The following is a 57,671-nucleotide window of genomic DNA, read 5'->3' as shown; positions in this document are numbered from 1 at the left end:
ACCCGCGCAACCGTTTCGCCATCGTGCTCGATGGCCAAGTGATCTCCGCGCCGACGACTCAAGGCATCATCACCGGTGGCAACCCGCAGATCTCCGGAAGCTTCACGCAGGAGTCAGCGGAGATTCTGGCTGACCAGCTGAAGTTCGGTGCGCTTCCGATCGGCTTCGAGATCCAGAGCAGGGAGGACATCTCTGCGACATTGGGAACGTCGCAGCTGAACTCGGGGCTCATCGCAGGCCTCATCGGTTTGCTGCTGGTCGTTATCTATTCGCTCTTCCAGTACCGCCTGCTGGGTCTGGTCACCGTGGCATCGCTCATCGTCGCTGGTGTGCTGACTTACCTCGTGATCGCCTATCTATCCTGGCGTCATGGATACCGTCTGTCTCTGGCTGGTGTCGCTGGTTTGATCGTCGCAATCGGTTTCACGGCCGACTCGTTCATCGTGTACTTCGAACGAATTCGCGATGAGCTGCGTGACGGGCGTTCCTTGACCGGCGCTGTAGAAGCGGGCTGGAAGCGTGCGCTCCGCACAATCTTCGCGGCTAAGGCCGTCAACCTCCTCTCGGCGGTGGTGCTCTTCGTTCTCGCGGTCGGCAACGTTCGTGGGTTTGCTCTCACTCTGGGAATCACTACGGTGATCGACGTGCTCGTAGTGGTGCTCTTCACGCACCCGATGCTGCAGCTGCTCTCTACGACTCGGTTCTTCTCAAGTGGACACCCGCTGAGCGGACTTGACCCGAATGCGCTTGGCGCTGTTTACCGCGGCCGGGCGCAGTTCCGCACGCCCGTCGCTGCTAAGAATAAAACGGGCGCGAGTCGCGAAGCTGCTAGACGTCAAACAATTGCTGAACGAAAAGCTGCTGAGCTGGCGGGCCCTGCCCAAGATTCCAGCTCAGACGGAAAGGACTCCTGATGGCTAGCTTCTCTAAGTTCGGCAACGACCTTTACACCGGTGACGTCTCGATTAACTTCATCGGACGACGCAAGGTCTGGTACGCTCTCGCGGCAGTCCTGCTCGCCGTTTCGATCATCGTTCCGGCGCTCCGAGGCGGCTACGTCTTTGGCATCGAGTTCACCGGTGGTTCGCAATTTCAGATCGATTCGGTCGAGGCGCTTACCGATCCTGACGCGAGTATCGAGGCGCAGAACCTCGCCACCGAAACTGTGGTCGACGTCGTCGGCGACGCGGAGCCCAAGGTCACCGTCATTGGAACGAGTTCGCTTCGCGTCCAGACGGAGCAGTTGGAGACTGATGAGACCGATGAAGTTCGAGAAGCGCTAGCCGGCGCTTTCGGTGTCGATACAGACCTCGTCGCTGCATCCTTCGTTGGGCCTTCGTGGGGTGCTGACATCACTGGGTCCGCCCTGCGCGCTCTCGTTGTGTTCATCGCACTTGCCGCGATCATGATGGCGATCTACTTCCGTACGTGGAAGATGTCGATCGCAGCGATGATCGCGCTGCTTCATGACATCGTCATCACGGCGGGGGTCTATGGAATCTTCGGATTCGAGATCACGCCGTCGGCGGTGATCGGATTCCTCACCATTCTGGGATTCTCGCTGTATGACACGGTCGTCGTGTTCGACAAGATTCGAGAAAACACGTCGGAAGACGGATCGGAATCTCGTCGAACGTTCGCTGAGTCTGTGAACCTCGCTGTAAACCAGACGCTTGTCCGCTCGATCAATACCGGAGTTGTTGCAGCGCTGCCCGTTGCCGCCATCCTCTTCATCGGCGCCTACGTTCTGGGTGCAGGTACCCTGCGCGATATCGCGTTGGCCCTGTTCATCGGTATCGTCGTCGGCACGTATTCGACTATCTTCATCGCAGCGCCGCTGTACGCGCAGTTCCGTCAGAACGAGCCCGACATCCTCAGCCGCACCAAGCGACTGACGGCTGCTCGCGCCGCTGACAAGGGCAACAAGTAACCACGATGGGCGAACGGCAGTGTGTGCGTTCGCAGGCGGTTGAGTCCGCCCTGAGCGACTGTGTCTTCGCTCGTCCCCAACACAACCTAGAATCAAACTAGGGGGTAGAGGGATGAGCGAAGCGCAACAGTCATCAGCTTCTTTTCGTGCGCTACTTCCGCGGCTGTTCTCTCGAGCTCAGCCGGCAGGTTCCGTCGAGAAGCTCCTGCGCACGGTAAAGACGAGCCATCCGAAGGCGAACCTCGCGCTTATCGAGCGCGCCTACGCGGCAGCTTTTCGGGCGCACGATGGTCAGAAACGCAAGAGTGGCGAGCCCTACATCACCCATCCGATCGCGGTTGCGCAGATTCTCGCGGAACTCGGAATCGGTGAGAAAACGATCGCGGCAGCGCTTCTGCACGACACCGTAGAAGACACGGCCTACTCGCTCGATGAGCTCCGTCTCGAGTTCGGCGACGAGATCGCAATGCTCGTCGATGGCGTGACGAAACTCGACAAGGTCAAGTACGGCGACAGCGCCCAAGCCGAAACCGTACGAAAGATGATCGTCGCGATGTCAAAGGACATCCGCGTGCTGGTCATCAAGCTTGCCGACCGCCTCCACAACGCGCGAACCTGGGGCTTCGTTCCACGTGAGTCCGCGTCACGCAAGGCGCAAGAGACTCTAGAGATTTACGCGCCGCTCGCGCACCGCCTCGGTATCCAAGCGATCAAGCTTGAACTCGAAGATCTTTCTTTCGCAGTGCTACATCCGAAAATCTACGTCGAGATTGAGAGTCTCGTTACCAAACGGACTCCACAGCGCGACGAGTTCGTCAAGCAAGTGATCGCCTCTGTGAAGGACGACCTCCGCACCTCGCGTATCAAGGGTGCGGTCGCGGGGCGTCCGAAGCAGTACTACTCGATCTACCAAAAGATGATCGTGCGCGGTCGTGAGTTCGATGAGATCTATGACCTCGTAGGAATTCGGGTTCTGGTCAATTCTGTGCGCGATTGCTATGCCGTACTTGGCTCCATTCACGCGCGTTGGAATCCGATCCCTGGTCGCTTCAAGGATTACATTGCGACACCGAAGTTCAATCTCTATCAGTCTCTTCACACCACCGTTATTGGTCCGCAGGGCCGTGCCGTGGAGATCCAGATTCGCACGAATGAAATGCACCACCGCGCTGAGTTCGGTGTGGCGGCGCACTGGAAGTACAAGGACCGCGCGGCGGGTAAGGCGGTCGAGTCCGGCCCTGCTGACAACGACATGGCGTGGCTCGCGCACATTACCGACTGGCAAGCGGAGACCTCTGACCCGAGCGAATTCCTCGAATCTCTGCGGTTCGAGATCGGCGCAAAAGAGGTGTACGTCTTCACGCCGCAGGGCAAGGTTATTGGGCTACCAGCAGGCGCAACTCCCGTCGACTTCGCGTATGCCGTGCACACCGAAATTGGTCATCGCACCATGGGCGCTAAGGTCAACGGTCGGCTCGTGCCGCTGGAGACTGCCCTCACGAGTGGTGATTCCGTCGAAGTGTTCACTTCGAAGAGTCCGGATGCTGCGCCCAGCCAGGACTGGCTAGGGTTCGTCAAAAGCACCCGAGCCCGCAACAAGATTCGAGCGTGGTTCACCAAGGAACGTCGCGACGAAGCTATTGAGCAGGGCAAGGACGCGATTGCTCGCGCGATGCGCAAGCAAAACATGCCGCTGCAGAAACTCATGAGCCAAGAGTCGTTCGCTGAGCTCGCTGCGACGATGCGGTACGAAGACGTCTCGGCGCTGTACGCCGCAGTCGGCGAAGGACACATTTCAACGCAGTCGGTAATCGAAAAGCTGGTCGGCTCGCTGAGCAGCAGTACCGAGGAAGATGACGGGGAGCTTTCCTTCCCCGCGGCGGGCAAGCTGCGCCCTTACAAGCACTCCGACTCTGGCATTCTCGTCCGTGGCGCGCCCGACATTTTGGTTAAGCTCGCGCGCTGCTGCACTCCGGTTCCCGGCGACGGCGTTGTCGGCTTCATCACTCGCGGTGCGGGCGTCTCGGTGCACCGTGACGACTGTAAGAACGTGCAGTCGCTCTTGGACGAACCAGAGCGCATGATCGACGTCGAATGGGCGCCAACATCCAAGAGTCTCTTCTTGGTTCAGATCCAAGTTGAGGCGCTTGATCGTGCTGGTTTGCTCTCTGACATCACCAAGGTGCTGAGCGAAACGCACGTCAACATCCTGTCAGCGACGGTGAACACATCGACGGCTCGGCTTGCGATCAGCAAGTTCGTGTTTGAGATGGGGGACACGACGCACCTTGACCGTGTACTCAACGCGGTACGTCGCGTGGATGCCGTCTACGACGTCTATCGCGTCAATAGCGGCTAGACAGGTGTCACGCCGCTGTCGTTGCTTTATCTAGTGCCGCTAGTCGCTCGAGTGCAACACGTTTTTGGGGCAGATTTCGGCGTGCGTTAAGAACGGTTGCGCACTCCTCGTATCCGAACCCGCCGTCTCCCATCAGGGTTGAGACTGCAGCCTTTTCACGCGGGCCGAAGGGTTCGCTGAAGCGAGCGAGATCGACCACCGTCCGCAATCGTGAGGTCACGCTGACGCCAGATACTGTGTCGATGTCATCCGCGCTGATAACCACTTCACGCAGGACAGCGTTGAGGGCACTATGTGGGCGTGTACGAGCGCCAATGGCCACGCACAGTTCATAACGCACCGGGGGATTGAGCGTGGCCGCCCACACCCATGCTGCGGTCATGCGTTCTGCGATGATTCGGGGATCGAGAACGACGGCCAGAGCACGCGCACGCAAGTGAATGGTGTCGAACTCGTCTATTGGGCAAAAGCAGCTATCGAGCGCGTAAAGCTCGCCATCGAGAGCTGCGCATTGCAACTCTGCCAGAGGTAAGTCGTGCGCGCTGAGTACGGGAGGCAGTCGAGGTGTCATGCCTCAATAGTGCGTGCAATAACGTCTGTTCAGACGCACAGAGTCTGGTTCGGTGGAGAACCAGAACCCTGTGGACAGATGGTTACTTGAGGGCGCCCAGCCATGCCTTGCGGGCATCGAGAGCATCCTGTGCGGCTGCGATCTTCTTCGCATCCTTCGTGGCCTGAGCTTCTGCCAGTTCAGCTTCAAGCTTCTGGATTGCTTCGTTGAGCTGGCCCAGGAAACCCTCGGAGCGCTCTTGGCGTTCGGGGTTGCTCTTGTTCCAGTGGTCCTCATCGAGCTTACGAACAGCCGTCTCAACCTTGCGCAGCCGCTCTTCGGCAACCTTGATCTTGTCGCGAGGAACCTTGCCGATTTCATCCCAACGCTTCTGGATGGAGAACAACGCCTTCTTGGTCTGAGCCCGGTCCGTAGCGGTGAGGAGCGGTTCGGCTTCCTCAAGAAGCGCCTTCTTCAGTTCCCAGTTAGCAGTGAACTCGACGTTGTCTTGAGCATCAATCTCAGACTTAGCCGAGTAGAGAACGTCTCCGGCCTGCTTGAACTTGGCCCACAGGGCGTCGTCGAACTTCTTGCCTGCGCGGCCTGCGGCCTTCCACTGGTCGAGCAAGCGGCGATAGGTCGGAATGCCGTCGGCGCCCTGAGCGACGAGTGCTTCGGCCTGATCAACAAGCGCTTGCTTGTCGGCACGGGCCTTTTTGTGTGCAGAGTCGAGCTCGGCAAAGAATGCGCGACGGTGAGTGTCGATAGTGCTGCGAGCGGCACGGAATCGCTTCCACAGCTCGTTGGCCTCGTTCTTGGGCAGGCGGGGGCCATCTGTCTGATGTGCCTTCCAGCGCGCAAAGATGTCATCCATCTGAGCGGTAACTTGCTTCCACTGAGCCTTGGCGGGATCAGCGGCGGCAAGCGTTTCGGCTTCGACGACGAGAGCGGTGCGCACGGTGATCGCTTCAGCGAGCGCGGCCTTCGCTTCTTCGCTCTGCTTCTCGGTCAGCTTCGAGACGGAACCACCGAGGGCTTCGACGCGAGTGTGAAGAGCAGCCAGGTCGCCGACGGCGTTGGCTGTACTGATGGACTCCTTGAGCACCTTGATGGCCTTAGCGACGTCAGACGCCGGAGCGCCGTTCTTGACCCGCTGCTCGAGCAGGGTCACCTGACCGGCCAGTTCGTGGTACTTGCGGGTGAAGTAGGCCAGGGCCTCTTCGGGAGTTCCGTCTGGGTATTGACCGACGGCGCGATCGCCAGTGGCCTCTCGGACGAAAACGGTACCCGTCTCGTCGACGTGTCCCCACTCGTTCTGCTCTTGTGTAGCCAATTACTTCACCTTGCTGCTTGTGCCGGAAGTCGCTGCCGGGTTACCCAAGCTTAGGACAACCACGCTATCGGTCGCTGACGCTGTTACTGGATCGTGAAGCCCGTGATGCTTGTGGCAGTCACCGGTGCTCCGTCTTGGGCATCATCCACAATGCCGCCAGCGACGATCTCTGTCTGGAGAGCGTCGAGCCCTGAGGTGACCTGACCGACGATGCTGTAACCGCCGGCGGTGTCATCAGGAATGATCGCATCGTTGTAGACGATGAAGAACTGGCGCCCGTTGGAGAACGCGGCGTCTCCGGTGCGAGCGATGGCGATGGTGCCAGCAGGGTAGAACCCGCCGACTCCTGCGTTCTCGATGGGGCCGTAGGCGTAGTTCGGGTCGCTAGCGCCAGAGCCATCGAGAGAACCGCACTGGATGAGCCCGGCAGTTTCGGTGTCGACCATGCGGTGGCAGGTGGTGCCTTCGTAGTAGCCAGAGGCAGCGGAATCGATGAGGGATGATACGGCCTGTGGCGCGGCGGCTCCATCGAGTTCGATACCGAGAACGACATCGTTCAACGTCAGTTCGCCGGTCCACGTGCGCGCTTCGGCGAGTGCGAGATCGGGAACGTCGCCAACATTGCCTGGTTCGACCGCCTCGGCTTCGGGGGTGAACGACGGGGCCGGCTCTGGCATGCCCGGGCCCGATGAGAAGTAGAAGACCTGAGCGGTCGCGACGAGAGCGATGATGACGAGACCCACGCCGACAGCCAGCACGTTGTCGCGCTTGCGCCGTGCGATGGTGCTTTCGTGAACCGAAGCACGAGCCGTGTACTGGCGCAGTCGTTCCCGAGCCTCTCGTTGCTCGCGTGAATGCTTCTTGCTGGATGCCACCATTACTCCTTGAAGAATCGCGGATTTCGCCGCTGTCGTAGGAACGCCACAATGAACCTTACGGTCTGGTGGGAACCTCGACCAAACGCCACGACGAGCGGGCGTAATGAGGGCGTGCTGTGCGGATGGTCGGTACAGCCGATTACGATTGCTTTATGGACGGTTCCGCAACTCTGCACAGCGGAGCAACACCTCTCGCAGTGCGCATGCGGCCGCTCACTATTGACGAGATAGTTGGTCAAAAGCATTTGCTGCAGCGCGGGTCACCGCTCATGCGCTTGGCTTCGGATGCCGAGGGAAGCCACGGTTCGGCATCCATCATTCTCTGGGGCCCGCCTGGCACGGGCAAGACCACCATCGCAAAGGCCATCGCTCGCGGTTCGCAACGCAAGTTCGTCGAGCTCTCTGCTGTAACCGCCGGAGTCAAGGATGTTCGCCAGATCATGGAGGAGGCGTTGACCGCTCGCGACCTCTATGGCGTTTCGACGGTGTTGTTCCTTGACGAGATTCACCGTTTCACTAAGGCGCAACAGGATGCGTTGCTTCCCGGTGTCGAGAACGGCTGGGTCATTCTTATTGCAGCCACGACCGAGAACCCGTCGTTCTCCGTGATTTCTCCCTTATTGTCGCGCTCGTTACTCCTTACGCTCAACCAGCTCGACGACAACGATCTCGGCGAACTCGTCGACCGTGCGGTCAGCGACCCCCGCGGGCTCAATGACGCCGTCGTGCTCGAGCCCGAGGCGCGCGCACTGCTTATCCGGCTGTCGTCGGGCGACGCGCGCCGGGTCTTGACTGCGCTCGAAGCATCCGCAGTCTCGGCTGCTAACGATGACGATGCTGCCTCACCCGCCGTGGTGACGGCTGAACATGTCGCTAACGCCGTCGACAGAGCTCTATTGCGCTACGACAGGCAAGGCGATGAGCATTACGACGTGATTAGCGCGTTTATCAAGTCAGTGCGCGGTTCAGACGTTGACGCAGCCCTGCACTATTTGGCTCGCATGATTGAAGCGGGGGAGGATCCTCGCTTTATCGCGCGGCGTGTGATCATCAGCGCAGCTGAAGATGTGGGCGTTGCCGACCCGCAAGCGCTCGTCATCGCTGTCGCTGCCGCCGACGCCGTGCAGCTCATCGGCATGCCCGAGGGCCGCATTCCGCTAGCCGAAGCTGTGGTCTATCTAGCGACAGCGCCGAAGTCGAATGCTGCTTACTCCGCTTTGGATGCCGCGATCGCCGATGTGCGCGCCGGGAAGATCGGTCGAGTACCGAAGCCGCTCCGCGACGCGCACTATCCCGGGGCGAAACGTCTCGGGCATGGAAAGGGCTATCGCTATTCCCACGATTCCGAGTTTGGTGTGGTGAAACAGCAGTATCTTCCCGACGTGCTGAAAGGCACTGAGTATTACACGCCGACGAACAACGGCAACGAGCGTGAAGTGTCGGCGCGTTTAGCCAAATTGCGCGAGATTATTCGCGGCGAGTGAGCCAGTGAGGCGTAGTGCGGTTCGGGCGTGGCGATTCGTCGCTCGACGGGGCTCGGCGTGGTAGAGTTATGCGTCCCAACGATACGGTTTCGGCGCGCGGCTGCAATGAAATCGAATATCGCGGAACACAGGTCTGTAGCCGACCAGGTTCCCTAGGGTCATCCCTCTTCTTTCGTCTGGTGTGTTGTGCACGCGCGTTCGCGTGCGAGTGATCACCAGATTGTTCTTACTTGAATCAATCGAAAAGGATCCTGTGTCTACTAAGTCACGTACCCGTAGCAAGACTCGCCTTTCGCGTGCACTGGGCATCGCCCTCACGCCGAAGGCAGCTAAGTACCTCGAAAAGCGCCCTTACGCTCCCGGTGAGCATGGCCGCACCAAGCGCAAGCAGGACAGCGACTACGCTGTTCGTCTTCGCGAGAAGCAGCGCCTACGTGCCCAGTACGGCATCCGCGAAGCTCAGCTGAAGATTCAGTTCGAGGAAGCTCGCAAGACTGCTGGCCTCACCGGTGAGAACCTGGTTGAGCAGCTTGAAATGCGTCTCGACGCACTGCTCGTTCGTTCGGCGATCGCTCGTACGACTGCTCAGGCTCGCCAGATGATCGTTCACCGCCACATCTTGGTTGACGGCCAGCTCGTTGACCGTCCGTCGTTCCGCGTCAAGCCCGGGCAGCTCATGCACGTCAAGGCTCGCAGCGAAGGCATGGAAATCTTCCAGGTCGCCGCAGCAGGCGGACACGTTGATGTTCTTCCCAAGACTCCCGGCTACCTCGAGGTAGAAATCGACAAGCTGCAGGCACGTCTCGTACGTCGCCCGAAGCGCGCCGAGGTTCCTGTGACCTGTGAAGTTCAGCTCGTTGTTGAATACTACGCAGCACGCTAACTAGCGAAAGAAAGGGCCGGGGCATTTGCTCCGGCCCTTTCTCGTTTTCCGGCGCCGTTCGATGCCAATGTCGAATAGCGTGTACATGTACATTTCTTCAGAGTGATCGGAGTAGCCATGACTGGCGGAGATATCGCAGGGCTCATCGCGGCCGGAGTGTTCGCAATTTTGGTCGGCTTGCTGGCTGTTCCACTGCTGAAGTTGGGCAAAGTGTTCGATGAGACGAGCACAGCCATTCGCGGCGTGAGCGACAATCTTGACCCGATGCTGACTGAAGCGACAACGACGATCTCAGAAACGAATCGTCAGATCGCTCGGGTCGACGCCATTACGCGCAACGTGGAAGAAACGACGGGCAATATCTCAGCTCTGGTAGCTCTCGGCGCAGCCACCGTTGGTGGCCCGCTGATCAAGATTGCAGGCTTCAGCGCCGGCGTTCGTGCTGCCGTTCTGGGTCTTCGCCCTAAGAGCCGCCGCTGAGCCCGCTCGACCACCTAAACTAATACGGTTCGTGTATCCCCAATCTGAAGGAGAAATATGAAAGGCGCAGTCCTTTTCGTCGCAGGAATTGCCGTCGGGTTCGTGGCAGCACATCAAGTAGCCAAGACTCCAGAGGGCAAGCAGTTCTTCTCAGATGTTGACTCCAAGGCTCGCGAGTTCACCAGTGCCGTCGTTGATGGCTACCGTGAGCGTGAAGCAGAGCTTCGCGACGCCGTAGCGGATGTTGAAGAAGCCGTTTCCGAGTTCACGAAGCGTTCCTAGCACCACCATCAGGGCCCTTGGGCCGCAGTATTTAATTCCCCGGGGATCCCATGCAAACCGCAGAAATTCAGAAACGTTGGCTGACCTATTTTGGTGAGCGCGGCCACACCATCGTGCCGTCGGCATCGCTCGTCAGTGACGACCCGACGTTGCTCTTTACTGTGGCTGGCATGGTTCCCTTCGTCCCGTACCTGACCGGGCTTGTGCCCGCACCGTACGATCGCGCAACAAGCGTTCAGAAGTGCATTCGCACCTTGGACATCGAAGAGGTCGGCAAAACGCCACGGCACGGCACGTTTTTCCAAATGAACGGCAACTTCTCCTTCGGCGACTACTTCAAGAAGGAAGCTATTCAGTTCGCGTGGGAGTTCCTCACCAGCGCTGAAGACAAAGGCGGGCTTGCTTTCCGTCCCGAAGATCTCTGGGTCACCGTGTACGAAGACGATGACGATGCTGTGGCGTACTGGAAAGAGACTGCAGGGTTGCCCGACGAGCGCATCCAGCGTCTAGGAATGGATACCAACTATTGGTCAACGGGGCAGCCGGGCCCCGCCGGTCCTTCGTCTGAGATTTTCTTCGACCGAGGCCCTGCCTATGGTGCAGACGGTGGCCCTGCCACCGATGACGACCGCTACGTCGAAATTTGGAACCTCGTGTTCATGCAGTACTTGCGTGGCGAAGGCAAAGGCAAGCAGTTCCCTATTCTGGGCGAGCTGCCCAAGCAGAACATCGACACCGGCATGGGGCTTGAGCGCGTTGCGTTCTTGAAGCAGGGCGTCGAGAACATGTACGAGATTGACCAGGTTCGCCCAGTCCTCGATAAGGCTGCCGAGCTCTCCGGTCGCACCTACGGTGCCGATCACGAGGCTGACGTTCGCCTGCGTGTTGTCGCTGATCACGTGCGTTCGAGCCTCATGCTCATTTCGGATGGCGTAACCCCCAGCAACGAAGGCCGCGGCTATGTGCTGCGACGCCTGCTCCGCCGCACCGTGCGCGCAATGCGCTTGCTGGGTGTCGAAGGCGCAACTTTCGCGGAACTTTTCCCCGAATCGCGGGACGCGATGAAGGCCGCGTATCCCGAAGTCGAGACAGACTACGACCGTATTTCGCGAATCGTGCTCGCCGAAGAAGACATCTTCCTGCGCACACTCGCCAGCGGAACCACCATTCTCGACACTGCTGTAGAACACACCAAGCAGTCAGGGCTCGCTGAACTTCCCAGCGACACCGCTTTCCTCTTGCACGACACTTTCGGATTCCCGATCGACCTCACCCTGGAGATGGCGGCAGAGGCTGGCCTCAGCGTCGACCGCGAGGCGTTCGACACCCTCATGAAGCAGCAGCGCGACCGCGCGAAGGCCGACGCGAGTTCGAAAAAGCAGCACCTCGCCGACCTTTCCGTGTACAGCGCATTCCGTGCGCTCGGCGAGACCACGTTCACCGGGTACGAGAATCTCGAGACCGAGACCAGCGTCATCGGCATCATCGTTGATGGTGTGTCAGTAAACCGCGCCACCACCGGTCAAACAGCAGAAGTGATCTTGGCCGAGACCTCGCTCTACGCTGAGTCCGGCGGTCAGGAAGCCGATGCGGGCGCGATCGTCGGCGCTAGCTTCCACCTTGAGGTCCTTGACGTTCAGCGACCTGTGAAGGGACTCATCAGCCACAAGGTGACCGTCACTTCCGGCGAGGTTGGAGTCGGCGACCCGGCGAGTGCGCTCGTGGATGCTGACTGGCGTCGCGGCGCTACTCAAGCGCATTCGGCGACCCACGTCATCCATGCAGCGCTGCGTCAGATTTTGGGTAAGGACGCTCATCAGTCTGGTTCGTACAACAAGGCTGGCTACATGCGTCTCGACTTCTCGTGGTCGCAGGCGTTGTCGGCTGAGACCAAAACCGAGATCGAAGAAGTTGCAAACACTGCAGTGCGTGACAACCTCGAGGTATCGACGCGCATCATGGCTTTGGACGATGCCAAGGACCTCGGCGCTATGGCGCTGTTCGGTGAGAAGTACGGCGACACGGTGCGCGTTGTAGAAATCGGTGGCCCCTGGTCGCTCGAGCTCTGCGCGGGTACCCACGTTTCGCGCTCGTCGGAGATCGGCCTCATCTCGCTCGTCGGTGAATCATCGGTCGGCTCCGCCAACCGTCGTATCGAATCTCTCGTGGGCATGAATGCGTTCCGCAACTTTGCAACCGAGCGCGCCATCGTGAACGAGCTCACCACCAATTTGAAGACGCCGCGCGAACAATTGCCCGACCGCATTTCCGAACTTCTGGCCAACCTCAAGGCTGCTGAACGAAAGATCGCGCAGCTCGAAGCCGGCCAGCTTTCACAACGGGTTCCTGCTCTCGTTGAAGCGGCTCAGGTGGCAGGGCCCGTGAAAGCTGTCGTCGAGAATGTGGGTGAACTGCCCTCGACGGACGACCTGCGCGGCCTCGTTCAGTCTGTTCGCGAGCGACTTGGCTCTGAAGCGGTGGTTGTGGCGCTAGCGGCAACCGTCGGCGAAAAGCCTGCCGTGATCGTGGCTACAAACGATGCTTCGCGCGCTCATGGCTTCGCTGCCGGTGCTTTGGCTAAGGCGGCGGCTGGCGTGCTGGGCGGTGGCGGTGGCGGCAAGCCGGACATCGCGCAGGGTGGTGGCGCCAACACCGCCGCTATCCCGGATGCTCTCGCCCTTATCCTGTCGACACTTTCGGCGTAGTAGATGCGTTCCGGTACCCGGATCGGCGTTGACGTCGGCAAGGTGCGAGTGGGAGTTGCTCGAAGCGACCCTCATGGGATGCTGGCGACGCCGGTAGAAACAGTGCAGCGTGCCAAGGCGAGCGTGAAGCGTGTGCTTAAGTGTGCGGTGGAGTCCGACGCTGTGGAGATCGTGGTGGGCCTTCCCATCGCTCTCTCTGGGCGCGACACCGCATCCACGGGGGATGCGCGGGCGTTTGCCCAACAGTTGGCGGACCGGACTGAGTTGCCTGTGCGTCTGGTAGACGAGCGGATGACCACGATGTCGGCACAGACAGCGCTGCGCGCATCCGGTCGCACGACAAAGAATTCACGGTCGGTCGTCGATCAGGTTGCCGCCGTTATAATTTTGCAACATGCCCTCGACCTCGAGCGTTCGACGGACCGACCGCCGGGCGAGCTCGTAGAACCGACGCAAGGATCGTAAATCATGGCCGATGAACCGAGCTGGGACGACATCTTCAGCGATCAACCCGGCGCGGGTGCGCCGAAATCGGCTCGCGATGCTGCCGCCCATGGCACTGGGGGTTCACCTGAAGAATCCGCCGCCGCGGCGAATCCAGAACCGGCGGCTCCGGGCGCTGCGACGAATGCGGGCGCGACGCCCGCAGCTCCCCGTGGTGACCAGCCGATGACGCGGCGGGAAGCCCGTGCTGCTCAAGAAGCCCGCGAGGCTCAGCAGAACCAGGCGTCACAGGTGCCGGCGGTAACGCAAGCCGCGCGCGAAGCTGAAGCACTCGTCACTTTCGAAGAGCTCACGGCGGGCACGGCGTCTGCAGGCGGCGGCGATCACGCTGCTGCGCCACCGGCATCCGTCGGCGACGGCGGTCGACAGGACTCTCCTCGAAAAAGACGCCGACTCGGCCTGATTATTGGCTTGCCACTGCTCATCATCGCCCTTCTGGGCGCGGGCGTTGCGGTGTATGGCTGGATCAACTACGAAGACAAGATCCGCGAAATCATGGGCTGGGAGCTCGCCAACGACTTCGAGGGCTCGGGCACTGGAGAAGAAGTCATCGTCACGGTTAACTCCGGCGACATCGGCTCCGATATCGCTCGCAGTCTCAACGTTGCTGGTGTCACGATGTCGTTCGACGCCTTCTATGACCTCTTGCTTGAACAAGAGAGTGATCCCGCGTTCTTCCCTGGCAATTACGCGTTGCAGAAAGAGATGAGCGCACAATCAGCACTCGATGCGCTGCTCGATCCAGCGAACAAGGTGACTGACCGGTTGCTGATTACCGAGGGCACCACTCTGCCGAATGCGCTTGAGATCATCTCTGAGACCACAGGGATTCCGCTGGCTGAGGTTCAAGCAGCTTCCGAAGATCTCGAGCATTTTGGCCTCCCCGCCGAAGCCATCAGCCTCGAAGGTTACCTCTTCCCGGCAACCTACGAACTCGACGGCAGTCAAGATCCGTATGCCGTGCTTGATCTGATGGTCGATACGATGTACGAGAAGTTGGATGCCGCCGGGGTGGCGGTTGAGGATCGCTACCGCATCCTGACGATGGCGGCGCTCGTGCAACGTGAAGCGGGGCCTAACACCGACGACTTCTACAAGATTTCGCGGGTGTTCTACAACCGTCTCGATCAGGACATGCTCCTGCAGTCAGATGCGACCGTCGCCTATGGAACAGGCAATCTGCACACGGTATGGACGACGGACGCCGAGCGCGCCGACGCCAGCAACCCCTACAACACGTACGCAAACCCTGGACTCCCCGTCGGACCGATTGGCCTTCCCGGCGAACTTGCGATCGATGCCGCTATCAACCCCGCTGCGGGAGATTGGCTGTTCTTCGTGCCGATCAACCTCGCCACGGGCGAAACCGTCTTCACAACGAATGTCGACGACCACGAGGCTGCAGCTCAACGTCTGCGCGACTGGTGTGCGGAGAGTGACGAAAATGGAAGCTATTGCTAGACAGTTCTGAACAGGCCCAGACCTTATCCGCGCGTTCGCGGCTTGCTGTGTTGGGATCGCCCATCACTCATTCGCTGAGCCCCGTCATCCACCGTGCCGCGTATGCCACGCTCGGTTTTGACTGGGAATACGATGCCGTTGAGCTGTCAGGGGAGTCGTTGCCCGCTTTTATGGCCGCGCTCGACGGCCGCTGGCGTGGTCTTTCTCTCACGATGCCGCTCAAAAGGGATGTTGTGCCCTTGCTCGACTGGGCGGATCCGCTCGTCGAGCTCGTTGGCGGCGCCAATACAGTCGTCGTGACCGATGCAGGCCTTCGGGGCTACAACACGGATGTTGAAGGAGCGATGCGCAGCTTTCTCGACGCCGGCCTCTCCGACCTCGACAGCGTTTGGATTCTCGGCGCGGGTGCTACCGCTGCCTCACTTCTCGTCGCCGCGACTCGGATGGGCGCGAGGACAGTAACAGTTTTTGCGCGCACCCCTCAGAAGGCTGCGCCGCTGCAGCAGCTGGGCGAATCTCTCGGGGCGACGGTGGTGTTGCGGCAGTGGGCGGAGGCCTCGCAAGAAACCGAAGCTCCCACGATCATCATTACGACGGTTCCCGGCGGTGCGATGGATCTGAGTTTTTCAGAGAGCATCCGCACGACCGCGGCGTTGTTTGACGTGGCCTACGACCCGTGGCCGAGCGCTGTTGCTCAGACCTGGTTTGACGTTGACGGCACCGTGATCTCTGGCCACGATCTGCTCATCAATCAAGCGATCGCTCAGGTGCGTATCTTTGCCGCGGGCACAGCCGATGTTCCGCTGGATCGAGAAGCGGATGCTATCGATGCCATGCGCGCTGCAATTGAAGCCCCTCACGGCCACGAGCACTCGTAGTCACGCGCACAAGCCGACTCCGCTGATGTGGGAGGATTGAAGAATGCTTCGATGGTTAACGGCCGGGGAATCGCACGGCCCCGAATTGGTTGCAATTCTTGAGGGGATGCCTGCGGGCGTTCCCATCTCTCCTGAACAAATTCAGGCGGATTTGGTGCGTCGCACTCTCGGCTACGGCCGCGGTGCCCGCATGAAGTTCGAGCAGGACGAGCTCACTCTCAGCGGCGGAATTCGCTTCGGACTTACGATGGGTAGCCCCGTCGCTCTGCGCATCGGCAATACCGAATGGCCGCGCTGGGTCGACGTCATGAGCCCTGTTCCGGTTGATCCGGAGACTCTGCCGAAGGGGCGTGGTGCTGCGTTGACGCGCCCCCGTCCCGGTCATGCGGATCTCGTCGGCATGCAGAAATATGATTTCGCCGAGTCCCGCAATGTTCTCGAACGCGCTAGTGCGCGCGAGACCGCTGCGCGAGTCGCGCTCGGTGCTGTCGCCCGCGCGTTTCTCGAGGGGCTTGGGATCCGTCTGGTGAGCCACACACTCTCCATCGGCACCGTGCGCTCGCCCGAAAGTAGTGCCCTGCCCGCGCCCGACGACGTTGGGAGGCTGGATGCTGATCCGCTGCGGTGTTTCGACCCTGAAACGTCGAAGCGCATGGTCGCTGAAGTCGACCTTGCTCACGAAGATGGCGACACTCTTGGCGGCATCGTTGAGGTGCTTGCCTATGGTCTTCCTCCCGGGCTGGGCTCGTACACCCACTGGGATCGTCGTCTCGATGCGCAGCTTTCGGCGGCTCTCATGGGCATTCAAGCAATCAAGGGTGTCGAGGTCGGTGACGGCTTCGAGACCGCCGCACGCCGAGGTTCTGTGGCGCACGACGAACTTGTTCAGGGCGACGACGGTATTTCACGCCTGAGTGACCGTGCTGGCGGCATCGAAGGTGGCATGACCACCGGTACCGTTCTGCGGGTTCGTGCGGCGATGAAGCCAATCTCCACGGTTCCACGTGCTCTTCGCACGGTCGACGTTGCGACCGGAGAAGCGGCGGTTGCTCACCACCAGCGCTCCGACGTGTGCGCGGTTCCCGCATCCGGTGTTGTGGCTGAAGCCATGGTCGCTCTGACGCTCGCCAACTCAGTTCTTGAGAAGTTCGGCGGCGACTCTCTCGGTGAGACCAAGCGCAACCTCGACGCGTACATCGCGGCGATCCCCGACTCGCTCAGCACCACCCAGGCGTCCCGTGCTGAATGACAGTGGCGCCCTCGTGGTGATCATTGGCGCACCGGGTTCAGGTAAAACCAAGGCCGGCAAAAAACTTGCCAAGATCTTGGATGCTCCGCTCATCGACACCGACAAGGTCGTCGTAGCCTCGCACGGCCCGATCCCGGAGCTTTTCGCTGAGTTCGGAGAAGAGTATTTTCGCGAACGGGAACGCGAAGCTGTTGCGAATGCCTTGCTTGAACCCGCGGTCGTCACGCTAGGCGGGGGAGCAGTGCTCAACCTTGAGACACGTGCCGACCTTGCTTCGCATCGCGTTGTTCAACTGACGATGTCCAAGGCAGCCGCTCGACTGCGCATCGCCGGTACGAAGCGTCCCCTCGCAAAGAACGCGGACGAGTGGGAAAAGCTTGTCGAAGCGCGACGCCGGATTTACGACGAACTTTCGTCGCTCACGATCGACACCTCACTGAAGCCAATGGATAAAGTCGCGCGCGAAATCGCCGACTGGTTGGGAACCCAACAGCAATGACTGAAACCACGATCATCCCGGTCGCCGGCGTGAATCCCTACGACGTTCTGATTGGGCGTGGCCTATTGCCGCAGCTTTCGGAACAGCTCGGCCCGCGTGTGGCAAAGGTGCTTATCATTCACCCGCCGACGCTCGGTGCGCGCGCGAATGCTCTGCGAGAGTCGCTCTCGGAGAAGTACGAAGTTCTTCTGGCCGAAATCCCGGACGCCGAGGACGCCAAGCGCGTCGAAGTGGCCGCGTTTTGCTGGCAGATCATGGGCCAAACCGACTTCACGCGCACGGATGCCGTCATCGGTTTCGGAGGCGGAGCAGCGACCGATCTGGCCGGTTTCGTCGCCGCGACCTGGCTGCGGGGCGTGAAGCTCATTCAGTGCCCGACGAGCGTCGCAGGCATGGTTGACGCCGCCGTCGGTGGCAAGACAGGAATCAACACTGCTGAGGGCAAGAACCTCGTGGGTGCGTTTTATGCGCCAAGCGCAGTCGTTGCCGATCTCGATGTGCTCGAAGATCTCCCGCGCAACGAGATCTTGGCGGGGTTCGCCGAGATCGTTAAGTGCGGTTTCATCGGCGAGCCCGAGATCCTCGATCTGATCGAGGCTGATGTGGATGCTGTCACCGATCCTCATTCGGAATCGTTCCGTCGTGTTGTCGAGCTCTCGATCGGCCTCAAGGCTCGCGTCGTTGGAGAAGACTTCACCGAGACCGGTCTGCGCGAGACGCTCAACTATGGCCACACGCTGGGCCACGCCATCGAACATGCCGAGCGTTACCGCTGGCGCCACGGCGCTGCGGTATCGGTGGGAATGGTCTTTGCCGCTGAACTCGCGCACCTCGCTGGCTCGCTGAGCTCCGATGTCGTTGACCGCCACCGCAGCATCCTGCAGTCTCTGAGTCTTCCCATCGACTACCCTCTCGGCCGCTGGAATACGCTTCTCGCCACCATGCAGCGTGACAAGAAGGCGCGTGCTGGAATGATCCGCTTCGTCGTCCTCGATGCTGTGGGGCGAACCTCGATGCTCAATGGTCCTGACGAAGCAATGTTGTACTCCGCGTACCAAGAAGTCGGGGTCTAGCGGGCCTGCCTCGCTAGAGTGGAGCGGTGACTACAGTATTCGTGCTCAACGGGCCCAACCTCGGTCGGCTCGGCAGCAGAGAACCCGATGTGTACGGCGGCGGAACGCTCGTCGATCTTCAGGCTCAGCTTGACGCCCACGCGCAAACGCTCCCCAACGCGGCCGCAATCACTCTCGATTTTCGCCAGACAGACAGCGAAACCGAACTGATTTCGTGGCTGCACGAAGCGGTGGATGCGGGCGCGCCGGTCATCATGAACCCGGCTGCTTTTACGCACTATTCCTACGCGCTCCGGGATGCCGCAGCCCAGGTCTCCAGCGCCGGGTTGCCGCTGATCGAAGTCCACATCACGAACCCACACACCAGAGAAGAGTTTCGCCACACGAGCGTGATCTCGGGTGTGGCGACCGGCGTTATCGCTGGCTTCGGCTTTGAGTCCTATATTCTGGGCCTCGACGCGGTTGCACGACGACTCAGTTAGACTCGAACGTTGGTTTTTTCACTTCGGTGTCTCAATCGCGCTTTTGCTCGTTAACAGAAACGGATTTACGAATGGCCTCTACCGCTGACATCAAGAACGGCGTCGTTCTCAACATGGACGGTGGACTGTGGTCCGTTATCGAGTTCCAGCACGTCAAGCCGGGCAAGGGTGGCGCTTTCGTTCGCACCAAGGTCAAGAACGTGCGCACGGGCAAGATCGTCGACCGCACCTTCAACGCTGGCGCGAAGATTGAGACTGAGGTCGTTGACCGCTCCGACTTTCAGTACCTGTACAAGGATGGCGAAAACTTCGTGTTCATGAACACGAGTGACTACGACCAAATCACGTTGAGCGAAGCCGCCGTGGGCGATGCCGCCAACTTCATGCTGGAGAACCAGAACGTGACGATCGCCCTGCACAACATGGAGCCGCTCTACGTAGAGCTTCCGGCATCCGTTGTTCTGGAGATCACCTACACCGAGCCTGGCCTGCAAGGCGACCGGTCGACCGGTGGCAGCAAGCCCGCAACCGTTGAAACCGGCTACCAGATTCAGGTACCGCTGTTCGTTGAACAGGGCACCAAGGTCAAGGTCGACACCCGCGATGGCGGCTACCTCGGTCGCGTGAACGACTAAATGGGAGCTCGCACCAAGGCGCGTAAGCGCGCGCTTGACGTTATGTACGGCGCAGACGTTCGCGGCGAGAGCATCAATGCTGCTCTGGCTGCCGAATCGACGCGTGCGATGGGCGAACCCGCTCGGGCCACCGCGTGGGCATATGCGCAAGACATTGTCGTGGGCATCACTGAGCACGGCGAAGAAATCGATGAACTCATTGAAACGTATTCACAGGGCTGGCCGTTGAACCGGATGCCAGCAGTCGACCGTGCGTTGCTGCGCATCGGCCTCTGGGAGATCATGTTCAACGATGAGGTTCCTGCCGGAGTCGCCATTTCCGAAGCTGTCGAATCGGCCAAGGTTCATTCGACCGAAGATTCAGCTGGCTTTATCAATGGATTGCTCGGTCGCATCGCGGCCAGCTTCGAATAGCCATTCTTATGTGACGTAGCGTTACGCGATTGCGTGACGCTACGTTACGACCTCGGTAGCCATCGTGTGAGCCGGGTCTTAGCGTTCAGGGATGAGTTCTTCTTCCCTCCGCGACAGCATCGCTTCTGATGCCCTCTCGGTCAGCATCCGCGGCCTCGCTCGTAGTTTCGGCGAGCGCCGGGTGCTCAATGATGTCTCGCTTGAGATTGCTCAGGGCGAGATCGTCGCGCTCATTGGTCCCTCTGGCTGCGGCAAGTCGACACTATTGCGGCATATCGGGGGTTTGGACGCCCCAACCGCGGGATCCATCACCATCGGCGACGCTCCTGTTACGGGGCTGGATGCGCGGTCAGCGATCGCGTTTCAGGAGCCTCGGTTGCTTCCGTGGCGCTCGCTCACTCGCAACGTTGAGGTCGGGTTGCCGCGTACTCGTCGTACAGCGAGTGACCGCGAGCGCGTGTCGCATCTTCTCGAGTTGGTCAAGCTCTCCGAGTCTGCTCACTTACGGCCTCGAGAGATCTCGGGCGGCATGGCTCAGCGGGTCTCTCTAGCGCGCGCTCTGGCGCGCCAGCCAGGGGTACTCCTACTCGATGAGCCATTCGGGGCCTTGGATGCGCTGACGCGGCTAGCGATGCAAGATCTGCTTCTGGAACTCCATGCCGCAGAGCCCGCGACCATTGTGATCGTCACGCACGATGTCGACGAGGCGCTCTACCTTGCCGACCGCGTCATTCTCTTGGGTTCGAGCCCCGCCGCTTCCGCAGATGCGGTCTCTCGCGTGCGCGCAACCGTCACGGTCCCGGGGTATCGCCCCCGTGACCGGGGCAGCGCAGACCTTGCTGAATTGCGAGCTGAGCTGCTTGAAGGTCTCGGCGTCGCCACCCACCACCTCTCGGTGACGAGTAGCAGCTAGCTCCGTCGCCCGTTTTCACTGTTCTCCCCACACCCCTGAAGGAAATTATGTCTCGCCGTTCTCTCTCATCACTTCTCACCGCGGGCGCTGTAGCGCTCACTCTCGGACTCTCCGGTTGCGTGGCGGGCGAAGGCTCAGGCCTCGCTCCCGAAGCCACGGATAACGAGGGTGGCTGGAGCAGCGACACCCTTGCGGTCGACTTTGCGACCTACAACCCGCTCAGCTTGATCATTAAGGAAGAGGGGTGGCTGGAATCGACGCTCGGCGATGACGTTGAAGTGACGTGGCTTCAGTCATCCGGTTCTGCCGCAGCAAACGACGCCTTGCGAGCGGGTGCTCTGGATGTCGGGTCTACAGCCGGTTCTGCCGCGTTGCTGGCGCGGGCCAACGGTTCGCCCATCAAGACCGTAGACGTGTACTCGCAGCCCAATTGGTCTGCCATCGTTGTCGCCGCAGACTCACCCATCCAGTCTGCTGAGGATCTTCGCGGCAAGAATATCGGTGCGAATGCCGGTACTGACCCGTACTTCTTCCTGCTCCAGACGCTCGCCGAGTTCGACATCGGGCTTGACGAAGTCACGATCACTCAGTTGCAGCACGCTGACGGTAAGACGGCATTGGAGTCAGGCGCCGTAGATGCGTGGGCTGGCCTTGATCCGCTCATGAGTGCATCCGTCGTGAATGCAGGGTCGCGCATCGTGTACGACAACCCCGACTTCAACAGCTATGGCTTCCTCAACGCCACGGAGAGCTTTTTGGAGAAGTCTCCCGATCTGGCCCAAGTAGTCGTTGACGCGTATGAGAAGGCGCGTCAGTGGGCTGCGGAGAACCCGGATGACGCTGCGGCGATCTTTGCAGATGTCGCCGGTATCGATCTCCCCATTGCTAACTCGGTTCTGCTGGAGCGAACGAACCTCGCTATCGACCCTGCTCCCGGGCAGAAGCAGCTTGACGTTCTCGGCGTGATCGGTCCGATCTTCGTTGACTCGGGAGCGGTTGCCGAGCAATCGCAGATCGACGATGCTCTCGCGACGCTGTTCGAAACGACGTATGTCGACAGTGCGGACCCGAGCCGTGTCGCTGAATAGCCCGTTGAACCTGTTGGAGCGGCCCGTCGTCACTGATGTCGCGGCCGCTCCGGCACCCGTAGAAACCAATACACCGCGTCGTCGACGCTGGGTCCGCCCGGTTCTCCTGGGCGCGGTGCTCCCGCTGGCGCTGATCGTTCTCTGGCAGCTCATCGCCACCTCCGGTGCGGTCGCCAGCTACCGCCTGCCGACACCGCTCAGTGTGTGGGCGGCCGGTGTGGACCTCTACGAACGTGGTGTGCTCTACCAACACGTTGCGATTTCTACGCAGCGGGTGCTCCTCGGATTCGTGATTGGTTCGGTCGTCGGCTTGGCGCTGGCTTCCGTTGTGGGGCTGTCGGCTCGCGTGTCAGAGTTCTTTGCTCCCACGTTGGGTGCTCTGCGGGCGGTGCCCTCTCTGGCTTGGGTACCGCTTCTCGGGCTCTACCTGGGCTACAACGAAGATTCCAAGGTTGCGCTGATCGCCATCGGCGCGTTCTTCCCGGTGTACACGACGGTGGCGTCGGCGCTTCGCCATGTGGATGGCCATCTGGTCGAACTGGGCCGAAGCTACGGTTACTCAGGTCCCGCGCTGCTCGGGCTCGTTCAGTTGCCGGCCGTTGTGCCGGCTGTGATCTCGTCGCTGCGGTTAGCACTGGCACAGGCGTGGCTGTTTCTCGTGGCTGGGGAGCTGTTGGGCGCTTCGCTCGGCCTCGGCTTCTTGCTTGTCGATTCGCAGCAGAACGGGCGCATTGACCGACTGTTCCTCACGATCATCCTGTTGGGTGTTCTCGGAAAACTCACCGATACAGCAGTGGGAGTGCTTGAACGCTTCCTTCTCAAGCGCTGGGGTTCGTAACTCTCCGTGGGCAAGTGTGAACTGCTCGTCGTGGTGCGCTAGAGTCATCGAAACAGATTTCCTTTAAATTCCGTCCAGAGAGGCGGGGAAGGAGGTCAGAATGCCTGTACGCACAGTGCTGCAGCATGCTGATATCACCCGAGCGTTGACTCGTATTTCTCACGAGATTCTAGAGTCCAATCGCGGTTCAGACGATCTCGTCATTCTCGGCATTCCGACGCGCGGCGTCACGCTGGCCTCCCGCATCTCGGCGATCATCCACTCGGTTGATTCTGCCGTGATCCCGGCAGGGGCACTCGACGTCACGATGTACCGCGACGATCTCGCGCAGAACCCCACCCGCGCTACCGGCCCCACTGACATCCCCAGCGGAGGCATTGACGGCAAGACCGTCGTGCTCGTCGATGACGTGTTGTATTCGGGCCGTACTATTCGCGCTGCGCTGGATGCGCTCGGCGATCTCGGTCGCCCTCGCGCCGTGCGCCTCGCCGTGCTTGTCGACCGCGGGCACCGGGAGTTTCCGATTCGGGCCGATTTCGTTGGCAAAAACCTTCCCAGTTCGGCAGAAGAGCGCATCAACGTGCGCCTCGAGGAAATCGACGGCACCGACGAGGTGACAATCGGATGAGAAATCTCCTCACCACCCAGGGACTGACTCGCGACGAAGCGATCGCGATTCTCGACGTTGCCGAAGACATGGCGAGCGTCTCGGAGCGCGAAGTAAAGAAACTGCCCACTCTGCGCGGCAAAACCGTCATCAATCTCTTCTTCGAAGACTCCACGCGCACTCGCATTTCTTTTGAGGCTGCGGCCAAGCGCTTGAGTGCCGACGTCATCAACTTTGCTGCCAAAGGATCGAGCGTTTCTAAGGGCGAAAACCTTAAGGACACCGCGCAAACTTTGGCCGCGATGGGCGCAGACGCGGTAGTCGTACGACACTGGGCATCCGGAGCACCGAAGACGCTGGCAGACAGCGGTTGGATTGACGCCGGAATCGTGAACGCCGGCGACGGCACGCACGAGCATCCGACCCAGGCTCTTCTCGACGCTTTCACCATTCGTCGCCGCCTGCACGGAACAGCGGCTCGAGGCAAAGGGCTTGAGGGAGTCACCGTCACCATCGTCGGTGACATCGTTCACTCGCGAGTCGCCCGCTCCAACGTCTGGCTTCTGACGACGCTTGGCGCTCATGTGACTCTCGTTGCCCCCGCTACGTTGCTTCCCGTGAACCTCAGCGGCTGGCCCGTCGAGGTCTCGTATGACCTTGACCATGCCATCGCGCAGGGGCCCGACGTCATCATGATGCTGCGCGTGCAGGCCGAGCGGATGGCCGCAGCATTCTTCCCCAATGCTCGCGAATACTCGCGACAGTGGGGACTCAACGACGAGCGAATGTCTGCCCTGCCAGCCAGTAGCATGGTTATGCACCCTGGGCCGATGAACCGCGGCCTTGAAATCTCGGCTGCCGCCGCAGATTCGCCACAATCAACAGTGCTTGAGCAAGTGGCGAATGGCGTCTCCGTGCGTATGTCGGTGCTGTATCACTTGCTGTCCGGAGCTGTGGAGCGGTGAGCGCGGGAATCCTGCCCGCCGCCCCTCAACGTGAACTAATTCAGAGAAGAGGACTCTCGTGAGTATCAGAATCGTCAACGCCACCCTGCCGAATGGCGAGCGCGGAGATTTCACGATCGAGCGCGGCGTCTTCACGGATGCAACCTCTGCCGACCGCACGATCGACGCAGCCGGTCTTCAGGCACTTCCGGGGCTCGTCGACCTTCATACTCACTTGCGCGAGCCCGGCTTCGAGCAGAGCGAAACGGTTCTTTCGGGATCGCGCGCTGCGGCAATGGGCGGTTTCACTGCCGTGTTCGCCATGGCCAACACGATGCCTGTTCAAGACACCGCTGGTGTTGTTGAGCAAGTGCAGTCGCTCGGCCTCGACCACGGATACGCCACAGTGCGCCCAATCGGCGCGGTGACCGAGGGCCTCGAAGGTGTGAAGCTTTCTGAGATCGGCGCAATGGCCAACTCTCGCGCCAACGTGCGCGTCTTCTCGGACGACGGCAAATGTGTCCACAACGCCTTGCTGATGCGTCGCGCACTCGAGTACGTCAAGACCTTTGACGGCGTCGTTGCGCAGCACGCTCAAGAGCCCACGCTGACGGTCGATGCCCAGATGAACGAGGGCGCCGTTTCTAGTGAGCTGGGGCTCGCCGGCTGGCCTGCTGTCGCGGAAGAGTCGATTATCGCCCGCGACGTTTTGCTTGCCGAGCACGTGGGTGCCCGACTTCACATCTGCCACCTTTCGACCGCCGGCTCGGTCGACGTGATTCGCTGGGCGAAGGCTCGTGGAATCGCCGTCACCGCAGAGGTGACGCCTCACCACTTGCTGCTCACCGAGGAACTCGTTCGCGGCTATGACGCCCGCTTCAAGGTGAACCCTCCGCTGCGTCGCGACGAAGACGTTCACGCCTTGCGTGCAGCCCTCGCCGACGGCACGATCGATATCGTCGCGACTGACCACGCACCGCATCCGCCCGAGGCGAAAGAGTGCTCGTGGGCAGAAGCCGCGTTCGGCATGGTGGGGCTCGAATCTGCTCTCAACGTTGTTCAGCAGGCTGTTGTGGACACCGGCCAGCTTGACTGGGCGGATGTTGCACGCGTGCTCTCGCAAAAGCCCGCGCAGATCGGCCGCCTCGACGGTTACGCCATTCCGTTCGCTCTCGGAGCCCCGGCCAACATCGTGCTGGTCGACCCGAGCGCTCGTTCCACGTTCTCTGCGGAATCACTTCGCGGCAAGAGCACGAATTCGCCCTACCTCGGGCGCGAACTGCCTGGTCGAGTTATGACTACCATCCACAACGGCTACGAAACTGTGCGGGATGGCGACGTCGTAGACGCGGCCGAAGTCGCTCAGCAAGCGCGGGCCGCCGAGAGCGAGGCCGCTCGTGGCTAAAGAAATCTCGATCGTCATCGTGCTCATCATCGTGGCTCTCGCTCTTACCGCGATGGTCATCGGCTGGCGTGCGCGTAAGCGACGACAGTCCCACATCGGAGCACCGCTCGCGCCGCCCGTTGATCTCGACGACACCGACCTCCGTTTCAGCGGCAAGTACGTTGCGACCACTGTCGCGGGAGATCAGCTCAACCGCATCAACGTGCACGGCTTGGGTTTCCGCGCGAACTGCCTTCTCGAAGTGCACCCCGAAGGCATCGTGGTTTCGCGCGCTGGCTCACCCGACCTCTGGCTTTCTCGCACTGATGTACGCGGCATTACCCGCGCAACCTGGACCATCGACCGTGTGGTCGAAAGCAACGGGCTGCAGGTGATCGAGTGGAATCTCGATGGCACTGCAGTCGATAGTTATTTCCGAATGGATGACCCCGAGACGTGTGAACGCGCTCTCGATAGTGTCGTCGGCAACGAAAGGCAGTCCCAGTGACCTTTGAACCCGCAGTGCTCGTTCTTGAAGATGGCTCGCGCTATCTCGGTCAGGCCTATGGTGCCCGCGGCCAGAAGATCGGCGAAGTCGTCTTTGCGACCGGGATGACCGGCTACCAAGAGACAATCACCGACCCCAGCTACGCGGGACAGATCGTCGTGATGACGGCACCTCACATCGGTAACACCGGTGTGAACTCCGAAGACCCCGAATCCTCGCGAATTTGGGTGTCAGGCTTCGTCGTTCGCGATGCGAGCCGTGTCGTCTCCAACTTTCGTGCGGAAGAGTCGCTGGATGCCCAGCTCACCGAGCAGGGGATTATCGGTATCAGCGGCGTCGACACCCGCGCTATCACCCGTCGTCTGCGCGATGCCGGTTCGATGCGTGGCGGAATCTTCTCCGGTGAAGCCGCGAACCTCAGCACCGAAGAGCAGCTCGCATCCATCACCGCGGCGGCCGAGATGGCGGGCCAAAGCTTGTCTTCTGAAGTGTCAACGTCGGAGGCGTACGTCGTCGAGGCACAGGGCGAGAGCATTGGCCGTCTCGCCGTTCTCGACCTCGGAGTGAAGACGTCTACCCTCAACTACCTCGCGGAGCGTGGATTTGAGGTGCACGTTCTTCCTCAGACCGTCACCTTCGAGGAAATGCTCGCGATCGAACCGGTCGCCGTCTTCTACTCGAATGGCCCGGGCGACCCCTCGGCATCCGATGGTCACGTTGCACTGTTGAGCGAGGTTCTCAAAAAGGGCCTCCCGTTCTTCGGAATCTGCTTCGGCAACCAGCTCTTGGGCCGCGCGCTCGGCTACGGCACCTACAAGCTGCCGTTTGGTCACCGCGGTATCAACCAGCCCGTTATCGATGTGCAGACCCTGCGCACCGAGATCACGGCGCACAACCACGGCTTCGCGGTAGACGCTCCGGTCGGCGAGATCAGCCAGTCACCGGCAGGATTCGGTCGCGTAGAAGTGAGCCACGTCAACCTCAACGACAACGTGGTCGAAGGCCTTCGCGCCCTCGACATCCCCGCGTTCTCCGTTCAATATCACCCCGAGGCGGCCTCAGGCCCCCACGATGCCAACTACCTCTTCGACAGGTTCCGCGACCTTGTTCTCGAGACCGCAAAGGACGCCAAGTAATGCCCAAGAGAGACGACATTTCATCGGTACTCGTTATCGGCTCCGGCCCGATCGTCATTGGTCAGGCAGCTGAATTCGACTACTCCGGCACGCAGGCGTGCCGGGTGCTGCGTGAGGAGGGCATCCGTGTCATCCTCGTGAACTCGAACCCGGCCACGATCATGACCGACCCCGACTTCGCCGATGCCACCTACATCGAGCCGATCACGTGGGAAGTCATCGAGTCGATCATCGCCAAGGAACGTCCGGATGCACTGCTGCCGACTCTCGGCGGCCAGACAGCGCTCAACGCGGCCATCGAGCTTGACGCTCACGGCATCCTCGAGAAGTACAACGTCGAGCTGATCGGCGCCAACCTCGAAGCCATCAACAAGGGTGAAGACCGCCAGATCTTCAAGCAGCTCGTGTTGGACTGTGGAGCGGATGTCGCCAAGTCGCACATCGCTCACACCGTCGCCGAAGCGGTCGAGTTTGCCGAAGACCTCGGGTATCCGCTCGTGATCCGCCCCTCGTTCACGATGGGTGGCCTCGGTTCCGGCTTCGCGTACTCGCGCGAAGAGCTCGTGCGCATGGTTACCGATGGTCTTCACCAGAGTCCCACTACCGAGGTTCTTCTCGAAGAGAGCATCCTCGGCTGGAAAGAGTACGAACTCGAGCTCATGCGCGACACCTCGGACAACACGGTTGTCGTGTGTTCCATTGAGAACGTCGACCCGGTTGGGGTGCACACGGGAGACTCGATCACGGTCGCTCCGGCTCTCACGCTGACCGACCGTGAGTACCAAAACCTGCGCAACATCGGTATCGACATCATCCGCGCGGTGGGCGTCGACACCGGTGGCTGCAACATTCAGTTCGCGATCGATCCGGCCAATGGTCGCGTCATCGTCATTGAGATGAACCCGCGAGTGTCTCGTTCGAGTGCGCTGGCGTCGAAGGCAACGGGCTTCCCGATCGCGAAGATCGCAGCCAAGCTCGCCATCGGCTACCGCCTCGATGAGATTCCCAACGACATCACCAAGGTGACTCCGGCAAGTTTCGAGCCCACGCTCGACTACGTCGTCGTCAAGGTTCCCCGCTTCGCTTTCGAGAAGTTCCCTGCCGCCGACACCCGTCTGACGACGACGATGAAGTCGGTCGGTGAAGCTATGGCTATCGGCCGTAACTACTCGACCGCCCTGCAGAAGGCACTCCGTTCGCTAGAGAAGCGCGATTCGAGCTTCCACTGGAACGGCGAAGTCGGCAACAAGGACGAACTGCTCACGCTGTCGTCAGTTGCTACCGATGGTCGCATCATCACGGTGCAGCAGGCCATGCGTGCCGGTGCCACCTCAGAAGAAGTCTTCGACGCCACCAAGATCGATCCTTGGTTCATTGACCAGATTGCGCTCATCAATGAAGTTGCTGCTGATGTCGCGGCGGCCCCTGAGCTGACGGCGGCGCTGTTGACCCACGCGAAAAACCACGGCTTCAGCGACGTTCAGATCGCTGATCTGCGCGGGCTGACCGAGGCTGAGGTGCGCGATGTGCGCTGGAACCTTGATGTGCGTCCCGTCTTCAAGACGGTCGACACGTGTGCTGGCGAGTTCCCGGCTCTGACGCCGTACCACTACTCGAGCTATGACTCTGAAACTGAGGTCGTTCCCAGCGACAAGAAGAAGGTCGTCATTCTCGGGTCAGGCCCGAACCGTATCGGTCAGGGCATCGAGTTCGACTACTCGTGTGTCCATGCTTCGTTCGCGCTGTCAGATGCTGGCTACGAGACGATCATGATCAACTGCAACCCCGAGACGGTTTCTACCGACTACGACACGAGCGACCGTCTCTACTTCGAACCGCTCACGCTCGAGGACGTGCTGGAGATCATTCACGCCGAGAGCGGCAGCGGTGAGCTCATGGGTGTCATCGTGCAGCTCGGTGGCCAAACGGCGCTCGGGCTTGCTCAGGGATTGAAGGATGCCGGCATCCCCATTCTCGGCACGACTCCCGAAGCTATCGATCTTGCCGAGGAACGTGGACTTTTTTCCGCGATTCTGGACAACGCTGGGCTGCTCGCTCCGAAGAACGGCACGGCAACCAACCAGTCCGAAGCAATCGCAATTGCAGAGAACATCGGCTACCCCGTTCTCGTGCGTCCTTCGCACGTTCTCGGCGGTCGCGGTATGGAAATTGTGTACGACTCCGAAGCGCTGGCTGACTACTTCGAGCGCGTTCGCGACCTCGTCATCATTTCGGAGACGTCGCCGCTCTTGGTCGACCGCTTCTTGGATGACGCCATCGAAATCGACATCGACGCCATCTATGACGGCAATGAACTCTACGTCGGCGGAATCATGGAGCACATCGAAGAAGCCGGTATTCATTCCGGCGACTCCGCGTGCACCTTGCCCTCCGTCACTCTCGGTCGCGACGTCCTCAACCGGGTTCGCGAAGCGACGCTCGCTATCGCTGAAGGCATCGGCGTTCGAGGTCTCATCAACGTTCAGTTCGCCATCGGCCAGGGCATCCTCTACGTGCTCGAAGCCAACCCGCGCGCGAGCCGCACCGTTCCCTTCGTGTCGAAGGCTCTGGGTATCCCGCTCGCTAAGGCGGCCGCTCTCGTGATGGCTGGCTCAAGCATCCGTTCTCTCGTCGAGAGCGGTCTCTTGCCTGTGCTCGATGGCTCGCAAGTGCCGTCGACTTCGCCGGTATCAGTCAAGGAAGCAGTGCTGCCGTTCAAGCGGTTCCGTACCGTTGAGGGCAACGTTGTTGACTCAGTTCTCGGCCCGGAGATGCGCTCGACCGGTGAAGTCATGGGTATCGACTCCAACTTCCCTAAGGCATTCGCTAAGAGCCAGGAGGCTGCGTACGGCGGTCTTCCCGATGGGGGATCGGTCTTCGTCTCTGTTGCCGACCGCGACAAGCGCGCTGTCATCCTGCCGGTATTGCGGTTGAGCCAGCTCGGCTTCACGATCCTGGCCACCGAAGGCACCGCAGAGATCCTCGCCCGCAACGGCATCGAGGCTCAAGTCGTGCGCAAGTACTTCATGGGTCAAGAGTTGGATGCGGCCGAGCCGTCGATCGTGGAACTCATCAACGACGGCAAGGTTGACGTTGTCATCAACACGCCGAGCGGTCGCAGTGCTCGGGCCGACGGCTACGAGATTCGCACCGCAACGGTTGCGGCCGACAAGCCGATCTTCACGACGATTGCGCAACTCGCCGCAGCAGTCGCGTCGTTCGAAGCGATCCGCGACGGCTTCGACGTTCGTTCATTGCAGGATTACGCGCTCGATCGCGCCGCCGAGCTCGAAAAGGTTGCCAACAATGCCTAGTTTCGCTTCGCGGCTGGCGCAGACCTTCGACGAGTTCGGGGGAGTGTGCATGGGAATTGACCCCCATCCGTTCCTCCTCGAAACCTGGGATCTGTCCAACGACGCCCACGGCGTTCGCGAGTTTGCGCTGCGCGCTGTGGATGCCGCAGCCGGCAACGTAGGAATGATCAAACCCCAGGTGGCGTTCTTCGAGCGCTTCGGTTCCGCGGGTTACGCGATTCTCGAGGAGTCTTTCGCTCTGGCACGTTCCGCCGGGCTGCTTGTTATCGCCGATGTGAAGCGCGGCGATTTGTCGTCGTCGGTTGATGCCTATGGCCAAGCGTGGCTCACTCCCGGCTCGCCGCTGGAAGCTGACGCAATGACCGCGGTGGCCTATCAGGGCGTTTCTGAGCTCTCGAGGCCCTTCGAACTGGCGCGGTCGGCCGGCAAGGGGATTTTTGTTCTTGCGGCGACGTCCAATGCCTCGGCTCGCAGCATCCAGACGGCTCGAATCGCTGAAGGTGAGCACGAGGGTGCTACGGTCGCGGCGAGTGTCGTTCGAGATGTGACCGCTCTGAACACTGAAAGTGGATTGGGGTCGTTTGGCGTCGTTATCGGTGCGACCGTTGAGGTCGCCGACTACGGCATCACCAGCGGTGAGCTTGTGGATTTGCCCATCTTGGCTCCTGGTTTCGGGGCACAGGGTGCTCAGGTTGAGCAGGCTCGTGAACTGTACGGCGATGCTGTGTCGAACACGATCGTGACAGTATCTCGAAGCGTTCTTCAAGAGGGCGCGAGTCAGATTCCGGCTGAACTTCGTTCGTTGCGTTCTCAACTCCGTGAGCAGGTGCGCTAATGACGCCCCGTCCCGCACCTCCCGCGGTTGATCGTGCGGCTGCCTCACGCGCGGCGATCGCGGCGCGACGCGCCCGGGCTGCAGTCAAGCGCGAAGTCGCAGAACGCGCCCGGACCGCTCTCAGCGTTGCGCGCACCGCTTGGGCTCAGCCCGACAGCGCTGAAGCTCGGCTTCTTGTTCGTGAACTGCTCATGAGCGTTCCGTCCCTTGGCCCAACTCGTGTCGACTCGATCATGGCCGACCTCGCCATTGCCGAACGCAAGCGAGTCGGCGGGCTTGGTCCGAAACAACGTCAGCGATTGACCGACTACCTATCGAGCCGTCAAGGCCCCGAGCCGACGCGCCTCGTCGTGCTGGCAGGGCCAACCGCCGTGGGCAAGGGAACTGTTTCTAGCTTCATTCGGGAGAATCATCCGGACGTTCTACTCAGTGTTTCTGCGACCACTCGCAAGCCGCGCCCAGGCGAAGTCAACGGCGTTCACTACTACTTTGTGAGTGACGACGAGTTCGACTCGATGATCGAAAACAAAGAACTTCTCGAGTGGGCCATCGTGCACAACTCCTACCGCTACGGTACGCCGCGCCCGCCGATCGATGCCGCTTTGGCCGAGGGTAAGCGCGTGCTGCTTGAGATCGATTTGCAGGGCGCACGCTCAGTTCGTACGGTCATGCCCGAGGCATTGTTGGTCTTCTTGCTCCCGCCCACGTGGGAAGAATTGGTGCGTCGTCTCATCGGTCGCGGCACCGAAGAAGCCGCCGAACAGTCTCGCCGTTTGGAGACCGCGAAGGTCGAATTGGCGGCTCAAGATGAGTTCGATGTGAAGGTAGTCAACACAGAAGTAAGCCAAGCGGCTGAAGAAGTCGTAGAATTGATGGATGCGCCCGCTGGCGCGACCACTTCCGACTCCAAGGAGCACCCTTATGGCTGACAAGAACTCGGGCATCATTGATCCCCCCATCGACGAACTACTGTCGAAGGTTGACTCCAAGTACCAGCTCGTTATCTTCGCTTCGAAGCGCGCTCGTCAGATCAACGACTACTACGCAGACCTTCACGAAGGCAGCCTCTTCGACAACGTCGGGCCGCTCGTAGACTCCACGATCGACGACAAGCCTCTTTCAGTTGCTCTCCACGAGATCAACGAAAACAAGCTCGAACTCAAGCGACTCAGCGGCGAATAGAACGTTTCTCGGTGACCGCGCTCAACGTTGTCGTCGGAATTTCTGGCGGAATAGCTGCTTATAAAGCAGTCTCTGTTGTGCGCGAGCTTGTGCTTGCTGGCCACGATGTTCACGTCGTGGCCACAAGCAATGCCCTCAAGTTCGTGGGTTTACCCACTCTTGAGGCAATCAGTCGCAACCCGGTTCACACTGACCTCTATGAGGGTGTGGACGAGGTCCGACACGTCTCTGTCGGCCAAGCCGCAGACGTGATCGTTGTTGCGCCGGCTACGGCCAATACGATCGCCAAGATCGCGACAGGCCAAGCCAACGACTTTCTCGGCAATACGATTCTGGCGAGCACTGCTCCCGTACTCATTGCTCCGGCAATGCACACGGAGATGTGGCAGAACGCTGCCACAATTGCCAATGTCGAGATGTTGCGCTCTCGCGGCATCCGCATTGTCGGCCCCGAATCGGGCCAGCTGACTGGTTCTGATATCGGACCGGGGCGGATGTCTGAGCCCAGCGACATTGTTGCTGCGGTTCTCGATGCCGCGGCCACCACTCGCGATCTCGTGGGCCGCTCTGTGCTGGTCACGGCAGGTGGCACGCGGGAGCCTCTTGATCCGGTGCGTTTCATCGGTAATCGCTCGAGTGGCAAGCAGGGTGTCGCCTTGGCGATGGCTGCGGCGGCCCGCGGTGCCGATGTCACTCTGATTGCGGCGAACCTGGAGGTTCCGTTGCCGTCGGGTGTGCGCTGCGTGCAGGTGGGAACAACTCTCGAACTGCAGGCGGCGGTGACGGCTGAAGCGGCATCCGCTGACCTCGTGATTATGGCGGCGGCCGTCGCGGACTACCGCCCGGCAGAGACAGCGCAATCCAAGATCAAGAAGCGCAGCGATTCAAGCACGCTTGAGCTGCGGTTAGAAGAGAACCCTGACATTCTGCGCGGACTCTCTCACGACCGCCCGCGAGAGCAGACAATCGTGGGCTTCGCGGCAGAGACCGAGCAGGACGAGGCTGCACTGCTCGAACTGGGCCGCGGCAAGGTCTCCCGCAAGGGCTGCGACTACCTCGTGATCAACCGAGTCGGCTGGACCGACGGATTCGCCACAGACAGTAACACTGTCATCGTCATCAACGGTGGCGGCGATAGAGTGGGCGAGGCAAGCGGAAGCAAGTTGTCGGTGGCTCACCGCATTCTGGATCTTGTGTTCGCAGCCCGCTGACATCCATTCATCACTACCGGAGACGGCTTATGACTTCGCCCCTGCGCACCTTCACCTCGGAGTCCGTTACCGAGGGTCACCCCGACAAGATTTGTGATCAGATCAGCGACGGCATCCTGGATGCGCTGCTCGGCGAAGACCCGAACGCCCGCGTCGCCGTCGAGACTCTCGTGACAACCGGCCTTGTGCACGTTGCCGGCGAGGTCACCACGACCGGCTACGCCGACATTCCCGCCATCGTGCGCGACCGTATTTCTGAGATCGGCTACAACTCCTCAGACGTCGGCTTTGATGGTCGCTCCTGCGGAGTTTCGATTTCGATTGGCGCGCAATCTCCCGACATCGCTCAGGGTGTCGACCGTGCCCTCGAAGCGCGTGAAGAGCACTCGGACGACGCTCTGGATGTCCTGGGCGCCGGCGACCAAGGCGTCATGTTTGGGTACGCCACGAATGAGACCCCGCAGCTCATGCCCGCGCCCATCTGGTTTGCGCACCGTATGGCCGAGCGCCTGGCCGAGGTGCGTAAAGAGGGCCTCGTCGATTACCTGCGCCCCGATGGCAAAACTCAAGTGACGGTCGGCTACGAGGGATCCGTGCCGCGCAGCATCGAGACCGTTGTGCTTTCTACGCAGCATTCACCTTCTGTCTCGACCGCTCAGCTGCGTCAGGAGATTGAAGAGTTGGTTGTTCGCCCGATCGCCGAAAGTTCGGGCTTCGACCTCTCGAACCTGCAGGCGATCGTGAACCCCAGCGGCCGCTTCGAGATCGGTGGGCCTCAGGGCGATGCCGGCGTCACCGGCCGCAAGGTCATTGTCGACACCTACGGTGGCGCTTCCCGTCACGGTGGGGGAGCGTTCAGCGGAAAAGATCCCTCTAAAGTCGACCGCTCGGCAACGTACGCCATGCGCTGGGTCGCCAAGAATGCCGTCGCTGCTGGCCTCGCTGACCGCGTGGAAGTGCAGATCGCGTATGCGATCGGGCGGGCGGCACCCGTGAGCCTCTACGTCGAGACTTTCGGTACCGGCCATGTCTCTGATGAGACACTGTTGGGCGCTATCCACGACGTCTTCGATCTGCGTCCCGGTGCGATCATCCGGGATCTGGATCTGTTGCGCCCCATCTACGCCAAGACTGCGACGTACGGTCACTTCGGCCGCGAGCTTCCCGAATTCACCTGGGAGCGCCTCGACCGCGTCGACGCGCTTCGCCAGGCGGCCGGCCTGTAGCGATGACTGACGCATCCATCGCTCGGGTGCTCATTGATTCGCCTCTGCCCCAACTCGACAGGCTCTTTGACTACTCGATTCCCGAGAAGCTTCGTGCTGACGCGAAGGCGGGCGTGCGCGTCAAAGTGCCGCTCCGAACACTCGGCAGGCTCGTCGAGGGCTGGATCGTCGAGCTCACCGACACGGTCGATTACGCAGGCAAGCTGAGTGAAGTCGAGACGGTGATCTCGCCGTTCCCCGTGCTCTCGCCTGAAGTCTGGAAACTTGCCCGCACCGCGGCCGACCGCGCCGCTGGCAATGCGGCTGACGTTTTGCGACTGGGTATTCCGAAACGCCATGCGCGCGCCGAAAAGACACTTCCCGATCCCTCCTTGAACACCTTCGAACCATCGGGGGAGCCGGCGGCGGTTGCCTTCTTCGATGAGGGAGCGATCACGACTCTCGTGGCGCAGCGCAAACGAGCTGCTCTTTCCGCTCCGACGGGAGTGACCGAGGTTGCTCCCGGAGTGTGGGTCGGCCGTTGGGCCGTCACAATGGTAGAACTGGCGGCTCAAGCTCTCGCGCGGGGTACCACGGCGATCCTCGCAACCCCGGACTTCCGCGACCAAGAGCAGCTTGAAGCGGCCGCGGCCGCTCTGCTGCCCGCTGACCGGGTGCTGCGGTTGGATGCTCGCCAGAGTGTGCAGAAGCGTTACGGCAACTTTCTCCGCACTCACGACGGCACGCCCTACGTCATCATCGGTAATCGATCGGCCGTCTACGCTCCGGCAGCCAATCTCGGGCTCATCGTGGTGTGGGATGACGGAGATTCTCTCTATAGCGAAAACCTCTCGCCCTATATTCATACGCGGGATGCCGCCCTGCTTCGTCAAGAACAACAGCAGTGCGCGCTGGTTTTTCTCAGCCACTCGCGCAGCACCGAAGTGCAACGCCTTGTTGAGGTTGGCTGGTTGGTTGCGCTCAGCCCCGGCGGTATTCGGCCGCCCAAAGTAATTCCCTCGGCCAACCAGGTCAGTCAAGACCGGCTGGCCGCGATCGCTCGCATTCCCTCTGCGGCGTGGAAGGCTGCGCGAGCAGGTCTCGATGAGGGCCCGGTTCTCGTTCAAGTCGCACGCCCTGGCTATGCGCCTCGACTCGCCTGCGCTGACTGCGCGCAAACGGCGCGCTGTACGACCTGCGCCGGGCCGCTGGCGCAGCGTTCGGCATCCGCGACTCCCAGTTGTGTCTGGTGCGGAGCGCTTGCCGTGAAATGGCGCTGTCGTGAGTGTGACGGCACGAAACTGCGCATGGTCGGCTCGGGCAGTGCTCGAACCGCCGACGAATTGGGCCGTGCGTTCCCCGGCTATCGCGTGATCGTTGCTGATGGTGACCATCAAGTGCTTACGGTCCCCAACGAGCCTTCGCTCATCATTGCGACTCGCGGTGCTGAGCCGGTAGCCGAAGGCGGCTATCGAGCGGTGCTGTTGCTCGATGGTGCTGGCATGCTGGCGCGCGAGAGCCTGCGGGTGGCGGAAGACTGTCTGCGCTGGTGGTCGAACGCGATTGCGTTGGCCGCCGACGGTGCGCCGACGGTGATCGTGGGCGTCGGTGGCGCACTAGCCACTTCGCTCGTGACGTGGCGCCAAGAGGATTTCGCCCAGACAGAGCTCGCTGATCGACGAGAGCTTCGTTTTCCGCCAGCGGTCCGCGTCGCAACGCTCACCGGAAAGATTGCGCTGATCGATGATGCGATACGCCAGCTCCCCGTCGCGCCGCTCGATATCTTGGGCCCGGTCGACCTCCCCGACGGACTAGTGCGCACGATTGTTCGTTTCGACTACAAAGACGGTGCTGCCGTCGCTGAGCAACTGAAAGCGCTCGTGGTGACGGCCACGACAGTGGCACGCCGCAGTCGCAAACCGGGCACACCGCGGGCCCAACAACCGCCGCCGGGACTGCGGGTTCACCTCGACGACCTTGAGCCCTTTGTCGATCTCTAACTGCTCAGTGCGCACCTTTGCGCGATTTCACGAGACAATTGGTGGATGACTTCCTTGCGACTCCTTTTTGCCGGTAGCCCCGAGGTAGCTGTTCCCAGTCTCGACGCGCTGCTGAATTCCGAGCACGAGGTAGCCGGAGTGCTCACGCGCACCGATTCACCCCAGGGGCGACGCCGCGTGATGACCCCCACGCCGGTGGCGGCTCGCGCGCACGAGGCTGCGGTGAGCGTGATTCGTGCCAACCGGCTCGACGCGGCTGCGGCATCCGCCATCGACGATCTTCACGTCGATCTTGGTGTGATCGTCGCTTACGGCGGGTTGGTGCCCGCAAACGTTCTTACGATTCCTCGACTCGGCTGGATCAACCTCCATTTCTCGCTGTTGCCGCAGTGGCGCGGTGCTGCCCCCGTGCAGCGCGCGATTATGGCCGGGGATACTGTGTCGGGCGCGACAGTGTTTCAACTCGTCGAGCAACTCGACGCGGGCGACATCTTCGCCACAATGACCGAGCCGATCGGCGCCCAGCAAACTGCGGGTTCGCTGTTGCAGCAATTGTCGCTGTCTGGTGCCGCGCTGCTTTCGGAGGTTGTCGACTCGCTTGCTGCCGGTACAGCTCATGCTGAACCGCAGGTTGGTGAGGTGACGTTGGCTCCGAAGCTCGCGCTCGACGATGGTCGCATCGACTGGACTGAGCCCGCGCAGTCAGTACACAACCGCATTCGTGGTGTCACGCCCGAGCCCGGCGCATCGACGTCAATTGATGGCAGCCGTCTCAAGGTGCTCGAAGCAGCGATTGCGCGTGACACCCCCTCACTTGCCCCCGGCCACTTCGAATTTGCCGGTAAGAAAGTCTTGGTCGGCACGGCAACCGACCCCCTAGAACTTCTCCGGGTCCATCCCGAGGGACGCAAAGCAATGGATGCCGCAGCCTGGTGGCGTGGCCTGAATTCAGAATCAGAGGTGGTGGCTTCGTGAGCTACGCACAGTCAGCCCGTCGGGTAGCGCTCGACGTCATCATGGCGGTGCGCGAGTCGGATGCGTACGCCAACCTGCTCTTGCCCGTTCACCTCGACCGAGCCAAATTGTCGAGTGCCGATGCCGGCCTCGCGACCGAGCTCACGTACGGCACGCTGCGCATGCAGGGTTATTACGATGCAGTGATCGCACAAGCGGCTGGTCGCGCGGTGTCGAAGATTGATCCACCGGTGCTCGATGTTCTGCGTCTTGCGACCCACCAACTCCTGTCGATGCGTGTGCCGTCTCACGCGGCCGTCGATGAGTCGGTACGGCTGGCCAAGACCATTGGTTCTCGTTCAGCGGTCGGCTTTGTCAACGCGGTGCTGCGCGCTATCACGAAGCACGATGCCGAGACCTGGCGCGAGCGTGTGATTGGTGCTGCGGGCTCTGGCGAAGAAGCTCTTGCGCTGGCGTACTCGCATCCGCTGTGGGTCACTCGGGCATTCCGCCAGGTTCTCGTTGCCGAGGGGCGCGAAGCTGAACTCGAAGGTCTGTTGGCCGCCGACAACGTGCCCGCTCGGGTGTCGGTTGCGGCGTTGCCCGGTTTCTCGGATGCGGCCGACATCGACGTCACTCCATCCGAGTACTCGCCGATCGGTGGCGCACTCCGCGAAGGTGACCCGGCCAAGAACGCTGCAATCGCCTCCGGCCGCGCCCGCGTGCAAGACGAAGGCTCCCAAATCGCCGCGCTCGCCCTCAGCCGCGCTCGCCCCGTCGAGGCGGGGGAGTCATGGCTCGACATGTGCGCAGGCCCCGGCGGCAAGGCCGCCTTGCTCGCCGCTGAAGCCCTGCAGGGCGGAGCGACGCTCACGGCCAACGAACTTGTTCCGGCTCGAGCCAAGCTTGTCCGCAATGCTCTGGCCGTATTCGACGCTCCGCCCGAGGTGTGGGAAAAGGATGGCGTAGAGATCGGCGAAGAGTTCCCGAATCAGTTCGACCGCATCTTGCTCGACGCGCCGTGCACCGGTCTCGGTGCACTTCGTCGTCGTCCCGAGGCTCGCTGGCGCAAACAGCCCGGCGATGTCGCGCAGCTCGGCGCTATTCAGACGGCGCTGCTGAAATCGGCGCTCACGGCGTTGAAGCCGGGCGGTGTTTTGGTGTACGTCACGTGCTCGCCGCACGCCGCTGAAACCAAAGCGATCGTCGGGTCGGTGCTGCGTAAGGTCGAGGGAGTGACCAAAATGGACACTCCTGCGGTGGTGCAGGGGTTCTCCAAGGCAGAGCTTGACCTGCCCGAAGCAACCCACGTTCAGTTGTGGCCGCACCGTCACGGAACTGACGCCATGTTCATCCAACTGCTTGTCAAAGCTGACGCTTAGAGAGGTCTCGGTTATGTCTGTACGCATCAACCCCAGTATTTTGGCGGCGGATTTCGTCAATCTTGAACGCGATATCGCCAAGATATCGAACGCTGACCTCGTCCATGTCGACATCATGGACAATCACTTTGTGCCGAACTTGACGTTTGGTCTCCAGATGACGGAGCGCATTCAGCAGGTCTCCACGATCCCGCTCGATGTGCATTTGATGATCACTGATCCTGAACGCTGGGCGCCGGACTACGCCGACCTTGGCGCCTATGGCGTTACTTTCCACGCCGAGGCTGCTTCGGATGCTGTGGGCCTAGCCCGCACGCTGCGGGCGAAAGGCGCTCGTGCCGGCATCGCGGTTAAGCCCGGTACTCCGATTGAGCCGTATCTCGAGCTGCTCGAGGAGTTCGACCAGGTGCTCGTGATGACGGTCGAGCCGGGTTTTGGTGGCCAAAGCTTCATGGAGGAGACGATGCCCAAGCTCACCCAGCTTCGTGAACTCGTCGACAAGCGCGGGCTCGATGTCTGGCTTCAGGTCGACGGCGGAGTCGACGAGCGCACGATCGAGATCGCGGCAGCGGCCGGGGCTGATACTTTCGTTGCTGGTTCTTCCGTCTACCGCGGCGACGACCCGTCACTGCGGGTGTCAGAACTGCGCGAGAAGGCTAGTGCGCACCGTCACGCTCACTAACGTTCAGTAAACGGCGTGGTGAAGCGTTCGGCCGCCCACGCTCAGGCGCGGCAAGCGAATACGCGAACAGCGTGCTGCCCACAGCGTGCTGCCCACAGCGTGCCGCTCACAGCGAACACGGCCATATTTCGCGGGGCGCTGAGCCGGGCATCCGGGTCCATCTGGTTGACTAGTCCAATGACTGATTCAGGAAAAACTAAGCCAGAGGTCGAGTTCTACGAGGGCCCTGCGCCCACTGAGCTCGTCATCATTGACATCGAAGAGGGAACCGGTGCGGAGGCAACTGCTGGTTCCACGGTTGACGTGCACTACTTGGGCGTCGACTTTGAGACTCTCGAAGAGTTTGACTCCTCGTGGAGCCGCGGCGAGTCCATCAACTTCCCGCTCATGGCACTCATTAGTGGTTGGCAAGAGGGAATTCCCGGCATGAAGGTGGGCGGCCGTCGCCAGCTCATCTGCCCGCCGCACCTCGCGTACGGTCCCGCCGGTGCTGGTCACCAGCTCTCCGGACGCACCTTGACCTTCGTGATCGACCTGCTCGGCACGAACTAGTCACACCTCGTTCAAGTCATGCGGCAAGGGACCGCCCTCTGGGGCGGTACCCTTGACGTGTGAAAGACTTCGACGCACTTTTTGCTGAACTAAGCCGCAAAGCGGTAGAACGTCCGGCCGACTCTGGTTCGGTTGCCCTGTGGGATGCCGGAGTGCATTCGATCGGCAAGAAGATTGTGGAAGAGGCTGCCGAAGTATGGATGGCAGCCGAGTACCAGTCGGACGAAGAGACCGCAGAAGAGATCTCCCAACTCATCTACCACCTTCAGGTTCTGATGGTTGCTAAAGGGCTCAGCCCGGAGGACGTGTGGCGACATCTTTGATGTGCCCACGACCACTTTTCGCACCAAATGACTGAGAGCTGACATGTTAAGAGTTGCAGTGCCCAACAAGGGTTCACTGAGTGAGATCGCTTCCGAAATGCTCTACGAAGCGGGCTACACGGGGCGACGCGATCCGCGCGCCTTGAACGTTCGCGATGACCGCAATGGCGTGGAGTTTTTCTACCTCCGCCCCCGCGACATCGCCACCTACGTGGGCTCGGGCGCCCTCGACGTAGGGATCACTGGTCGAGACCTCCTCTTGGACTCGGGATCACCGGCGGTGGAGATCGCGAGCCTTAACTTCGGTGACTCGACGTTCCGTTTCGCGGGGGAGCCTGGGCGGTTCAACGAACTTTCCGACCTCAACGGAGTGCGGGTGGCCACGAGCTATGCCGGCCTCGTTGGAGCATTCCTTGAGCGTCACGGCGTCACGGCAGAGCTCGTGAGCCTCGACGGCGCCGTGGAGTCCGCGATCCGACTCGGAGTAGCGGATGCTGTGGCCGACGTCGTGTCGACCGGCTCGACACTTCGCGCTCAGGGCCTCGAGATTTTCGGCCCCGTCATCCTCGACTCGACCGCTGTGTTGATCAGTTCGGGCAAGGATGTCGAGGGCAGCGCAACGCTTCAGCGTCGCCTGCAGGGTGTGCTTGTCGCTCGCCAGTACGTGTTGATCGACTATGACGTTCCGGTGGCGCTTCTCGAAGCGGCAACGAAGGTCACCCCGGGCATCGAAAGCCCCACGGTTTCTCCGCTCCAAGACCCCGCTTGGGTTGCTGTGCGTTCGATGGTCCACCGGGTTGATACCAACCAGGTCATGGACGAACTGCACGCTGTCGGCGCGCGGGCCATTCTGGTCAGCGCGATTCACGCAGCGAGGATTTAGTAATGACGGTCGCTGTACGGGTCATTCCGTGTCTCGATGTCGCCGACGGTCGCGTGGTCAAAGGTGTCAACTTCAAGGATCTTCGTGACGCTGGAGATCCAGTGTCTCTCGCGCGTCTTTACTACGAGCAGGGGGCCGACGAGGTCACCTTCCTCGATGTGACGGCAACGGTCGAAGGCCGCGCCACGATGTACGAGGTAGTGCGTTCCGCTGCCGAGCAAATCTTCATTCCGCTCACCGTCGGTGGCGGGGTTCGCCAGCCTGACGATGTGTCGAAGCTGTTGGCCCACGGTGCCGACAAGGTGGGCGTCAACAGCGCCGCACTGGCTCGCCCTCAACTGATTGACGACATTGCCCACCGCTTCGGTGCTCAGGTGCTCGTGCTCAGCCTCGACATCAAGCGTCGCGGAGACGGCTGGATTGTCACAACGCACGGTGGCCGCACCGAAACTGATCGCGATGCGCTCGAATGGGCCCGTGAAGCTATGGAGCGTGGCGCCGGAGAGTTGCTCGTCAACTCGATCGATGCTGACGGAACGAAAGAAGGGTTCGACCTCGAACTCGTCTCCGCTATCAGTGAATTCGCCACAGTGCCGGTTATCGCCAGTGGTGGAGCCGGCAAGGTCGAGCATTTTGCTCCGGCCATCGATGCGGGGGCGGATGCCGTACTTGCAGCATCCGTCTTCCACAGCCGTCAGTTGACGGTTGGCGATGTCAAGGCTTCACTCAACAGTCATGGATTGGTTACACGATGAGCGATGAACTCACTCTCGAGACCGTGAACGACGTGCTGGAACGAGCTCAGTTCGCTGCCGATGGCTTGCTGCCGGCAATCATCCAGCAGTGGGACACCAAGGAAGTACTCATGTTGGGTTACATGAATGCCGAAGCTCTCACGCGAACCCTCACTGAGGGGCGAGTAACGTTCTACAGCCGCAGCCGTCAGGAACTCTGGCGCAAGGGCGACACGAGTGGACACCGCCAGTACGTGCGCACTGCGGCCCTGGACTGCGACCGTGATGCGCTGCTCGTGGGCGTTGAGCAGATCGGCCCCGCGTGCCACACCGGCACTCACTCCTGTTTCGAAGTAGATCCGCTCGTTCCCCGCCAAGGATTCTCTGATGAATAGCACCACCACTCGCGAAGAGTTCGATCAGCTCGTCGCTGCCGGCCACCGAGTCGTTCCGGTCATCCGCCAACTCTTCGCTGATGGCGAGACTCCGGTCGGGGTTTACCGCAAGTTGGCGAAAGCCAATCCGGGCACTTTCTTGCTCGAATCAGCAGGTCAGGGCGGCATTTGGGCACGCTTCTCGTTCGTCGGCGTCGCGAGCTTTGGTGTGCTCACGCAGCACGAGCATGGCGTCGAGTGGATCGACTACGGGATGCCGCGAGAGCGAATTCTGGGCGACGATTGCCCGACGGCTCCGCTCGAAGCACTCGCGCATCTCAATGAGCGCTGGAAGACTCCGCGCGTTGAGGGCCACCCTCCGTTGACCGGCGGTCTCGTCGGCTTCGTCGGCTGGGAAGCCGTTCGTGAGCTCGAGAACCTCCCGGATGCCCCTCCCGCTGACTTCGAGGTACCGAGCCAAGCGCTCAGCTTTGTATCCGATCTCGTGGTTCTCGACCACCGGTTCGGCACGGTATTGCTCATCTCGACCGCGCTCAACGATGCTCACCAGTCTGCCGACGAAATGTGGGCCGAAACGCAATCGCGTCTCGATTCTCTCCAAGCGGGCCTAGCTCAGCCGACGGAGGCCTTCTTGGCCGATGTCGATATCGAGATCGAGCCGCAGCCCGCGCCGCGCACCACTCCTGCCGAGTACGCAACAGCCATCGAGAAGTCCAAAGAATTTATTCGTGATGGCGATGTCTTTCAGGTCGTGATCTCTCAACGTTTCGACCACGAGGTCTCGGCGACACCCCTCGACGTATACCGGGTTCTGCGCACTCTGAACCCGTCGCCATACATGTATCTGCTCTCACTAGTCGATGTGGACGGGCGACCGTACTCGATCGTGGGCGCGAGCCCTGAGGCGCTCGTCAAGGTCAGCCAAAAGCGTGTGCACATGCATCCGATCGCGGGTTCGCGTCCGCGGGGCAGTGACACCGAGCGTGATCTTGAACTCGCTGAAGAATTGCTCGCTGACACTAAAGAGCGCGCCGAGCACCTCATGCTTGTCGACCTTGCCCGTAACGACCTCCTGAAGGTCTGCACTCCCGGCACGGTCGCGGTAACCGAGTTCATGCAGGTCGAGCGCTTCAGCCACATCATGCACCTTGTGTCGTCGGTAGAAGGCGATCTGCGCCCTGAAGCGACCGCGGTAGACGTATTCCGCGCGACCTTCCCCGCTGGCACTCTGTCGGGCGCTCCCAAGCCTCGCGCGCTAGAGATCATCGACGAGCTCGAACCCGCCCAGCGCGGTGTGTACGGGGGAGTCGTGGGTTACTTCGACTTCGCCGGCGACGCCGACCTGGCGATTGCTATCCGTACAGTCACGATTGTTGACGGTATGGCTCGGGTGCAGGCTGGTGCCGGTCTCGTTGCGGATTCAGATCCCGCTGCGGAGCACCAAGAAGCGCAGAATAAGGCTGCAGCGCCGTTGCGTGCTGTTGCAGTCGCTAATGCGATGACACAGTTGAGTTCATGAACGGCAAGCGGTCTCGAACAGTAGTTCTCGCGGGGCTCGTACTTCTCGCCGCTCTGGTGATGCTCACGTGGACCCAGCGGTGGTTCACAATCACGCTCCCGGATGCCGTCACAGTCGAGGTGCTCGGCAGCGATGCCGCCGGTGCGCTGGCTACGCTCGCACTTTCCGTATTCGCGCTGGTTGCTGCTCTCAGTATCGCGTCGGTGCTTGTGCGACGGATTCTTGGTGTCATGGCCGCGGCGGTAGGCGTGGCCATTGTCGTCGTGAGTCAGTCGACCCTCGCCGACCCTGCTTTGGCCTCGTCCGAACTGGTGACCGAGTCCACGGGCATCAGCGGCATTGATTCTGTACGGGCGCTTATCGTCCTGATTGAGGGCAGCATGTGGTCGTACACTGCGCTCGTGGCAGGGGCACTCATTGTCATTGTGGGGTTGCTTGCAACGATCTCCGCTCATCGGTGGCCGACCGCTACGAAAAAGTACGACCGAGCAACCGCCGTAGTCGCGGATGACCCCGCGTCGCAGTGGGATGCCCAAAGTCGTGGAATCGACCCGACAGAGCTCTGATTGGCAACGCCAAGCGGCTTACTCCCGCTACAATTTAAGATCAGCAAAGGATGGAGCCTGATGAGTACTGATAATGACCCCGGCCACGGAAACTCCCCGGCGGCATGGACCGCTGTAGTGATCATGTTGGTCGCGTTCACGATCGGAACGCTCGCTTTTTGGTTCAACATCGCGTGGCTCGTCTTCGCGTCGGCGGGACTGGTTGTCGTCGGGCTAATCGTCGGTCAGGTGCTCAAGCGCCTCGGCTATGGCGTGGGTGGCGACAAGCTCACCCCCAAGACGCACAGCTAGAGTGCTCTCCGATTTAGTTGACGGCGCGCTGGAAGACGCCGCCGTCCGTCGCGAGTCCGTCAGTCTCGCCGCTATAGAGCGCGCTGCGGCTGATGCTGCTCCGGCGCTGGATGCTCTTGAAGCGCTGTCTCCTCGCGAGCGTGTGCACATCATCGCTGAAATCAAGCGATCGAGTCCGTCTCGCGGTGCCCTCGCGGAGATCACCGATCCTGCGTCGCTCGCGACCTCGTACCAAACCGGGGGAGCGAGCGCGATTAGTGTGCTCACCGAACAGCGCCGTTTCGGCGGTTCGCTCGATGACTTGATCACGGTGAAGTCTGTAGTGCGGCTTCCCGTATTGCGTAAGGACTTCATCGCCGAGCCGTATCAAGTCTTTGAGGCTCGAGCCGCCGGTGCTGACCTCGTTCTGTTAATCGTTGCGGCGCTGGATCAACCTACATTGACCACGCTCTACAACCTCATCGTGCAGCTCGGTATGACTCCGCTGGTGGAAACACACTCAGCAGAAGAAGTTTCTCGGGCCCTCGATGTGGGAGCGAGCCTCGTGGGAGTCAACGCTCGCAACTTGAGCACGTTTGAACTTGACCAAAATCTGTTCGGCGAACTCGCTGACCAGATTCCTAGCGGAGTTATCCGCATCGCAGAGTCGGCAGTGAAGACCGCCGCAGACGTTGCGCATTACCGTAACGCGGGAGCGGATGTGGTTCTCGTGGGCGAAGCACTCGTCACGGGCGACCCGATCGCCACTTTGCAAGACTTTTTGGACTGCTAATGCTGAAAGATGAACTGGGCCCCTACTTCGGTGAGTTCGGCGGGCGATTCGTTCCAGAATCGCTGATTGCTGCGCTCGATGAGTTGGATGCCGCGTACAACGAAGCCAAGAACGACCCGGAGTTTGCTGCCGAGCTTGCTGAGCTCCACGCGAGTTACACGGGCCGTCCTTCGATCATCACTGAGGTCCCGCGTTTTGCGGAACACGCTGGTGGCGCTCGGATCATTCTCAAGCGTGAAGATCTCAACCACACGGGTTCGCACAAGATCAACAACGTTCTCGGTCAGGCGCTGCTAGCCCGTCGCTTGGGCAAGACACGACTGATCGCGGAGACCGGCGCCGGTCAACATGGTGTCGCCACGGCCACTGCAGCCGCACTCTTCGGAATGTCGTGCGTCGTGTACATGGGCGAGGTCGACACTGAGCGCCAAGCGCTCAACGTCGCGCGCATGCGCCTCCTGGGCGCAGAAGTAATCCCCGTTACGGCAGGCTCGCGCACGCTGAAGGACGCAATCAACGAGGGATTGCGCGACTGGGTTGCCAACGTTGAAGACACCCACTACCTCATGGGCACCGTTGCCGGCCCTCATCCCTTCCCCGTGATGGTGCGGGATTTCCACCGTGTCATCGGTGATGAGGCGCGCAAGCAGGTTCTCGAACTCACCGGAGCACTGCCGACCGCGGTCGCCGCGTGCGTGGGTGGCGGTAGCAACGCGATGGGAATCTTCCACGCCTTCCTCGACGACACCGATGTGGCCCTCTACGGCTACGAAGCAGCCGGCGAAGGGCACTTGACCGAGCGTCACGCTGCCACGCTCACTAAGGGACGCCCCGGTGTTCTGCACGGTGCTCGCAGCTACATGCTGCAGGATGACGAAGGCCAGACTGTTGAATCGCATTCGATCTCGGCAGGGCTCGACTATCCCGGAGTGGGCCCCGAGCATTCGTGGCTCAAAGACATTGGGCGCGCCAATTACGACCCGATCACCGATGCCGAGGCGATGGAGGCTCTGCGGCTGTTGAGCCGCACCGAGGGAATCATCCCCGCTATTGAGTCTGCGCACGCGTTGGCCGGAGCAATCAAGCTCGGCAAGCACTTGGGCCCAGAGTCGGTCATCCTCGTGAACCTCAGCGGTCGCGGAGACAAAGACATGGAAACAGCGGCCGAGTATTTCGAATTGATTGATTCAGCCGAAGCCAGCAAGGCAGGGGAGTAGCCGTGAGCGCAGTAGAAGCAGCGATTGCTCGCGCCAACGCGGAACGTGGCGGAGCCCTCATCGGTTACTTGCCCGTCGGTTTCCCGACCGTTGCCGAGAGCATCGAGGCCGCAGTCGCAATGGCGGAGAATGGCGTCGATGTTATCGAACTCGGCCTGCCCTACTCTGACCCGGTCATGGACGGTCCCGCGATCCAGAAAGCAACGCAGACCGCGTTGTCGAATGGCTTCCGCCTTCACGACGGCTTTGATGCGGTTCGCGAGATTACCTCTCGCGTATCGGCACCGGTTGTCCTAATGAGCTACTGGAATCCGATCATGCAGTACGGCGTCGATCGTTTCGCCGATGAGCTCAAGGCTGCCGGCGGGTCTGGAATCATTACGCCTGACCTCGTGAGTGACGAAGCGGCTGACTGGATCGCTGCATCCGAGCGCACGGGTCTCGACCGAGTGTTCCTCGCGGCTCCGTCGTCGAGCGATGCGCGCCTCGTTCGTGCGGTCGAAGCAAGCACCGGGTTTGTTTACGCCGTCTCCACGATGGGAATCACGGGCGCACGTTCCGACGTTGACGCTGCAGCTAAGACTCTCGTTGCACGTCTGCGTGACGCTAGCTCCACCAGCGCCTGCGTCGGTCTAGGTATCTCTACTGCCGAACAGGTCCGTGAGGTTCTTACCTACGCCGACGGTGCAATTGTCGGTTCAGTGTTCGTCAGTGCTTTGTCGACCGGTGGGGTGGATGCTGTCGCGAAGACTGCAGCGTCACTCGCGACCGGTACTCTTGCTTAGTCGCAGTCCAGAAAGGTGACCTCCTTGTCATTAGTGCCCCTCAGTATCCCGAGCCCACCTGACTCGTGGTCGACGCTTGTTACGATCCCGTTCGATCAGTGGTTCAGTGCTGTCGGCCTCGACTTCGGTCAAGCAGTCCAGATCCACACGTACGCGATTTGCATCCTGCTCGGAATCATCGCGGCGACGATGCTCACCGAACGTCGCCTCACACGTCACGGCGCCGAACCCGGAGTCGTCATTGACATCATCATTTGGGCGGTGCCGCTCGGTCTCGTCGGTGCTCGTCTGTACCACGTCGCGACTCACCCTGGCGATTACTTCTACGAGGGTGCAGACCCGTGGGAGATTATCCGCATCTGGAACGGCGGCAACGCCATCTTCGGGTCGCTCATCGGTGGCGCTGTTGGTGCCTACATTGGCGCCCGCCTCACTGGTATCCGTTTCTGGAGCTTTGCGGATGCCCTGGCTCCCGCCATGCTTTTGGCTCAGGCCATTGGTCGCCTCGGTAACTACTTCAACCAGGAGCTCTTCGGGCAGCCGACGGCGTTGCCCTGGGGCCTGCAGATCGATGCCGGCAACTCGGCCATTCCGGTGGGGCTTCCCGCCGGCACGCTGTTCCACCCAACGTTCCTCTACGAAATGATTTGGAATGTCGTGGGCATCGTTTTCCTGCTCACCATGGAGCGCCAGTACGGCTTCGTCAAGAAGCACGTTCTCGGTCTCACCGTTCCCGTCTTCGCACCCACCGGCCCTGTCCGTTTGCAGTGGGGCAAGGTCTGGGCGCTGTACATGATTTGGTACGGAATCGGCCGAGTGTGGTTTGAGTCGATTCGCATCGACCCCAGCGAAGTGATTCTCGGGCTGCGCGTGAATGTCTGGGGCGCCCTGTTGACTGTTGCTCTCGGTATCGTTCTCTTCATCATCCAGTCACGTCGTCACGTGGGCGCCGAAAAGACGGCCTACGTTGACGGTCACACGTGGTCTGCTGATGGTGTTGTAAACTCCGAAGATCGTTATTCCGAGCATGACATTGTCGTCAATGCTGTCGAGGAGTCCGCTCCCGTCATTGCTTCGAAATAGTCCGCCACAAGCGGTCGCACCCCCTCAGGCCTGAATCAGGCGCTGAAAATTGTCTCTGGGCCATAGAAGTCCCTCTCCGCACCAGTAATACGTGAGGACGGTACGGCATGGCTGTTACCCCACCCTTTGAACGCTTTGGATCAATCCCTGCAGCACAGGGGATGTACGACCCAACAAACGAGAAAGATGCCTGCGGGCTCGCCATGGTGGCGACCCTGCGTGGCACCCCCGGGCACGACATTATTGCGACCGCCCTCGAGGCGCTGCGTAATCTCGAACACCGTGGCGCAGTCGGTTCCGACGCCGGTACCGGTGACGGTGCTGGCATCATGCTCCAAATTCCGGATGCGTTTTTCCGCGACGTCGTAGAGTTCGAGCTGCCTACGGAGGGCCGCTACGCCGCCGGCATCGCGTTCTTGCCCCTCGACAGCGCAGCACGCGCGGAGGTTAAAGAGGGCATCGAGAAACTCGCTGAAGAAGAGGACCTCACCGTTCTCGGCTGGCGCGACGTTCCGATCCAGCCGGGAGAGCTTGGCTCGCTGGCGCGCGGCGCTATGCCCGCGTTTGAGCAACTCTTCTTGCAGTCGAAGCGGGTCGATCTCAAGGGCACGCTTCGTGGCATCCACCTTGATCGCCAGACCTATCGTCTGCGTAAGCGCGCCGAGCGCGAGCTTCACGTGTACTTCCCCTCGTTGTCGTGCCGCACGATTACTTACAAGGGAATGGTTACGACGCTTCAGCTCGAGCCGTTCTACCCTGACCTGTCAGACGAGCGCTTCGCGTCCAAGCTTGCGCTTGTGCACTCGCGGTACTCCACAAACACGTTCCCCTCTTGGCCGCTTGCGCAGCCGTTCCGCATGGTCGCTCACAACGGCGAGATCAACACCGTGCAGGGAAACCGAAACTGGATGCGCGCCCGTCAGTCTCAGCTCGAGTCCGCGGTCTTTGGCGATATCAAGGATATTCTTCCGGTCAACACTCCGGGCGCCAGTGACTCGGCTTCGTTCGATGAGGTTGTCGAACTGCTCAACTTGGCTGGCCGTTCATTGCCGCACGCCATGATGATGATGGTTCCCGAAGCCTACGAGAACCAGACCGATACCGACCCGCGTCGTCGAGCGTTCTACGAGTACCACTCGATGCTCATGGAGCCGTGGGATGGTCCTGCCGCCCTTGTCTTCACCGACGGCTCCCTCGTGGGTGCCACTCTCGACCGCAACGGACTTCGCCCCGGACGTTACTTGGTGACGGATGACGGTCTCGTTGTTCTCGCGAGCGAGATCGGCGTCTTTGACGTCGAACCAACGAAGGTTGTTCGTAAGGGACGTCTACGCCCCGGCAAGATGTTCCTCGTTGACACAGCCGCTGGACGCCTGATCGAAGATGACGAAATTAAGGCAGAGCTCGCTGCGTCGCAGCCCTGGGCTGAGTGGCTCGAGAGCGGTCGAATTGCCCTCGAAGAGCTGCCTGAACGCGAGCACATCGTGCACACACCCGCGTCGGTCACCCGTCGTCAGCGCACCTTCGGTTACACCGAAGAAGAGGTGCGAATCCTCATCGAGCCCATGTCGCGGCTCGGCGCCGAGCCGTTGGGCGCCATGGGGTCGGATACTCCGATTGCTGTGCTCTCACAGCGCCCACGCCTGCTCTTCGACTACTTCACTCAGCAGTTCGCGCAGGTCACAAACCCGCCTCTCGACTCCATTCGAGAGGCTGTCGTTACCTCGATGGCGCTGGGCATTGGTCCGCAGCGCAATCTGTTGAACGCAACGCCGGAGCACGCCAAGCAAGTCGCGCTGCCGTTCCCCGTGATCGACAACGACGAGCTCGCCAAGATCCAGCACATCGAACCGCACCCCGGTAGTCGTCTTTCGACGACTATCAAGGGGCTGTACCGCGTTGATGCAGGCCCCTCCGCAATGGAATCCCGGCTCGCCGAGATGTGCGCTGAGGCTGATGCTGCTATCGCCGCTGGCGCTGAGTTCATCGTTCTCTCTGACCGTGACTCGAACAAAGACCTCGCGCCTATTCCGTCCTTGCTCATGCTTGCGACCGTGCACCACCACCTCATTCGTCAGCAAGAGCGCATGAAGGTCGGAATGATCGTCGAGGCTGGTGACGTTCGGGAAGTTCACCACGTCGCGCTGCTCGTCGGTTACGGTGCTTCCGCCATCAACCCCTACCTCGCTATGGAGTCAGCGGAAGAACTCGTCCGCAACGGCACCATCACAGGACTCACGCCTGAGAAGGCTGTTCGCAACCTCATCACTGCGCTCGGTAAGGGCGTACTCAAGATCATGTCCAAGATGGGCATCTCAGTGGTGAGCTCCTATGCAGGTGCGCAAGCTTTCGAAGCTGTCGGCCTCTCGCAGGCGTTCGTTGATCAGTACTTCACCGGCACGAAGAGCATCCTCGGTGGTATCGGGCTCGACGTTATCGCTCGTGAAAATGCAGAGCGTCACATCGCTGCGTACCCCGAAGATCGCGCGCCTACGGTCCACGAGCGCTTGAACACGGGTGGCGAGTATCAGTGGCGCCGTGAAGGCCCACCGCATCTCTTCAACCCCGAAACAGTGTTCAAGCTGCAGCATGCCACGCGTAACCGGCGCTACGACATCTTCCGGGAGTACACCTCCAAGGTTGATGAGCAGGCCGAAAACTTGATGACTCTGCGTGGCCTCTTTAAGTTCAAGAAGGATGAGCGTACGCCCATCTCGATTGACGAGGTCGAGCCGGTGTCGAGCATCGTGAAGCGCTTCAGCACGGGGGCCATGAGCTACGGCTCCATCAGCAAGGAAGCGCACGAGACGCTCGCTATTGCGATGAACCAGTTGGGTGCGCGTTCCAACACGGGTGAGGGTGGCGAAGACGTCGACCGTCTTCTTGACCCGACCCGTCGTAGTGCCATCAAGCAGGTTGCTTCTGGCCGCTTCGGCGTTACGAGCATGTACTTAACGCACGCCGATGACATCCAAATCAAGATGGCTCAGGGAGCAAAGCCCGGTGAAGGTGGGCAACTACCTGCTGGCAAGGTTTACCCGTGGATCGCTCGCACGCGTCACGGTACTCCCGGTGTCGGTCTCATTTCGCCGCCGCCTCACCACGACATTTACTCAATCGAAGACCTCAAGCAATTGATTTTCGATCTCAAGCGCTCGAATCCCTCGGCGCGCGTTCACGTCAAGCTTGTCAGCCAGAAGGGCATTGGCGCGGTTGCTGCCGGTGTCACGAAGGCTAAGGCCGATGTTGTCTTGGTCTCCGGCCACGATGGCGGTACCGGCGCGAGCCCACTGAACTCGCTTAAGCACGCGGGCACGCCCTGGGAGATCGGTTTGGCTGAGACCCAGCACACGCTCATGCTCAACGGCATGCGCGACCGCGTCGTGGTGCAGGTTGACGGCCAGATGAAGACCGGCCGCGATGTCATTATCGGTGCCCTTTTGGGCGCTGAAGAGTATGGCTTCGCTACGGCTCCTCTCGTTGTGTCGGGTTGTATCCTGATGCGCGTCTGTCACCTCGACACGTGCCCCGTTGGCGTTGCAACTCAGAATCCGGAGTTGCGGGAGCGCTTCACCGGCAAGCCTGAATTCGTCGTGAACTTCTTCGAGTTCTTGGCTCAAGAGGTGCGCGAGTACCTCGCAGAGCTTGGCTTCCGCACGTTGGAAGAAGCGATTGGCCACAGTGAACTGCTGGATGTTGACCGTGCCGTTTCGCACTGGAAGACTGACGGCCTCGACTTGTCGCCGGTATTCGATGGTCCCGAGTTCAGTGACGCTGAGCCTCGCACCCATGCCGTAGAGCAGGATCACGAACTCGCTGAGCACTTCGATCAGCAGCTCATCCAGTTGAGCAAGGCCGCTTTAAAGAACAAGGAGCCGGTCGAGATTGATCTGGCTGTTCGCAACACCGATCGAGCGGTCGGAACGATGCTGGGTCACGAAGTAACCCGCCGCCATGGCGAGCACGGATTGCCCGCGGATACGATCTCGATCACCCTGCACGGTTCTGCCGGTCAGTCCCTGGCAGCGTTCGTCCCCGCCGGCATCTCGATCAAGCTCTATGGTGACAGCAACGACTACGTCGGTAAGGGATTGTCGGGCGGCTCAGTTGTGGTGCGTCCTGACCTCACCAGCGTGTTCGCTGCGGAGAAGAACGTCATCGCCGGAAACGTCATCGGTTACGGTGCCACCAGCGGCAGCATCTTCATCCGCGGCAAAGTCGGTGAGCGCTTCATGGTGCGAAACTCAGGCGCTACCGCAGTTGCCGAAGGCGTCGGCGACCACGCGCTCGAATACATGACGGGTGGGCTGGTGCTGATTCTTGGCGCCACTGGCCGCAACCTGGGCGCGGGAATGTCGGGCGGTACCGCTTACATCCACCAGCTCCGCGAGGAACGTGTCAACGGTGACTCCCTGAGTTCAGGGGAGCTCATGTTGAGCGGCCTCGGCAGTGCCGATATTGAAATCGTCAAGGATCTGCTCGAACGTCATCTCGAAGAGACCGGGTCAGTAGTTGCCGAAAGCATGCTGGCCGATATGGATGCCACGGCAGCCCAATTCACGAAGGTTACGCCTCGTGATTACGCGGCCGTCATTCAGACTCGAGAGACTGCATTAGCCGAGGGACTCGACCCCGACGGGGACGTTACCTGGGCACGAATTAGGGAGGTTACCGGTGGCTGATCCCAAGGGATTCCTCAAGGTTCAAGAGCGCGAGCTTCCGAAGCGGCGCCCCGTCAGTCTCCGACTGATGGACTACAAAGAGGTCTATGAGCAGCAAGAGTCGGGCCAGCTGGCTCGGCAGGCTGGTCGCTGTATGGACTGTGGCGTGCCGTTCTGTCATCAGGGCTGCCCGCTCGGCAACCTGATTCCGGAGTGGAACGACCTCATGCGTCGCGGCGAAAGTGCCGAAGCGATCGAGCGTCTCCATGCCACCAACAATTTCCCGGAGTTCACGGGACGTTTGTGCCCGGCACCGTGCGAGAGCTCGTGCGTACTGGGAATCAACCAGCCGGCAGTCACGATCAAGCAAATCGAAGTTTCGATCATCGATCAGGCTTTCGCTGATGGCAACGTCACGCCCCACCCGCCCGGACGCTTGACGGGCAAGACTGTTGCCGTTGTCGGCTCGGGCCCCGCGGGACTCGCTGCCGCTCAACAGCTCACTCGCGCAGGCCACACTGTCGCTGTTTTCGAGCGCGAAGATCGCATTGGCGGACTGTTGCGCTACGGAATCCCAGACTTCAAGATGGAGAAGCGCCACATCGAGTCGAGGCTCGCTCAAATGCAGGCAGAGGGAACGCGTTTCCGTGCCGGTGTCAACATCGGAGTCGACATCTCGTGGAGCGATCTCCGCTCACGTTATGACGCTGTTGTGGTTGCTACCGGCGCCACCGTGCCCCGCGACCTGCCGATTCCGGGACGCGACGCTCTTGGCGTTCATTTCGCCATGGAATACCTGGTTCAGTCCAACCGCGCAGTCGCGGGCGACTCCGTGAGCGAACAGGTAACGGCCGAGGGCAAGCACGTCGTTGTTCTTGGCGGTGGAGACACGGGTGCTGACTGCATCGGCACCGCTCACCGTCAGGGCGCGCTCTCGGTCACGAACCTCGCCATTGGTGTTCAACCTCCGAGCGAGCGCCCCGAACACCAACCCTGGCCGCTCACGCCTACGCTTTTCGAGGTCTCTAGCGCCCACGAAGAGGGGGGCGAACGCCAGTACTTGGCGTCCACCGTTGAATTCTTGACGAACTCGGTTGGCGAAGTGCGCGCTATTCGTGTCGCCGAAACTGAGTTCGTTGACGGCCGCCGTGTACCGAAGGTAGGCACCGAGCGCGAGATCCCTGCGGATCTCGTTCTGCTGGCTCTCGGGTTCACCGGGCCCGAAACTGACACTCTCGACAAGCAGCTTCCGCTCGCGGCCGACAATCGCGGCAACCTCACGCGCGACGACAACTATGAAAGCGGCACCCCCGGCGTCTACGTCGTCGGAGATGCCGGTCGTGGCCAGTCGCTGATCGTGTGGGCAATCGCTGAAGGTCGGGCTGCGGCATCCGCTGTTGATCGCTACCTTGAGGGGGAGACGCAATTGCCGTTCCCCGTTCGCCCGGACGATCGCGGCATGACGCTCTAAGAGTTCCACCACCACCACCACCACCACTAACCCGTCAAAGGAAGATATGAGACGCGCTAAAATCGTCGCGACACTCGGCCCGGCTACGTCGAGCTACGAGAACATCAGGGCAATCATCGATGCAGGTGTCGATGTTGCCCGAATGAACCTCAGCCATGGAAGCTACGCCGTGCACGAAGAGGTCTACGCGAACGTTCGTCGCGCCGCTCAGGATGCCGGCAAGCCGGTAGCGGTGATGGTTGACCTTCAGGGTCCCAAGATTCGTCTCGGCAAGTTCGAAGACGGCCCGTACGACCTCGCGGTTGGCGACATCTTCAAAATCACGATCGAAGACATCGTGGGTAACCGTGAAATCTGCGGCACGACGTTCAAGGGCCTGCCCCAAGACGTCGCCCCCGGCGACTTCCTGCTGATCGATGACGGCAAGGTCAAGGTCAAGGTTGTCTCCGCGACTGACACCGTCGTTACGACTGAGGTCGTTGTTGCCGGCGCAGTGTCGAACAACAAGGGAATCAACCTTCCCGGGGTAGCCGTCAACGTTCCTGCTCTGTCGGAAAAAGACGAAGACGACCTTCGTTGGGGTCTCAAGCTCGGTGCTGACCTCATCGCACTCTCATTCGTGCGCAACGCGGAAGACATCGTCCGCGTCCACGAAATCATGGACGAAGAAGGCCGCCGCGTTCCCGTCATCGCCAAGATCGAAAAGCCGCAGGCTGTCGATCACCTCGAAGCCATTGTGGACGCGTTCGACGCGATCATGGTCGCTCGCGGTGACCTTGGTGTTGAGCTTCCGCTGGAGGCAGTGCCGATCGTTCAGAAGCGCACTGTCGAGCTCGCTCGTCGCATGGCGAAACCCGTTATCGTCGCGACGCAGATGCTTGAGTCGATGATTTCGAGCCCCGTGCCAACTCGTGCCGAGACTTCTGACGTTGCTAACGCCATCCTCGATGGTGCTGACGCTGTCATGCTCAGTGGTGAGACCAGCGTGGGGGAGTACCCCGTCATCACCGTGCAGACGATGGCGAAGATTGTGGAGTCGACCGAAGAACACGGTCTCGACCGTATTGCAGAGCTCGGAACCAAGCCGAAGACGCAGGGCGGTGCCATCACGTTGGCCGCCGCAGATGTCGCGTCGTTCGTGGAGGCGAAGTTCGTCTGTGTCTTCACCGAGTCAGGTGACTCGGCTCGTCGTATGTCGCGTTTGCGCTTCCGCATCCCGATGAAGGCGTTCACTCCGAGCCCGGAGATTCAGCGCCGCATGTCGCTGATCTGGGGTATCGAATCGTTCATTGTCGACCGTGTTACTCACACCGATGAGATGTATCGCCAGGTTGATGAGATTCTTCTCGGCCAGGAACTCGCAGAGGTTGGCGACAAGGTCGTCGTGATTTCGGGTTCCCCTCCCGGAATCTCCGGTTCCACCAACGACCTGCGCGTGCACGTCATTGGCGATGCCGTCAACGCCAAGGCGCCGGCTTGGGCTACAAAGTAGCGTCACGACGCTTCTGAGGCCTCTCTGCGGCACGAACTTTCGAGTTCGTGCCGCAGAGTTCGTTAACGAGAAAAAACCGGGAGCAGAACTGCTCCCGGTTTTCCCTTGTTTGTTGTGCCGAATGTGGGACTCGAACCCACACGTCCTTTCGAACAAAGCATTTTGAGTGCTCCGCGTCTACCATTCCGCCAATTCGGCTGACTACAACGCTGATTAGAATACCGTAGGCTTGGCTCTGTGACTGACCAAAACACCAATCAAACTGCTCCTCGCCGCGTTGTCGTTGCCGAAGACGAGTCGCTCATCCGCATGGACATTGTCGAAATCCTGCGGGATGCCGGCTACGAGGTTGTCGGAGAAGCCGGTGACGGCGAGACCGCTGTCGCCCTTGCCACCGAGCTGCGCCCCGATCTGGTCATCATGGATGTCAAGATGCCGCAGCTCGACGGAATCTCCGCAGCCGAGCGCCTGAGCGCCAACCACATTGCTCCCGTTGTGCTTCTCACGGCGTTCAGCCAGAAGGAGCTTGTGGAGCGCGCCTCTGAGGCCGGTGCTCTGGCTTACGTGGTCAAGCCCTTCACCCCCAACGACTTGCTGCCTGCGATCGAGATCGCTCTCAGCCGCTACACCCAGATCATCACCCTCGAGGCTGAAGTCAGCGACCT

The 57,671-nt window shown here is 60.8% G+C and carries 54 protein-coding genes and 1 tRNA gene (2 of these 55 running past the window's edge); 51 read left to right on the top strand and 4 right to left on the bottom strand.

Features of this window, described 5'->3' with window-relative positions; genetic code table 11:
• The 3 genes from secD to ACWTV3_RS01695 all read left to right on the top strand — a co-directional run.
• Positions 1–914: the 3' portion of a protein translocase subunit SecD gene (gene secD / locus ACWTV3_RS01705; protein WP_498476559.1), read on the top strand. The gene continues 823 nt to the left of window position 1, outside the view; the window shows 914 of its 1,737 coding nt (coding positions 824–1,737); its start codon lies beyond the left edge, outside the window; its stop codon occupies positions 912–914.
• The gene (gene secF, locus ACWTV3_RS01700; protein WP_498476558.1) at positions 914–1,930 is read left to right on the top strand and encodes a protein translocase subunit SecF; all 1,017 of its coding nucleotides are present in this window, start codon (positions 914–916) and stop codon (positions 1,928–1,930) included. The genes secD and secF overlap by 1 nt, the downstream gene beginning before the upstream one ends.
• Before the next feature lie 112 nt (positions 1,931–2,042).
• Positions 2,043–4,289: a RelA/SpoT family protein gene (locus ACWTV3_RS01695; RefSeq protein ID WP_498476557.1), complete on the top strand. Its 2,247-nt coding sequence runs from the start codon at positions 2,043–2,045 to the stop codon at positions 4,287–4,289.
• Positions 4,290–4,296: 7 nt separating this feature from the next.
• Here the strand turns inward: ACWTV3_RS01695 and ACWTV3_RS01690 are convergent, their stop codons facing one another.
• The 3 genes from ACWTV3_RS01690 to ACWTV3_RS01680 all read right to left on the bottom strand — a co-directional run bounded on the left by ACWTV3_RS01690 (position 4,297) and on the right by ACWTV3_RS01680 (position 7,050).
• A complete protein-coding gene (locus ACWTV3_RS01690; protein WP_498476556.1) occupies positions 4,297–4,860 on the bottom strand; it encodes a type IV toxin-antitoxin system AbiEi family antitoxin in 564 nt (187 codons plus the stop codon).
• A gap of 82 nt (positions 4,861–4,942) precedes the next feature.
• Entirely contained in the window at positions 4,943–6,172 is a 1,230-nt protein-coding gene (locus tag ACWTV3_RS01685) for a DUF349 domain-containing protein (RefSeq protein ID WP_498476555.1), read from the bottom strand.
• 83 nt (positions 6,173–6,255) lie between these two features.
• Entirely contained in the window at positions 6,256–7,050 is a 795-nt protein-coding gene (locus ACWTV3_RS01680) for a peptidylprolyl isomerase (protein ID WP_498476554.1), read from the bottom strand.
• Between the two features lie 152 nt (positions 7,051–7,202).
• Between ACWTV3_RS01680 and ACWTV3_RS01675 the strand changes: the two genes are divergently transcribed.
• The 47 genes from ACWTV3_RS01675 (at position 7,203) to pyk (ending at position 57,006) form a co-directional block, all read left to right on the top strand.
• Positions 7,203–8,534, top strand: a complete 1,332-nt coding sequence (locus ACWTV3_RS01675; protein ID WP_498476553.1) for a replication-associated recombination protein A — start codon at positions 7,203–7,205, stop codon at positions 8,532–8,534.
• A 253-nt stretch (positions 8,535–8,787) separates the two neighbouring features.
• On the top strand, positions 8,788–9,417 hold the full coding sequence (gene rpsD / locus ACWTV3_RS01670) for a 30S ribosomal protein S4 (protein WP_010202678.1): 630 nt from the start codon (positions 8,788–8,790) through the stop codon (positions 9,415–9,417).
• A 117-nt stretch (positions 9,418–9,534) separates the two neighbouring features.
• Positions 9,535–9,897, top strand: coding sequence for a DUF948 domain-containing protein (locus tag ACWTV3_RS01665; RefSeq protein WP_100388916.1), 363 nt, complete (start codon positions 9,535–9,537; stop codon positions 9,895–9,897).
• Positions 9,898–9,954: 57 nt separating this feature from the next.
• A complete protein-coding gene (locus tag ACWTV3_RS01660; RefSeq protein ID WP_100388917.1) occupies positions 9,955–10,179 on the top strand; it encodes a hypothetical protein in 225 nt (74 codons plus the stop codon).
• 50 nt (positions 10,180–10,229) lie between these two features.
• The gene (alaS, locus tag ACWTV3_RS01655) at positions 10,230–12,884 is read left to right on the top strand and encodes an alanine--tRNA ligase (protein WP_498476552.1); all 2,655 of its coding nucleotides are present in this window, start codon (positions 10,230–10,232) and stop codon (positions 12,882–12,884) included.
• Between the two features lie 3 nt (positions 12,885–12,887).
• A complete protein-coding gene (gene ruvX / locus ACWTV3_RS01650; RefSeq protein WP_498476551.1) occupies positions 12,888–13,349 on the top strand; it encodes a Holliday junction resolvase RuvX in 462 nt (153 codons plus the stop codon).
• Positions 13,350–13,352: 3 nt separating this feature from the next.
• Positions 13,353–14,849 carry an endolytic transglycosylase MltG gene (gene mltG / locus ACWTV3_RS01645; protein WP_498476550.1) on the top strand — a complete coding sequence of 499 codons (1,497 nt, stop codon included), beginning with the start codon at positions 13,353–13,355 and terminating at the stop codon, positions 14,847–14,849.
• Positions 14,843–15,727 (top strand): shikimate dehydrogenase, encoded by an 885-nt coding sequence (locus ACWTV3_RS01640; protein WP_498476549.1) that lies wholly within the window; start codon positions 14,843–14,845, stop codon positions 15,725–15,727. Before mltG ends, ACWTV3_RS01640 begins: the two co-directional genes overlap by 7 nt.
• A gap of 43 nt (positions 15,728–15,770) precedes the next feature.
• Positions 15,771–16,976 carry a chorismate synthase gene (gene aroC, locus ACWTV3_RS01635; protein ID WP_498476548.1) on the top strand — a complete coding sequence of 402 codons (1,206 nt, stop codon included), beginning with the start codon at positions 15,771–15,773 and terminating at the stop codon, positions 16,974–16,976.
• Positions 16,966–17,475, top strand: coding sequence for a shikimate kinase (locus ACWTV3_RS01630; protein WP_498476547.1), 510 nt, complete (start codon positions 16,966–16,968; stop codon positions 17,473–17,475). Before aroC ends, ACWTV3_RS01630 begins: the two co-directional genes overlap by 11 nt.
• A complete protein-coding gene (gene aroB / locus ACWTV3_RS01625; RefSeq protein ID WP_498476546.1) occupies positions 17,472–18,548 on the top strand; it encodes a 3-dehydroquinate synthase in 1,077 nt (358 codons plus the stop codon). Before ACWTV3_RS01630 ends, aroB begins: the two co-directional genes overlap by 4 nt.
• 26 nt (positions 18,549–18,574) lie before the next feature.
• Complete coding sequence (locus tag ACWTV3_RS01620) at positions 18,575–19,030, top strand: type II 3-dehydroquinate dehydratase (RefSeq protein WP_498476545.1); 456 nt, start codon at positions 18,575–18,577, stop codon at positions 19,028–19,030.
• A gap of 71 nt (positions 19,031–19,101) precedes the next feature.
• Positions 19,102–19,665: an elongation factor P gene (efp, locus tag ACWTV3_RS01615; RefSeq protein ID WP_129071473.1), complete on the top strand. Its 564-nt coding sequence runs from the start codon at positions 19,102–19,104 to the stop codon at positions 19,663–19,665.
• Complete coding sequence (nusB, locus tag ACWTV3_RS01610; protein ID WP_100388927.1) at positions 19,666–20,079, top strand: transcription antitermination factor NusB; 414 nt, start codon at positions 19,666–19,668, stop codon at positions 20,077–20,079.
• 91 nt (positions 20,080–20,170) lie between these two features.
• A complete protein-coding gene (locus ACWTV3_RS01605) occupies positions 20,171–20,992 on the top strand; it encodes an ABC transporter ATP-binding protein (RefSeq protein ID WP_498476544.1) in 822 nt (273 codons plus the stop codon).
• Between the two features lie 47 nt (positions 20,993–21,039).
• Entirely contained in the window at positions 21,040–22,080 is a 1,041-nt protein-coding gene (locus ACWTV3_RS01600; RefSeq protein ID WP_100388929.1) for an aliphatic sulfonate ABC transporter substrate-binding protein, read from the top strand.
• The gene (locus ACWTV3_RS01595; protein WP_498476543.1) at positions 22,067–22,918 is read left to right on the top strand and encodes an ABC transporter permease; all 852 of its coding nucleotides are present in this window, start codon (positions 22,067–22,069) and stop codon (positions 22,916–22,918) included. The genes ACWTV3_RS01600 and ACWTV3_RS01595 overlap by 14 nt, the downstream gene beginning before the upstream one ends.
• A gap of 100 nt (positions 22,919–23,018) precedes the next feature.
• Entirely contained in the window at positions 23,019–23,546 is a 528-nt protein-coding gene (gene pyrR, locus ACWTV3_RS01590; protein ID WP_498476542.1) for a bifunctional pyr operon transcriptional regulator/uracil phosphoribosyltransferase PyrR, read from the top strand.
• Positions 23,543–24,490, top strand: a complete 948-nt coding sequence (locus ACWTV3_RS01585; protein ID WP_498476541.1) for an aspartate carbamoyltransferase catalytic subunit — start codon at positions 23,543–23,545, stop codon at positions 24,488–24,490. The genes pyrR and ACWTV3_RS01585 overlap by 4 nt, the downstream gene beginning before the upstream one ends.
• A 58-nt stretch (positions 24,491–24,548) precedes the next feature.
• Positions 24,549–25,874 carry a dihydroorotase gene (locus ACWTV3_RS01580; protein WP_498476540.1) on the top strand — a complete coding sequence of 442 codons (1,326 nt, stop codon included), beginning with the start codon at positions 24,549–24,551 and terminating at the stop codon, positions 25,872–25,874.
• The gene (locus ACWTV3_RS01575) at positions 25,867–26,361 is read left to right on the top strand and encodes a PH-like domain-containing protein (protein ID WP_498476539.1); all 495 of its coding nucleotides are present in this window, start codon (positions 25,867–25,869) and stop codon (positions 26,359–26,361) included. The genes ACWTV3_RS01580 and ACWTV3_RS01575 overlap by 8 nt, the downstream gene beginning before the upstream one ends.
• Positions 26,358–27,497: a glutamine-hydrolyzing carbamoyl-phosphate synthase small subunit gene (gene carA, locus ACWTV3_RS01570; RefSeq protein ID WP_498476538.1), complete on the top strand. Its 1,140-nt coding sequence runs from the start codon at positions 26,358–26,360 to the stop codon at positions 27,495–27,497. The genes ACWTV3_RS01575 and carA overlap by 4 nt, the downstream gene beginning before the upstream one ends.
• The gene (gene carB / locus ACWTV3_RS01565; protein ID WP_498476537.1) at positions 27,497–30,811 is read left to right on the top strand and encodes a carbamoyl-phosphate synthase large subunit; all 3,315 of its coding nucleotides are present in this window, start codon (positions 27,497–27,499) and stop codon (positions 30,809–30,811) included. Before carA ends, carB begins: the two co-directional genes overlap by 1 nt.
• Positions 30,804–31,646, top strand: a complete 843-nt coding sequence (gene pyrF, locus ACWTV3_RS01560) for an orotidine-5'-phosphate decarboxylase (protein ID WP_498476536.1) — start codon at positions 30,804–30,806, stop codon at positions 31,644–31,646. The genes carB and pyrF overlap by 8 nt, the downstream gene beginning before the upstream one ends.
• On the top strand, positions 31,646–32,575 hold the full coding sequence (gene gmk, locus ACWTV3_RS01555) for a guanylate kinase (protein ID WP_498476535.1): 930 nt from the start codon (positions 31,646–31,648) through the stop codon (positions 32,573–32,575). Before pyrF ends, gmk begins: the two co-directional genes overlap by 1 nt.
• Positions 32,568–32,828, top strand: coding sequence for a DNA-directed RNA polymerase subunit omega (gene rpoZ, locus ACWTV3_RS01550; protein WP_100388939.1), 261 nt, complete (start codon positions 32,568–32,570; stop codon positions 32,826–32,828). The genes gmk and rpoZ overlap by 8 nt, the downstream gene beginning before the upstream one ends.
• A gap of 11 nt (positions 32,829–32,839) precedes the next feature.
• Positions 32,840–34,039 (top strand): bifunctional phosphopantothenoylcysteine decarboxylase/phosphopantothenate--cysteine ligase CoaBC, encoded by a 1,200-nt coding sequence (gene coaBC, locus ACWTV3_RS01545; RefSeq protein WP_498476534.1) that lies wholly within the window; start codon positions 32,840–32,842, stop codon positions 34,037–34,039.
• Positions 34,040–34,068: 29 nt separating this feature from the next.
• Entirely contained in the window at positions 34,069–35,265 is a 1,197-nt protein-coding gene (metK, locus tag ACWTV3_RS01540) for a methionine adenosyltransferase (RefSeq protein ID WP_498476533.1), read from the top strand.
• A 2-nt stretch (positions 35,266–35,267) separates the two neighbouring features.
• A complete protein-coding gene (locus ACWTV3_RS01535; protein WP_498476532.1) occupies positions 35,268–37,244 on the top strand; it encodes a primosomal protein N' family DNA-binding protein in 1,977 nt (658 codons plus the stop codon).
• 54 nt (positions 37,245–37,298) lie between these two features.
• Positions 37,299–38,219 carry a methionyl-tRNA formyltransferase gene (fmt, locus tag ACWTV3_RS01530; RefSeq protein ID WP_498477925.1) on the top strand — a complete coding sequence of 307 codons (921 nt, stop codon included), beginning with the start codon at positions 37,299–37,301 and terminating at the stop codon, positions 38,217–38,219.
• Entirely contained in the window at positions 38,216–39,580 is a 1,365-nt protein-coding gene (locus ACWTV3_RS01525; RefSeq protein WP_498476531.1) for an RsmB/NOP family class I SAM-dependent RNA methyltransferase, read from the top strand. Before fmt ends, ACWTV3_RS01525 begins: the two co-directional genes overlap by 4 nt.
• Positions 39,581–39,593: 13 nt before the next feature.
• Positions 39,594–40,262, top strand: coding sequence for a ribulose-phosphate 3-epimerase (rpe, locus tag ACWTV3_RS01520; RefSeq protein ID WP_498476530.1), 669 nt, complete (start codon positions 39,594–39,596; stop codon positions 40,260–40,262).
• Positions 40,263–40,439: 177 nt separating this feature from the next.
• Positions 40,440–40,814 (top strand): FKBP-type peptidyl-prolyl cis-trans isomerase, encoded by a 375-nt coding sequence (locus tag ACWTV3_RS01515; protein ID WP_100388945.1) that lies wholly within the window; start codon positions 40,440–40,442, stop codon positions 40,812–40,814.
• A 59-nt stretch (positions 40,815–40,873) separates the two neighbouring features.
• A complete protein-coding gene (locus tag ACWTV3_RS01510) occupies positions 40,874–41,137 on the top strand; it encodes a phosphoribosyl-ATP diphosphatase (RefSeq protein ID WP_486175013.1) in 264 nt (87 codons plus the stop codon).
• A gap of 43 nt (positions 41,138–41,180) precedes the next feature.
• The gene (hisG, locus tag ACWTV3_RS01505) at positions 41,181–42,020 is read left to right on the top strand and encodes an ATP phosphoribosyltransferase (RefSeq protein WP_498476528.1); all 840 of its coding nucleotides are present in this window, start codon (positions 41,181–41,183) and stop codon (positions 42,018–42,020) included.
• Between the two features lie 2 nt (positions 42,021–42,022).
• Positions 42,023–42,775 (top strand): imidazole glycerol phosphate synthase subunit HisF, encoded by a 753-nt coding sequence (hisF, locus tag ACWTV3_RS01500; protein ID WP_100388948.1) that lies wholly within the window; start codon positions 42,023–42,025, stop codon positions 42,773–42,775.
• Positions 42,772–43,149, top strand: a complete 378-nt coding sequence (hisI, locus tag ACWTV3_RS01495) for a phosphoribosyl-AMP cyclohydrolase (protein ID WP_100388949.1) — start codon at positions 42,772–42,774, stop codon at positions 43,147–43,149. Before hisF ends, hisI begins: the two co-directional genes overlap by 4 nt.
• Complete coding sequence (locus ACWTV3_RS01490; RefSeq protein ID WP_498476527.1) at positions 43,142–44,668, top strand: anthranilate synthase component I; 1,527 nt, start codon at positions 43,142–43,144, stop codon at positions 44,666–44,668. Before hisI ends, ACWTV3_RS01490 begins: the two co-directional genes overlap by 8 nt.
• A complete protein-coding gene (locus ACWTV3_RS01485; RefSeq protein WP_498476526.1) occupies positions 44,665–45,234 on the top strand; it encodes a Trp biosynthesis-associated membrane protein in 570 nt (189 codons plus the stop codon). The genes ACWTV3_RS01490 and ACWTV3_RS01485 overlap by 4 nt, the downstream gene beginning before the upstream one ends.
• Before the next feature lie 60 nt (positions 45,235–45,294).
• Positions 45,295–45,525, top strand: a complete 231-nt coding sequence (locus ACWTV3_RS01480; RefSeq protein WP_100388952.1) for a DUF6704 family protein — start codon at positions 45,295–45,297, stop codon at positions 45,523–45,525.
• 1 nt (position 45,526) lies between these two features.
• Positions 45,527–46,297, top strand: coding sequence for an indole-3-glycerol phosphate synthase TrpC (gene trpC, locus ACWTV3_RS01475; RefSeq protein ID WP_498476525.1), 771 nt, complete (start codon positions 45,527–45,529; stop codon positions 46,295–46,297).
• A complete protein-coding gene (trpB, locus tag ACWTV3_RS01470) occupies positions 46,297–47,514 on the top strand; it encodes a tryptophan synthase subunit beta (RefSeq protein ID WP_498476524.1) in 1,218 nt (405 codons plus the stop codon). Before trpC ends, trpB begins: the two co-directional genes overlap by 1 nt.
• 2 nt (positions 47,515–47,516) lie before the next feature.
• Positions 47,517–48,299, top strand: coding sequence for a tryptophan synthase subunit alpha (trpA, locus tag ACWTV3_RS01465; protein ID WP_498476523.1), 783 nt, complete (start codon positions 47,517–47,519; stop codon positions 48,297–48,299).
• Between the two features lie 24 nt (positions 48,300–48,323).
• Positions 48,324–49,382: a prolipoprotein diacylglyceryl transferase gene (gene lgt, locus ACWTV3_RS01460; protein WP_498476522.1), complete on the top strand. Its 1,059-nt coding sequence runs from the start codon at positions 48,324–48,326 to the stop codon at positions 49,380–49,382.
• A gap of 107 nt (positions 49,383–49,489) precedes the next feature.
• A complete protein-coding gene (gene gltB / locus ACWTV3_RS01455; RefSeq protein ID WP_498476520.1) occupies positions 49,490–54,064 on the top strand; it encodes a glutamate synthase large subunit in 4,575 nt (1,524 codons plus the stop codon).
• Entirely contained in the window at positions 54,057–55,514 is a 1,458-nt protein-coding gene (locus ACWTV3_RS01450) for a glutamate synthase subunit beta (protein ID WP_498476519.1), read from the top strand. The genes gltB and ACWTV3_RS01450 overlap by 8 nt, the downstream gene beginning before the upstream one ends.
• A gap of 46 nt (positions 55,515–55,560) precedes the next feature.
• A complete protein-coding gene (gene pyk / locus ACWTV3_RS01445; protein ID WP_498476518.1) occupies positions 55,561–57,006 on the top strand; it encodes a pyruvate kinase in 1,446 nt (481 codons plus the stop codon).
• A 115-nt stretch (positions 57,007–57,121) separates the two neighbouring features.
• On the opposite strand, the gene ACWTV3_RS01440 is transcribed toward pyk, so the two are convergent.
• Positions 57,122–57,204: transfer RNA gene (locus ACWTV3_RS01440), tRNA-Leu, on the bottom strand.
• Between the two features lie 39 nt (positions 57,205–57,243).
• Here ACWTV3_RS01440 and ACWTV3_RS01435 point away from each other — a divergent pair.
• On the top strand, positions 57,244–57,671 hold the 5' portion of the coding sequence (locus tag ACWTV3_RS01435) for an ANTAR domain-containing response regulator (RefSeq protein WP_100388959.1). The gene runs 178 nt beyond the window's last position; only the first 428 of its 606 coding nucleotides appear in the window; its start codon is at positions 57,244–57,246; its stop codon lies beyond the right edge, outside the window.

It is taken from the genome of Salinibacterium sp. AL4.1 (assembly GCF_059767305.1).
The sequence above is the reverse complement of the archived record's forward strand: the minus strand, read 5'-3'. Positions and strand labels throughout refer to the sequence as shown.

Bases quoted from the DNA above. Each gene is read 5' to 3' on its own strand.
- secF (WP_498476558.1), top strand. From the start codon at position 914: ATGGCTAGCTTCTCTAAGTTCGGCAACGACCTTTACACCGGTGACGTC.
- ACWTV3_RS01695 (WP_498476557.1), top strand. From the start codon at position 2,043: ATGAGCGAAGCGCAACAGTCATCAGCTTCTTTTCGTGCGCTACTTCCG.
- ACWTV3_RS01690 (WP_498476556.1), bottom strand. From the start codon at position 4,860: ATGACACCTCGACTGCCTCCCGTACTCAGCGCGCACGACTTACCTCTG.
- ACWTV3_RS01680 (WP_498476554.1), bottom strand. From the start codon at position 7,050: ATGGTGGCATCCAGCAAGAAGCATTCACGCGAGCAACGAGAGGCTCGG.
- ACWTV3_RS01675 (WP_498476553.1), top strand. From the start codon at position 7,203: ATGGACGGTTCCGCAACTCTGCACAGCGGAGCAACACCTCTCGCAGTG.
- ACWTV3_RS01665 (WP_100388916.1), top strand. From the start codon at position 9,535: ATGACTGGCGGAGATATCGCAGGGCTCATCGCGGCCGGAGTGTTCGCA.
- ACWTV3_RS01660 (WP_100388917.1), top strand. From the start codon at position 9,955: ATGAAAGGCGCAGTCCTTTTCGTCGCAGGAATTGCCGTCGGGTTCGTG.
- alaS (WP_498476552.1), top strand. From the start codon at position 10,230: ATGCAAACCGCAGAAATTCAGAAACGTTGGCTGACCTATTTTGGTGAG.
- ruvX (WP_498476551.1), top strand. From the start codon at position 12,888: ATGCGTTCCGGTACCCGGATCGGCGTTGACGTCGGCAAGGTGCGAGTG.
- mltG (WP_498476550.1), top strand. From the start codon at position 13,353: ATGGCCGATGAACCGAGCTGGGACGACATCTTCAGCGATCAACCCGGC.
- aroC (WP_498476548.1), top strand. From the start codon at position 15,771: ATGCTTCGATGGTTAACGGCCGGGGAATCGCACGGCCCCGAATTGGTT.
- aroB (WP_498476546.1), top strand. From the start codon at position 17,472: ATGACTGAAACCACGATCATCCCGGTCGCCGGCGTGAATCCCTACGAC.
- efp (WP_129071473.1), top strand. From the start codon at position 19,102: ATGGCCTCTACCGCTGACATCAAGAACGGCGTCGTTCTCAACATGGAC.
- nusB (WP_100388927.1), top strand. From the start codon at position 19,666: ATGGGAGCTCGCACCAAGGCGCGTAAGCGCGCGCTTGACGTTATGTAC.
- ACWTV3_RS01605 (WP_498476544.1), top strand. From the start codon at position 20,171: ATGAGTTCTTCTTCCCTCCGCGACAGCATCGCTTCTGATGCCCTCTCG.
- ACWTV3_RS01600 (WP_100388929.1), top strand. From the start codon at position 21,040: ATGTCTCGCCGTTCTCTCTCATCACTTCTCACCGCGGGCGCTGTAGCG.
- pyrR (WP_498476542.1), top strand. From the start codon at position 23,019: ATGCCTGTACGCACAGTGCTGCAGCATGCTGATATCACCCGAGCGTTG.
- ACWTV3_RS01585 (WP_498476541.1), top strand. From the start codon at position 23,543: ATGAGAAATCTCCTCACCACCCAGGGACTGACTCGCGACGAAGCGATC.
- carB (WP_498476537.1), top strand. From the start codon at position 27,497: ATGCCCAAGAGAGACGACATTTCATCGGTACTCGTTATCGGCTCCGGC.
- pyrF (WP_498476536.1), top strand. From the start codon at position 30,804: ATGCCTAGTTTCGCTTCGCGGCTGGCGCAGACCTTCGACGAGTTCGGG.
- gmk (WP_498476535.1), top strand. From the start codon at position 31,646: ATGACGCCCCGTCCCGCACCTCCCGCGGTTGATCGTGCGGCTGCCTCA.
- rpoZ (WP_100388939.1), top strand. From the start codon at position 32,568: ATGGCTGACAAGAACTCGGGCATCATTGATCCCCCCATCGACGAACTA.
- metK (WP_498476533.1), top strand. From the start codon at position 34,069: ATGACTTCGCCCCTGCGCACCTTCACCTCGGAGTCCGTTACCGAGGGT.
- ACWTV3_RS01535 (WP_498476532.1), top strand. From the start codon at position 35,268: ATGACTGACGCATCCATCGCTCGGGTGCTCATTGATTCGCCTCTGCCC.
- rpe (WP_498476530.1), top strand. From the start codon at position 39,594: ATGTCTGTACGCATCAACCCCAGTATTTTGGCGGCGGATTTCGTCAAT.
- ACWTV3_RS01515 (WP_100388945.1), top strand. From the start codon at position 40,440: ATGACTGATTCAGGAAAAACTAAGCCAGAGGTCGAGTTCTACGAGGGC.
- hisG (WP_498476528.1), top strand. From the start codon at position 41,181: ATGTTAAGAGTTGCAGTGCCCAACAAGGGTTCACTGAGTGAGATCGCT.
- hisF (WP_100388948.1), top strand. From the start codon at position 42,023: ATGACGGTCGCTGTACGGGTCATTCCGTGTCTCGATGTCGCCGACGGT.
- hisI (WP_100388949.1), top strand. From the start codon at position 42,772: ATGAGCGATGAACTCACTCTCGAGACCGTGAACGACGTGCTGGAACGA.
- ACWTV3_RS01490 (WP_498476527.1), top strand. From the start codon at position 43,142: ATGAATAGCACCACCACTCGCGAAGAGTTCGATCAGCTCGTCGCTGCC.
- ACWTV3_RS01485 (WP_498476526.1), top strand. From the start codon at position 44,665: ATGAACGGCAAGCGGTCTCGAACAGTAGTTCTCGCGGGGCTCGTACTT.
- ACWTV3_RS01480 (WP_100388952.1), top strand. From the start codon at position 45,295: ATGAGTACTGATAATGACCCCGGCCACGGAAACTCCCCGGCGGCATGG.
- trpB (WP_498476524.1), top strand. From the start codon at position 46,297: ATGCTGAAAGATGAACTGGGCCCCTACTTCGGTGAGTTCGGCGGGCGA.
- gltB (WP_498476520.1), top strand. From the start codon at position 49,490: ATGGCTGTTACCCCACCCTTTGAACGCTTTGGATCAATCCCTGCAGCA.
- pyk (WP_498476518.1), top strand. From the start codon at position 55,561: ATGAGACGCGCTAAAATCGTCGCGACACTCGGCCCGGCTACGTCGAGC.